This window comes from Pseudoalteromonas sp. Of11M-6, from assembly GCF_022347905.1.
Lineage (GTDB): Bacteria > Pseudomonadota > Gammaproteobacteria > Enterobacterales > Alteromonadaceae > Pseudoalteromonas.
In genome coordinates, this window is the sequence record NZ_JAKRFW010000020.1 from 1 (window position 1) to 57,671 (window position 57,671).

55 protein-coding genes (1 of these 55 running past the window's edge) are annotated in these 57,671 nt (G+C 42.5%); 15 read left to right on the forward strand and 40 right to left on the reverse strand.

Annotated features, from left to right (window positions below):
* Window positions 1-968: 968 nt before the first annotated feature.
* The 28 genes from MHN32_RS11700 to mnmE all read right to left on the reverse strand — a co-directional run bounded on the left by MHN32_RS11700 (window position 969) and on the right by mnmE (window position 26,511).
* A complete protein-coding gene (locus tag MHN32_RS11700) occupies window positions 969-1,304 on the reverse strand; it encodes a hypothetical protein (protein ID WP_239421778.1) in 336 nt (111 codons plus the stop codon).
* A gap of 56 nt (window positions 1,305-1,360) precedes the next feature.
* Window positions 1,361-1,519 (reverse strand): hypothetical protein, encoded by a 159-nt coding sequence (locus MHN32_RS11705; RefSeq protein WP_157782771.1) that lies wholly within the window; start codon window positions 1,517-1,519, stop codon window positions 1,361-1,363.
* A 43-nt stretch (window positions 1,520-1,562) separates the two neighbouring features.
* Window positions 1,563-1,706, reverse strand: coding sequence for a class IIb bacteriocin, lactobin A/cerein 7B family (locus MHN32_RS11710; RefSeq protein ID WP_235368514.1), 144 nt, complete (start codon window positions 1,704-1,706; stop codon window positions 1,563-1,565).
* A gap of 51 nt (window positions 1,707-1,757) precedes the next feature.
* Window positions 1,758-1,916, reverse strand: a complete 159-nt coding sequence (locus MHN32_RS11715; protein WP_081489934.1) for a Blp family class II bacteriocin — start codon at window positions 1,914-1,916, stop codon at window positions 1,758-1,760.
* 11 nt (window positions 1,917-1,927) lie between these two features.
* Window positions 1,928-2,083 carry a class IIb bacteriocin, lactobin A/cerein 7B family gene (locus MHN32_RS11720; RefSeq protein WP_081489935.1) on the reverse strand — a complete coding sequence of 52 codons (156 nt, stop codon included), beginning with the start codon at window positions 2,081-2,083 and terminating at the stop codon, window positions 1,928-1,930.
* 611 nt (window positions 2,084-2,694) lie between these two features.
* Window positions 2,695-2,832 (reverse strand): hypothetical protein, encoded by a 138-nt coding sequence (locus MHN32_RS11725; protein ID WP_157782772.1) that lies wholly within the window; start codon window positions 2,830-2,832, stop codon window positions 2,695-2,697.
* 87 nt (window positions 2,833-2,919) lie between these two features.
* Complete coding sequence (locus MHN32_RS11730) at window positions 2,920-5,148, reverse strand: peptidase domain-containing ABC transporter (protein ID WP_239421779.1); 2,229 nt, start codon at window positions 5,146-5,148, stop codon at window positions 2,920-2,922.
* Window positions 5,148-6,392, reverse strand: a complete 1,245-nt coding sequence (locus MHN32_RS11735) for an HlyD family efflux transporter periplasmic adaptor subunit (RefSeq protein WP_010604134.1) — start codon at window positions 6,390-6,392, stop codon at window positions 5,148-5,150. Before MHN32_RS11735 ends, MHN32_RS11730 begins: the two co-directional genes overlap by 1 nt.
* On the reverse strand, window positions 6,392-6,736 hold the full coding sequence (locus tag MHN32_RS11740) for a hypothetical protein (protein WP_010604135.1): 345 nt from the start codon (window positions 6,734-6,736) through the stop codon (window positions 6,392-6,394). The genes MHN32_RS11735 and MHN32_RS11740 overlap by 1 nt, the downstream gene beginning before the upstream one ends.
* A 166-nt stretch (window positions 6,737-6,902) precedes the next feature.
* Window positions 6,903-7,415 carry a hypothetical protein gene (locus tag MHN32_RS11745; RefSeq protein WP_157782773.1) on the reverse strand — a complete coding sequence of 171 codons (513 nt, stop codon included), beginning with the start codon at window positions 7,413-7,415 and terminating at the stop codon, window positions 6,903-6,905.
* Between the two features lie 18 nt (window positions 7,416-7,433).
* Window positions 7,434-7,610, reverse strand: coding sequence for a hypothetical protein (locus MHN32_RS11750; RefSeq protein ID WP_157782774.1), 177 nt, complete (start codon window positions 7,608-7,610; stop codon window positions 7,434-7,436).
* A gap of 217 nt (window positions 7,611-7,827) precedes the next feature.
* Window positions 7,828-9,915, reverse strand: coding sequence for a winged helix-turn-helix domain-containing protein (locus tag MHN32_RS11755; protein ID WP_235368512.1), 2,088 nt, complete (start codon window positions 9,913-9,915; stop codon window positions 7,828-7,830).
* Window positions 9,916-10,615: 700 nt separating this feature from the next.
* Window positions 10,616-11,032 carry a F0F1 ATP synthase subunit epsilon gene (locus MHN32_RS11760; RefSeq protein ID WP_010604138.1) on the reverse strand — a complete coding sequence of 139 codons (417 nt, stop codon included), beginning with the start codon at window positions 11,030-11,032 and terminating at the stop codon, window positions 10,616-10,618.
* Window positions 11,033-11,045: 13 nt separating this feature from the next.
* Window positions 11,046-12,431, reverse strand: coding sequence for a F0F1 ATP synthase subunit beta (gene atpD / locus MHN32_RS11765; protein WP_239421781.1), 1,386 nt, complete (start codon window positions 12,429-12,431; stop codon window positions 11,046-11,048).
* 32 nt (window positions 12,432-12,463) lie between these two features.
* Entirely contained in the window at window positions 12,464-13,324 is an 861-nt protein-coding gene (gene atpG / locus MHN32_RS11770) for a F0F1 ATP synthase subunit gamma (protein WP_017218545.1), read from the reverse strand.
* A gap of 52 nt (window positions 13,325-13,376) precedes the next feature.
* Window positions 13,377-14,918, reverse strand: coding sequence for a F0F1 ATP synthase subunit alpha (gene atpA / locus MHN32_RS11775; RefSeq protein WP_010376884.1), 1,542 nt, complete (start codon window positions 14,916-14,918; stop codon window positions 13,377-13,379).
* Between the two features lie 14 nt (window positions 14,919-14,932).
* A complete protein-coding gene (gene atpH / locus MHN32_RS11780) occupies window positions 14,933-15,466 on the reverse strand; it encodes a F0F1 ATP synthase subunit delta (protein WP_010604141.1) in 534 nt (177 codons plus the stop codon).
* Window positions 15,467-15,482: 16 nt separating this feature from the next.
* Entirely contained in the window at window positions 15,483-15,953 is a 471-nt protein-coding gene (gene atpF, locus MHN32_RS11785; RefSeq protein WP_010604142.1) for a F0F1 ATP synthase subunit B, read from the reverse strand.
* A gap of 42 nt (window positions 15,954-15,995) precedes the next feature.
* Window positions 15,996-16,229, reverse strand: a complete 234-nt coding sequence (gene atpE, locus MHN32_RS11790) for a F0F1 ATP synthase subunit C (protein ID WP_010604143.1) — start codon at window positions 16,227-16,229, stop codon at window positions 15,996-15,998.
* 59 nt (window positions 16,230-16,288) lie between these two features.
* Window positions 16,289-17,146: a F0F1 ATP synthase subunit A gene (gene atpB, locus MHN32_RS11795; RefSeq protein WP_010604144.1), complete on the reverse strand. Its 858-nt coding sequence runs from the start codon at window positions 17,144-17,146 to the stop codon at window positions 16,289-16,291.
* Between the two features lie 15 nt (window positions 17,147-17,161).
* Window positions 17,162-17,542, reverse strand: coding sequence for an ATP synthase subunit I (locus tag MHN32_RS11800; RefSeq protein ID WP_010604145.1), 381 nt, complete (start codon window positions 17,540-17,542; stop codon window positions 17,162-17,164).
* A gap of 289 nt (window positions 17,543-17,831) precedes the next feature.
* Window positions 17,832-18,782 carry a ParB/RepB/Spo0J family partition protein gene (locus MHN32_RS11805; RefSeq protein WP_239421783.1) on the reverse strand — a complete coding sequence of 317 codons (951 nt, stop codon included), beginning with the start codon at window positions 18,780-18,782 and terminating at the stop codon, window positions 17,832-17,834.
* Window positions 18,783-18,797: 15 nt separating this feature from the next.
* The gene (locus tag MHN32_RS11810; protein ID WP_010376876.1) at window positions 18,798-19,583 is read right to left on the reverse strand and encodes a ParA family protein; all 786 of its coding nucleotides are present in this window, start codon (window positions 19,581-19,583) and stop codon (window positions 18,798-18,800) included.
* A 14-nt stretch (window positions 19,584-19,597) separates the two neighbouring features.
* On the reverse strand, window positions 19,598-20,218 hold the full coding sequence (gene rsmG, locus MHN32_RS11815; RefSeq protein ID WP_010376874.1) for a 16S rRNA (guanine(527)-N(7))-methyltransferase RsmG: 621 nt from the start codon (window positions 20,216-20,218) through the stop codon (window positions 19,598-19,600).
* 15 nt (window positions 20,219-20,233) lie between these two features.
* Window positions 20,234-22,123 (reverse strand): tRNA uridine-5-carboxymethylaminomethyl(34) synthesis enzyme MnmG, encoded by a 1,890-nt coding sequence (gene mnmG / locus MHN32_RS11820; RefSeq protein WP_239421784.1) that lies wholly within the window; start codon window positions 22,121-22,123, stop codon window positions 20,234-20,236.
* A 422-nt stretch (window positions 22,124-22,545) separates the two neighbouring features.
* Window positions 22,546-22,983, reverse strand: coding sequence for an FMN-binding protein MioC (gene mioC / locus MHN32_RS11825; protein WP_010604148.1), 438 nt, complete (start codon window positions 22,981-22,983; stop codon window positions 22,546-22,548).
* Between the two features lie 408 nt (window positions 22,984-23,391).
* A complete protein-coding gene (locus MHN32_RS11830) occupies window positions 23,392-23,625 on the reverse strand; it encodes an isocitrate lyase/phosphoenolpyruvate mutase family protein (protein ID WP_239421785.1) in 234 nt (77 codons plus the stop codon).
* Between the two features lie 1,521 nt (window positions 23,626-25,146).
* Window positions 25,147-26,511: a tRNA uridine-5-carboxymethylaminomethyl(34) synthesis GTPase MnmE gene (gene mnmE / locus MHN32_RS11835; RefSeq protein WP_017218537.1), complete on the reverse strand. Its 1,365-nt coding sequence runs from the start codon at window positions 26,509-26,511 to the stop codon at window positions 25,147-25,149.
* 211 nt (window positions 26,512-26,722) lie between these two features.
* On the opposite strand from mnmE, the gene MHN32_RS11840 reads away from it, so the two are divergent.
* Entirely contained in the window at window positions 26,723-28,909 is a 2,187-nt protein-coding gene (locus MHN32_RS11840; RefSeq protein WP_239421786.1) for a winged helix-turn-helix domain-containing protein, read from the forward strand.
* A 3-nt stretch (window positions 28,910-28,912) separates the two neighbouring features.
* On the opposite strand, the gene MHN32_RS11845 is transcribed toward MHN32_RS11840, so the two are convergent.
* The 3 genes from MHN32_RS11845 to MHN32_RS11855 are packed head-to-tail and all read right to left on the reverse strand — an operon-like array spanning window position 28,913 to window position 30,797.
* Window positions 28,913-29,650 carry a hypothetical protein gene (locus MHN32_RS11845; RefSeq protein WP_239421788.1) on the reverse strand — a complete coding sequence of 246 codons (738 nt, stop codon included), beginning with the start codon at window positions 29,648-29,650 and terminating at the stop codon, window positions 28,913-28,915.
* A complete protein-coding gene (locus MHN32_RS11850) occupies window positions 29,650-30,108 on the reverse strand; it encodes a TlpA disulfide reductase family protein (RefSeq protein ID WP_239421790.1) in 459 nt (152 codons plus the stop codon). The genes MHN32_RS11845 and MHN32_RS11850 overlap by 1 nt, the downstream gene beginning before the upstream one ends.
* Before the next feature lie 17 nt (window positions 30,109-30,125).
* The gene (locus MHN32_RS11855; RefSeq protein WP_239421791.1) at window positions 30,126-30,797 is read right to left on the reverse strand and encodes a cytochrome c biogenesis protein CcdA; all 672 of its coding nucleotides are present in this window, start codon (window positions 30,795-30,797) and stop codon (window positions 30,126-30,128) included.
* Between the two features lie 228 nt (window positions 30,798-31,025).
* On the opposite strand from MHN32_RS11855, the gene MHN32_RS11860 reads away from it, so the two are divergent.
* Window positions 31,026-31,241, forward strand: a complete 216-nt coding sequence (locus tag MHN32_RS11860; protein WP_010604156.1) for a DUF1496 domain-containing protein — start codon at window positions 31,026-31,028, stop codon at window positions 31,239-31,241.
* A gap of 75 nt (window positions 31,242-31,316) precedes the next feature.
* On the opposite strand, the gene yidC is transcribed toward MHN32_RS11860, so the two are convergent.
* From yidC to rpmH, 4 genes are all read right to left on the reverse strand, one after another.
* Entirely contained in the window at window positions 31,317-32,951 is a 1,635-nt protein-coding gene (yidC, locus tag MHN32_RS11865) for a membrane protein insertase YidC (protein WP_010604157.1), read from the reverse strand.
* A gap of 8 nt (window positions 32,952-32,959) precedes the next feature.
* The gene (yidD, locus tag MHN32_RS11870) at window positions 32,960-33,262 is read right to left on the reverse strand and encodes a membrane protein insertion efficiency factor YidD (protein WP_010604158.1); all 303 of its coding nucleotides are present in this window, start codon (window positions 33,260-33,262) and stop codon (window positions 32,960-32,962) included.
* Window positions 33,263-33,435: 173 nt separating this feature from the next.
* A complete protein-coding gene (gene rnpA / locus MHN32_RS11875; protein ID WP_239421792.1) occupies window positions 33,436-33,870 on the reverse strand; it encodes a ribonuclease P protein component in 435 nt (144 codons plus the stop codon).
* A gap of 6 nt (window positions 33,871-33,876) precedes the next feature.
* Entirely contained in the window at window positions 33,877-34,011 is a 135-nt protein-coding gene (rpmH, locus tag MHN32_RS11880) for a 50S ribosomal protein L34 (RefSeq protein ID WP_010604159.1), read from the reverse strand.
* A gap of 607 nt (window positions 34,012-34,618) precedes the next feature.
* On the opposite strand from rpmH, the gene dnaA reads away from it, so the two are divergent.
* From dnaA to MHN32_RS11915, 7 genes are all read left to right on the forward strand, one after another.
* Window positions 34,619-36,019: a chromosomal replication initiator protein DnaA gene (gene dnaA / locus MHN32_RS11885; RefSeq protein ID WP_095730129.1), complete on the forward strand. Its 1,401-nt coding sequence runs from the start codon at window positions 34,619-34,621 to the stop codon at window positions 36,017-36,019.
* Between the two features lie 10 nt (window positions 36,020-36,029).
* Window positions 36,030-37,133 carry a DNA polymerase III subunit beta gene (dnaN, locus tag MHN32_RS11890; protein WP_239421805.1) on the forward strand — a complete coding sequence of 368 codons (1,104 nt, stop codon included), beginning with the start codon at window positions 36,030-36,032 and terminating at the stop codon, window positions 37,131-37,133.
* Window positions 37,134-37,137: 4 nt separating this feature from the next.
* Window positions 37,138-38,226 carry a DNA replication/repair protein RecF gene (gene recF, locus MHN32_RS11895; protein ID WP_010604162.1) on the forward strand — a complete coding sequence of 363 codons (1,089 nt, stop codon included), beginning with the start codon at window positions 37,138-37,140 and terminating at the stop codon, window positions 38,224-38,226.
* 12 nt (window positions 38,227-38,238) lie between these two features.
* Window positions 38,239-40,656, forward strand: a complete 2,418-nt coding sequence (gene gyrB / locus MHN32_RS11900) for a DNA topoisomerase (ATP-hydrolyzing) subunit B (protein ID WP_102055794.1) — start codon at window positions 38,239-38,241, stop codon at window positions 40,654-40,656.
* Between the two features lie 176 nt (window positions 40,657-40,832).
* The gene (glyQ, locus tag MHN32_RS11905) at window positions 40,833-41,735 is read left to right on the forward strand and encodes a glycine--tRNA ligase subunit alpha (protein WP_239421793.1); all 903 of its coding nucleotides are present in this window, start codon (window positions 40,833-40,835) and stop codon (window positions 41,733-41,735) included.
* Window positions 41,735-43,804 carry a glycine--tRNA ligase subunit beta gene (gene glyS / locus MHN32_RS11910; protein WP_010604164.1) on the forward strand — a complete coding sequence of 690 codons (2,070 nt, stop codon included), beginning with the start codon at window positions 41,735-41,737 and terminating at the stop codon, window positions 43,802-43,804. The genes glyQ and glyS overlap by 1 nt, the downstream gene beginning before the upstream one ends.
* 71 nt (window positions 43,805-43,875) lie before the next feature.
* Complete coding sequence (locus MHN32_RS11915) at window positions 43,876-44,322, forward strand: hypothetical protein (RefSeq protein ID WP_010604165.1); 447 nt, start codon at window positions 43,876-43,878, stop codon at window positions 44,320-44,322.
* Between the two features lie 68 nt (window positions 44,323-44,390).
* Here the strand turns inward: MHN32_RS11915 and tusA are convergent, their stop codons facing one another.
* The 3 genes from tusA to fadB all read right to left on the reverse strand — a co-directional run bounded on the left by tusA (window position 44,391) and on the right by fadB (window position 48,186).
* On the reverse strand, window positions 44,391-44,630 hold the full coding sequence (gene tusA / locus MHN32_RS11920) for a sulfurtransferase TusA (RefSeq protein WP_010376829.1): 240 nt from the start codon (window positions 44,628-44,630) through the stop codon (window positions 44,391-44,393).
* Window positions 44,631-44,852: 222 nt separating this feature from the next.
* Complete coding sequence (gene fadA, locus MHN32_RS11925) at window positions 44,853-46,022, reverse strand: acetyl-CoA C-acyltransferase FadA (protein WP_010604167.1); 1,170 nt, start codon at window positions 46,020-46,022, stop codon at window positions 44,853-44,855.
* Window position 46,023: 1 nt separating this feature from the next.
* The gene (gene fadB / locus MHN32_RS11930; protein ID WP_102055795.1) at window positions 46,024-48,186 is read right to left on the reverse strand and encodes a fatty acid oxidation complex subunit alpha FadB; all 2,163 of its coding nucleotides are present in this window, start codon (window positions 48,184-48,186) and stop codon (window positions 46,024-46,026) included.
* A 280-nt stretch (window positions 48,187-48,466) separates the two neighbouring features.
* On the opposite strand from fadB, the gene MHN32_RS11935 reads away from it, so the two are divergent.
* From MHN32_RS11935 to MHN32_RS11960, 6 genes are all read left to right on the forward strand, one after another.
* Window positions 48,467-50,356, forward strand: coding sequence for a transglycosylase SLT domain-containing protein (locus tag MHN32_RS11935; protein WP_239421794.1), 1,890 nt, complete (start codon window positions 48,467-48,469; stop codon window positions 50,354-50,356).
* A gap of 94 nt (window positions 50,357-50,450) precedes the next feature.
* Entirely contained in the window at window positions 50,451-51,773 is a 1,323-nt protein-coding gene (gene pepQ, locus MHN32_RS11940) for a Xaa-Pro dipeptidase (RefSeq protein ID WP_010604170.1), read from the forward strand.
* 67 nt (window positions 51,774-51,840) lie between these two features.
* Window positions 51,841-52,458 (forward strand): YigZ family protein, encoded by a 618-nt coding sequence (locus MHN32_RS11945; protein WP_095729699.1) that lies wholly within the window; start codon window positions 51,841-51,843, stop codon window positions 52,456-52,458.
* 63 nt (window positions 52,459-52,521) lie between these two features.
* The gene (locus MHN32_RS11950) at window positions 52,522-53,973 is read left to right on the forward strand and encodes a TrkH family potassium uptake protein (protein WP_010604172.1); all 1,452 of its coding nucleotides are present in this window, start codon (window positions 52,522-52,524) and stop codon (window positions 53,971-53,973) included.
* Between the two features lie 156 nt (window positions 53,974-54,129).
* Window positions 54,130-54,663 (forward strand): hypothetical protein, encoded by a 534-nt coding sequence (locus MHN32_RS11955; protein ID WP_233525194.1) that lies wholly within the window; start codon window positions 54,130-54,132, stop codon window positions 54,661-54,663.
* A gap of 128 nt (window positions 54,664-54,791) precedes the next feature.
* The gene (locus MHN32_RS11960; protein WP_010604174.1) at window positions 54,792-55,475 is read left to right on the forward strand and encodes a flagellar brake protein; all 684 of its coding nucleotides are present in this window, start codon (window positions 54,792-54,794) and stop codon (window positions 55,473-55,475) included.
* A gap of 75 nt (window positions 55,476-55,550) precedes the next feature.
* Here the strand turns inward: MHN32_RS11960 and trkA are convergent, their stop codons facing one another.
* Both trkA and rsmB read right to left on the reverse strand, forming a co-directional pair.
* Window positions 55,551-56,927 carry a Trk system potassium transporter TrkA gene (gene trkA / locus MHN32_RS11965; RefSeq protein WP_239421795.1) on the reverse strand — a complete coding sequence of 459 codons (1,377 nt, stop codon included), beginning with the start codon at window positions 56,925-56,927 and terminating at the stop codon, window positions 55,551-55,553.
* 22 nt (window positions 56,928-56,949) lie between these two features.
* Window positions 56,950-57,671: the 3' portion of a 16S rRNA (cytosine(967)-C(5))-methyltransferase RsmB gene (gene rsmB / locus MHN32_RS11970; protein WP_239421796.1), read on the reverse strand. The gene runs 562 nt beyond the window's last position; 722 of the gene's 1,284 nt are visible here — the last part of the coding sequence; the start codon falls outside the window, past its right edge — the gene reads right to left on this strand; its stop codon occupies window positions 56,950-56,952.

Consider the following 57,671-nt stretch of genomic DNA (forward strand, 5'->3'; position numbering starts at 1 on the left):
AGAACACATGAGAGCCTTGGTAACTTGCCTCCGGCGATTTACCGCACTAAGTTGGAAAACTCCAGTTTAGAGGTGTGCCATTAAAGGGGAAGTGGACATGTCCGCCTGCTCACGGGCCTCGAATACCTGAATAAAACAAATTCACATACTGTCTGACGAAAACACCGAATGACTCCGAGCATTAAGAAGAAGCTCAAGCGGCGCAATGCGATAGAGCCAATCATCGAACACGCAAAACACGGGTGGTAACCTGGCTCTTAACCGCTCAAAAGGAAAGCTCGGTGATAGGCTTAACACAGTGCTGCAGACGTAGGCCAAAACTGCCGTAAAATTTTAGCCCAATAGCGGCTTTTTTATGCCTTTTTTTATCAGTTATTAGCTGCGCGAAGCGCTAATTTTGGATAAAGATAATACTAATTCTGGATTTATTTGGTTCGGCAAACCTAAGCATTAAATCGTCAACATTCAGGAACGACCACTTAGGTTTTTTCATAATTTAAAATATGAAAACCGATATTGACATTTAACACAACCATTAAAATAAAAGATATGACTTGGGAAGTTACACTGTTTAATTCACAACAAACTTTAGCGTTAAATAACACCCGACAAAAACTAAATTACAAAACCACAATCAAAGTAAAAACTTATAAAAACAATCAACATTACTTACTAAAAAGCCAATTATTTATATAATAATTACATCCGAACTTACACAAAAAACACTACCATTTAACTCTTGAATTTTATTAGACATTTGACCCTTGCTCTAGCCAAACGAAATGATTTTTCGAAGGACCCCATCTCACCTCTTCAACAACCCCTCTACAACTAACATAAAAAACTTAACTAAGACTAGGCTAATTTATAACCTATCTTGGGGTAAGCTAACTGCATCAGTATCTACCGAGTACAACGATTAGTTTTAAACCATTTAAAACTGGATAGTATAAAACAATTCAACTCCCCTAATCCTTCAACCCTTTAAAAACAAAATAAAAAATAACTAAACCAGATAAGGCTATATAATAATCAACAGCTTGAAGGCTACCTACTTCATCAACCCTTTTACTCAAGAAAACAAAAACACTATATAAAACCAAGGAAAGAAATGAATAATCACCACTCTTTTTTCTATAAATTAAGCCATGAAAACAAACCAAACTTAATAATACACCAGGCAAAAAGAATACTAAATCACCAAATTTAGGTTGATGAACACCAACCATGACACTTTGTATCATTGCAACAAAGAAAACAAAAAAAATACTATTGATTACAAAAATTGATACTTTAATACTCATTTTTTCTCTCTCAAAAAGATAAAAATAAAGGGGAAGAAGTTCTCCCCCATTCTATTTTATGAATAAATAGCTAATAATCCACCAGTAATTGCACCACCTGCGGTACCAATTGCAGCTGCCGTCGCCACATTCCCCCAAGTTAATGCAACGGGGATAAATAGAAATGCAAATCCACCATTAACTTGCTGTACTTGACCCATTGATAATGTATTCATTCAATTACTCCTTTTTTAATTTTTAATTTTTAATTTTTAATTTTTAATTTTTAATTGCATTATAAGTTGCAATACCAGATATAATAGCAGAAAAAGCTGCAACTTCACCATAAACAGCAATGGCAAAGAATAAAGGTACAGCGCCACCATTTACTTCTTTAATTTGATATTTTTTTATTTCTTTCATTTTAACATCCATAAAAATTTAAATTTAGCTAAAAACCATATTCAACATATTTTAAGAATAAATAGCTAATAATCCACCAGTAATTGCACCACCGGCAGCACCAACAGCTGCAGCCGTTGCTACATTACCCCAAGTCAAAGCGACTGGAATAAATAAGAATGCAAATCCACCATTAACATGTTTAACTTGTTCCATTGACAATGTATTCATTTTATTATTCCTTATTTTTTGAATCCACTTCTAACAGCATTATAGGTAGCAATTCCTGAAACAATAGCAGAAAAAGCTGCAACCTCACCATAAACAGCAACGGCAAAAAACAGAGGTACAACCCCTCCATTAACTTCCTGAATTTCACATTTATTAATTTCTTTCATTTTTTTCTCGCATTTATTAAAAATTAAATTACCTCACCACCATAAATACTAGGTAGCATTTCTATATAAGGGAAAATTAAAAACTCACCCTGAAACAAAATTTAATTCAAAACAAAACAACAGTCAAATATATAGAAAAAAATAAAACCTTATAAAACAACAAGAAGTAGAAATATAATAAATACATAACCTTTAACACCTCTACTTAACAAATAAAACCATTAAAGAACACAAAAAAAGCATAAGAACCGTAATTTTACTATTGTAAATATTAAGAAAAAATCAAAAGACAACAAAGACATTGGAAATCTAATAGCAAAATAAAATCACAACCATTAAAAACTTAACAACTTATAAAACAGTCAACCCAAATGTTTTTCATTAAACAAAAACTTCAAAGCAAAAAAAGAAACAGCATAACAAAACGAATAAAGAGAAACATCTAAAAACAACAACCAGAAATTAAAATCATCACTAAAAAAAGAAAACTCCCAATTAAAATATGACACAACTAAAACATACATAATCGCTGATACCACTATCAACATTTCAAACTCCAAAAGTTCATCAATAGTAAATAAAACCCCATAAAAGGGGTTTTTAGTTTCATCTTAAAAATAAGTCGTGATATCGATAGGCCCTAAGCATGGGTCTGAAGGATAAAACGGCCCTTGATACCTTGGCGCTGTTGTAGGCAGGGAAGTACTGCCGCCATAAATTTTTTCTAATTGATATGTTAATTCAATCATTTCTCGTACCTTTTGATTAGTTTTGTTCATTTTATTTTCCTTATTACCTCAAGCTCCCGAGTGAGAGTGATTACTCGAAATCGTTTACTAGCTCAGAACAAATTCTCCACCAGCAGAAGTATCTGTATAAGGCTCATTTTCAATATTTAACTTACACACAGGTGCTTGTGTTGATTCACCCATAGGCATTTTCCTAGCCTCATAAATATCCTTATCCACCTCAACAGCTTCACCATATCGAAGCTCGATCACACGATCAGCACTGGCTATGGTTTCAGGGCGGTGAGCGATAATGATACGAGTTATATCTAAAGACTTAACTGCAGTATTAACTGCATATTCAAGCTTGGTATCAAGATTACTCGTAGCCTCATCCATAAATAAAATTTTAGGTTTGCGATATAACGCACGAGCTAATAGTAGGCGCTGAATTTGACCACCAGATAGTGCAGCTCCCATGTCACCAACCAGCGTGTTATAACCCATAGTCATATTAGCAATATCTTTATCTATAGCTGCAACCTGAGCAGCCCACTCTACTTGCTTCATATCTAACTGCGGATCAAAAAATGAGATGTTATCGGCTATTGATCCAGATAGTAGCTGATCATCTTGCATAACTCCGGCTATTTGAGAGCGATAGCTACCTAAACCTAATTGACGAATATCTTGATTATCAACCAACACCTTTCCATCATCAGGCTCAAAAAGTCCAAGCATAATTTTTGCGAGCGTTGTTTTACCACAACCAGAAGGGCCTATTATTGCAACAGATTCACCAGCTTCAATTTGCAAATTAAGTGATTTAAAAATAGGTGCGTCTTTTTGATTATATTTATAGGCAATATTTTGTAGCTCAATCTTTCCCGTTAATGGAGAGCCTGATATTTTTCGCTCAATATCTTGTTCTTTATCTGTGAGTGTAATATCACCTAAGCGATTGAAGTGCAGGTTCAGCATTTTAAATTCAATGGCTTTCTCAACAAGACCTGCCATTTTTTCTACGAACTGTCTTTTATATGCCATAAAGGCAAATAACATCCCTACCGTTAGGTCGCCATCCATCACTAATAAAGCAGCAAAATAGATAACCAGTACGTTTTCAACGCCAAAAATAACTTTATTTACTGCTTCATACCCGATATTTAAATGTCCAACGCGTATACCTGCGTTCAGACTATCCGCATATTTATTATGCCAAACACTTTGTCTTTGTACTTCACGACCAAATAGCTTTATCGTTTGTATTCCGCGAATGGTTTCCATGAAGTTAGATTGCTCTTTTGCAGAATTCACAATGACTTCTTCCGACATTTGCCTCAATGGTCGGTACATTGCAATTCTGAAAATGGCATATAACACAATGGCAACTAGCACTACTAAGCTCAATTTGGGGCTGTAAATAAAAATCATCACTAGTGTGGCAATTGCCATAATACCATCGATGATAACTTCAATTACTCCCTGAGTTAGTAGGTCTTTCACTTGTTGTAATGAGCCAAAACGCGAAACCACATCACCAATATGGCGCTTTTCAAAGTACTTTAAAGGTAAGCGTATTAAATGATAAAACAGGTTGGAGCCAAGCTGTATACTCATCAAGTTTCCAAAGTGTAATAGCAAAACACTCCGAACGGCACCAGTTATCATTTCAATTAGCATAAGAAGGCCAAAGCCTATCGCCAATATCGCGAGTAAGTTCTTGTCGTAGCTGAGCACAACTTCGTCGACAACTAACTGCATATAGTAAGGACTTGCAATCGCGAACGCCTGGAGTAATACCGATAAAATAAACACTTTACCAAGTGTTGATTTCATCCCAGTCACCTTGCTCCAAAAGTCAGATAACTTCAAGTTTACTCTCGTATCCTCAGAGCGAAACTCCTCTGTTGGATTTAGCTCTAAAGCAACACCAGTAAAATGCTTAGAAAACTCGCTTAATGTATATTTTCGTAAACCAACTCCAGGGTCATGTATTTCGACTCCGCGACTTGAAACTTTTTTTAATACCACAAAGTGGTTCATATCCCAATGTAAAATGCAGGGGGTCTTGAGCTTAGGTAGATGCTCTAAGTCTAGCCGCAGTGCTCTTGTGCTAAACTTTAACTTATCAGCAATCTGCATCAACTCTTCTAAATTTGCTCCTTTGAGCGATATTTCGTGTTCACGTCTAAGCGAAGTAAGATCGGTTTTATGACCATGGTATGCCGCTACCATAGCTAAGCTAGCTAAACCACATTCAGCGGCTTCAGTTTGCAAGATCACAGGTAGACGCTTATTGCCACTAAATCTCAATAAATGCATAGGATTTTCCATTACAACGCTCCTTTGATGCTGTAAATTGGTTCAAATAACCACTCAAATAATGAGCGACTATCAACCATAATGTCGGCTTCTAGTAACATTCCAGCTTGGAGCGGAACTGTCGCGCCATAGGCATTAGCAGACTGAGATTTAAGACTTACAACTACTTGATATACCGGTTCTCGCAAAGATACAGGGGCATTTGCTTCATTAGGTAATAAAATTGATTTAGAAACTGTATTAATATGCCCTTCATATATGCCAAAGCGCTGATATGGAAATGCTTGGTAACGGATCCGAGTAAGCTGCTCGGGTTTTACAAAGCCATAAGCTCTCGTTGGCACAAACAAAATAGCCTCCAACTCCGCATTATGCGGCAAGACAGTCATTATGGGAGTTTGTCCATTTGCAACCATCCCCGGTTTAACAAGTAGATTGCTAACTTTGCCATCCATTTGGCTCAGTATATTGTAGCTCTGCTGGCCTTGTGCTTGTCTGATTTGTTGGTTGATACTTGCGAGTTGTGACTGAAGGCTTACTTGTTTTTCTCGATGATCTATAGGTAACTGCGCTAGTTCATATTGAAGTTGACTCATCTGTTCTCTTTGACTGGATAGCCGCGACAACAGCTCTTCTTGCTGCTGAGTAATTGCTAATAAGTTGTCTTTTTGAGTCTTTAAGTCATTACCTGAGGCAAACCCCTTTGTGATAAGTGCTTCTGTATTTTTGACTCGCTCATCGCTAAGCGCTACTCGCTCGGATAGTAGTCGTAACTGGTTTTTAGCCTTTTCTAGCTGAATTGATAAACTTGCGATCTGAGACTCAAGTTTATCCTGATTCATATCTCTCAACTTTATTTGATTCGCAAGATTTTCTTGCAATAGCTGCTTTTGCTTTTCCAACTCAGTGACAATCGCGGCATTCATGTCTGCACCAGAAGTCAGTACCCGCTCCATACGAATCGTTGCGAGCACTTCACCTTTCTTAACAGACTGACCTTCTTCTACCAGGACTCTATCAACTACCCCTGTGCCGAGCGGATAAATTTTGCTAACCCCCTGAGTTGGTCTTAGGTAACCAGAAACCACTTCTTTTCTGTGGTACTCTCCTAGGAATAAATAAGCGCAACCTATAACTACGATAAGTACAATTACACCTAGTATCCAGTTGAATGACATATGAGTCGCGAGGGTAACTTCACCATCTAGTTTATGCCCTTGATGTAATAACGCTTCTTTTCTGAATAAGTCAGACATTATGCCACCTTATTGTCAGGCAACGCTGCAGAGTTAAAAATTCTCCATTCGTCGTTATCACGCGTCATCATGTGAACGTTGCTTGATACCTGAACAACTTCATTACCTTCAATTGTCGCTTCAAACCTTAAGCTATCTCGCACAATTAATAGGTCAGGTTGCTTTGAGATAAGCTCAACACCTTGTAATGAAAGTTTGAACTTAAATTGCTGTCTCATACCAGAAAACTGCTGATAATTTGCTTCAATAAGTGGAGAGTTACTACAATAAAATTGCGCTAAGTTATCTAACTCACCATTACATATTAGTTCGTAGTAATTATTAAAGTATTCTTCTAACGTCATTTTTAGTGCCTATTCAAACTAATAAAGTGGTTTGATAATGCCTATAGTTCACTTACATTTCAAACAAGCAAAAAAAACAAAAATAACCATAACTAACAACAAGTTGACTCAAAGCATTATGAAAGGATATGGATATTATTTGATAATATTAGGGTTGTTTTGAAGGCTAGTCGGCAGACGTATTACATGGTGCAAGCGCTAAATAAACTGGTTTTCCACTTAAGCTTGAGTGCATGTTTATTTCATCTTCACTTGATTTCCAAAAAAATATATTCGATCGAGTGTGATAAAACTGAACCGCAAAACCAGTACTTTCATCATCTGTACAAATAAAATAATCTACAGAGATGTCAGGGTACGTATTGGACTGTTCAAATATCATGTACCCGTAACTTGCATTGGGTGTGATCTTGAGTATTCTCTTGCCAGTAGTGAGTTGAGGCGTATCTTTAAGCGCGTACTGTATGATTCCGCTGGAGTGTGAAAAGAAAGGCTTAAAATGGCTATCAGTCGAGAGGTACTCAAATAGTACCTCTTCCTTATGAACGGGTCCTTGTTCAATTTGATTGCGTATTGACTTCACTCCCCCTCCGGCCAAAATGTATTCCACTGGCTGAGGGATAAAAGTTAACTCTTTAATAAGTATAACATTGGTTAAAAGCCAAACAGCACGCATCAATCGAGCGACCCTTTTAGCTTACATAAAATGCTTTGTGGTTTTATCGTCCATACCACAGGCCATGCTGTCCTGATTACACATCACGCTGTAGGTCAATAGCTCCTTTACTATTTCATTAGTACCAGCACCATTAACGCTAGATGCTTGTGATTTAGTTAGTTGCTTTAGTTGCTTTTTTTTAATTGAAAGTTTCATTTTTTTATTCCGTTTTATTGTAGAGCAAGGTCTAGCATAGCGATAAATCAAAAACTTGCTATTAGCAAAACCTTAGGAAAGCTAATTTGAATATTAGGATAAGTATCTCAATAAGTTTGACTGGATAAATTAGATCCCCTAGACTAAGTTTTCCTTATTACATCTGCATTTCTCGCATATGTACCAGCCCGAGGCACCGCCATGCTCTCGGGCTTTTTTATTTGTTCTCAAAGACCGTGATTGCATTTTGCTTACGTGTGATAGCAAAAGTTAGATAACTGCCATCATTATCGATTAGCCTCATATTTAACAGATTTCCTTGTTCACTAGGATCGTAGGACTTTAGTTCATTTTGCGATAAAGCTTCGGGGTCAAACTCCATTAGCTTTTTACCGTCAAAGTAAATTAACTCTGCTCCAAATAATGTAAAGTTGGGGAAAAATGGTTCAACGTAGGTGCTTTGCCCAGTAAATGCTCCCTCTTCGAGATCGTATAACCGTACCTCTCTGAAAAAATTCTGCGTAATACACTTTGACTCTGTAAAGCAGGTAAACCAAAGAACATCTCTTATCGGCAGTAGGCGTTGCTTTCCAGTCATACTGTCTATAAGAAGCGCTCTATTTATCTTGCCCTTTTGTACCACTACAGCTATCTGAGAATCATTAGACGCTTCAATCTCAACCACTTTCTCATCAAATGAGAATTCATTGACTAACTTACCAGTGAGGTCAAACACCTTGATATCTTTATCTAATCTTATATAAATTAATGAGTTACTTTTATTCACCTTAACCCGATAAGCAAACTCATCTAACTGTACTTGGCGAATAACACGGCCTTGCTTGTCTAAAAAACTAAGTAAATGCTCATTAATATGATCAACATTGGAAATAACAACAAATTGATCCATATTTTCCAATGCTGCGGCATCTCTGGCCCCTGCAATATCCAGCTGCTTGACAAGATCTTTTGAATACAGTGTAGTTACCACTTCAAAGTCTTTTTGTTGCGCCAAATATTTATCTTTTGCTACACGCCAAATATTCCTATACTCGACTGATGAGTTATTTTTGATGTTCTCAACTTCAACTCCCAGATCGATGTCAAATGCTTTGACACTTTGGGACAGTAAATCAAACCAATATAGCTGGTTATCAACAATCGTAAAGTTGTTTACGACTCCTGTAATGGTTGCTACCTGGACTAGGTTACTGCCTTCAACATCGGTATAAAAAACTTCTGTAAACTCACTTTGCATCCGTTTGAAATACACTCGTCCGTTACTGGAGTCATAATGCAGTAATTGATCGCCAAATGAACTTGCGTTTGGAGAAGATATTCTAAACTCAAGCTCTCTTTTTCTATCGAAAATATAAAGTGCAGCAGTATGGCTCTTTTCACGAAAGCCTAGCTTGTCATAGAGTAGATAACGATTATCAACTTCTAATAGGTTGCGAATTTGCTTATCACATCCCATTACTTTTTGCGCATCAGTTTCCTTCAAATAATCAATACGCCATATGGCACAAGCACCATCTGCAGTTTTCTCTCTGTAGAATAGGTGCGAAAGAGAAGTAGAAAAACCTAAAGGCTCTACACTGCTGTCAGGAAAAGTAAATTTCTTTGCATCATCGTGTTTCATCGAACGAACAACAATAGATTTACTCGTGTCAGATTCCGACAAATAAGCATAATAATTGCTGTCAGGGTGCAATATTAAATAACTGTAATATGCCTCTTGCCAAGTGATAGCTCGCTCCTCAAAACTATCAAATGAATGCTCTTTAAAAGCGCTGAGCGCTTGATTCTCATTTTTTTTAGCAGGGAGGAAATAAAGCATTGATAGCGTGATTGCTACAACAAGAAGCATTAAGCCAATAAGTATTGTGGAGTAATTTTTTTTAGATTTTTTAGTGGGTGGTGGGGTTACTTCTGGATTACTAGATTGGCCGCCATCTTCAAAAAGAACAATTTCTCTATCTACCGCTAAGCTATAACCTTTACGGTAGTGAGTCTTAATAATAACGCCTTTGAACTTTTCTGACTTTAGCAGTTTTCTGAGTTCAGAGATCGCTCTATTTATTGCGTTATCATCAACATAATGCTGACACCAAACGTCATCAATTAAGTCTTGTCTAGTTATAATCTGATCGATGTTAAGTAACAAATAGCAAAGAATCTTATAAAGCAGTGGCTCTAATTCTCTACTTTCGTCACCATCAGTGATTGTTTGCTTTTTGGGATCTAAAGTCCATTGAGCAAACTTAACAAATTGGACTGTTCTAGTGAAATTTACTTCTTTCATCACTTTTCCGTGCTTTACCTCATCCATGAAGCCTGCGAGTTTCCATTATCGAGAAGACAATACCTATTCTAAGATAACAAAGTTATTTTTCAATAAATACGAACAATTAAAGTAGCATAAAATATAACTTTACCAACCACATTTAACCTAAAACTTAACGTTAAAAACAATAAGTTCAAGGGAATACGCTCACTTATACCCATTACAAATACAAAAGACAATATCGAACCATTATTTCTTTTTTATCATGTAAAAAATGTTATTTTTCCTGGATATTTCAAAGTTCAGAGTACCAATAAAAAATAGAATATAAAAACAGAAAGTTACAGCCCATTCTATATAAAAAGAAGCAAGTGATGCTGTTCAATGCTTGAACAACTCTCGATACCTATTTGCATCGATGCATGCATAACAAATCTTCCTAGTATGGGAATGTCTATAAAGCTTTACACGTTGTCAGCTAGAAATAGTGTGAAGAAATAACTTAGCAGATCCGCTCTCACACCCGACTACTACCTCAGTATCTACGTACCGCAAGGCAAAATTAAGCCATTTAATTGATTTAAATGGCATGGTATATCCGCCCTAAAATTTAATGCAATGGCTCTAATAGCTAGATAGCAAGCCCTTAGCTCTTTACCTGTACGCATAAAAAAACCCACGCGATGCGTGGGTTTCCAATAACCAGATAGGTGGTTGCTTATTTGCGCAGCTGGCGAATAACGCGTAGTTGAGCAAGGGCTTCTTCTAGTTGTACTGCAGCTTGTTGGTAATCCAACTCACCGCTAGTACCAGAAGCCATTTGCGCTTGCGCTTCACGTTTAGCTTCTTCAGCAGCTTGCTCGTCAAGCTCTTCCGCACGAATAGCAACGTCCGCTAGAACAGTTACTGTTTGTGGTTGAACTTCAAGCGTACCGCCTGCAACGTAGATAACTTCTTCTGAGCTATCCGCTTTAACCAAACGTACCATACCAGGTTTTAGGCCAGTCAGTAGTGGCGCGTGGCCTGGATGAATACCAAGCTCGCCTTCACTACCTGTCACTTGGATAGTAGTCACAGCGCCAGAGAACAAGCTCTGCTCTGCACTTACTACATCAAGGTGTACTGTCATTGCCATAACAACCTCCTAATTACATGTTTTTAGCTTTATCGATCGCTTCGTCGATTGAGCCAACCATGTAGAATGCCTGCTCAGGCATATCATCGTAATCACCGTTTAGGATGCCCTTAAAGCCAGAGATTGTGTCTTTAAGAGATACGTATTTACCAGGAGCACCTGTAAATACCTCAGCAACGAAGAACGGCTGAGATAGGAAACGCTGGATCTTACGTGCACGAGATACAACTTGCTTATCTTCGTCAGATAGCTCGTCCATACCTAGAATTGCGATGATGTCTTTCAGCTCTTTATAACGCTGAAGAACTGTCTGAACGCCACGTGCTGTGTCGTAGTGCTCTTGACCGATAACTTGTGGGTCAAGCTGACGTGAAGTTGAATCTAGAGGGTCTACCGCAGGATAGATACCTAGAGACGCGATATCACGAGAAAGTACTACTGTCGCATCTAAGTGAGCAAACGTTGTTGCTGGAGATGGGTCAGTCAAGTCATCCGCAGGTACGTATACCGCTTGGATTGAAGTGATTGAACCTGTCTTAGTTGATGCGATACGCTCCTGTAGAACACCCATTTCTTCAGCTAGTGTAGGCTGGTAACCTACTGCTGAAGGCATACGACCTAGAAGTGCTGATACTTCAGTACCTGCTAGTGTATAACGGTAGATGTTATCTACGAAGAATAGTACGTCACGACCTTCGTCACGGAACTTCTCAGCCATTGTTAGACCAGTTAGTGCAACACGTAAACGGTTACCCGGTGGCTCGTTCATCTGACCATATACTAGAGATACTTTGTCTAGTACGTTTGAGTCATTCATCTCATGATAGAAGTCATTACCCTCACGAGTACGCTCACCAACACCTGCGAATACTGAGTAACCGCTGTGCTCGATTGCGATGTTACGGATAAGTTCCATCATGTTTACGGTTTTACCTACACCCGCACCACCGAATAGACCAACTTTACCACCTTTAGCGAATGGACATACAAGGTCGATAACCTTGATACCAGTCTCTAGAAGTTCAACTGAGCTGCTCTGCTCTTCGTATGATGGTGCTGCACGGTGAATAGACCAACGCTCTTCTTCACCGATAGGACCCGCTTCGTCAATCGCGTCACCAAGTACGTTCATGATACGACCTAGTGTTGCTGTACCAACTGGAACCTTAATTGGCTCAGCTGTACCTTGTACTGGAGTACCACGACGTAGACCGTCAGTACTACCTAGTGCGATACCACGTACCACACCGCCACCTAGCTGCTGTTGCACTTCTAGTGTCAAACCAGCTAAGTCGCCTTCTGTAACTTTTAGTGCGTCATATACGGCTGGCACGTTGTCTTGTGGAAACTCGATGTCCACAACGGCGCCGATAATTTGGACGACCTTACCTAAACTCATGTCTATTCCTCTTATTAAACTTTGCCGAAGCGTTACACGGCAGCCGAACCGCTCACAATCTCACTGATTTCTTGTGTGATTGCGGCTTGACGTGCCTTGTTGTATACCAGCTGTAGCTCATCAATCAGGCCACCTGCGTTATCAGTTGCGGCTTTCATCGCAACCATACGGGCAGCTTGCTCAGAGGCAGCATTCTCAACTACGCCTTGGTAAACCTGAGACTCAATAAAGCGCACAATAAGTGTCTCTAAAATCGCCTCTGGGCTTGGCTCATATAAGTAATCCCAAGCGTGAGCTGATACTTCTTCTTCAGCTTTTGGCAAAGGTAATAACTGATCGATAACAGGCTCTTGTTTCATTGTGTTGACAAACTTGTTGTACACAACGAATAAGCGGTCAATTTTGCCTTCTTCGTATGCATCTAGCATTACTTTTACAGGACCAATTACGTCCTGTATTGAAGGTGTATCTCCCAGCCCTGCCTTTTTGGCTTCAAGCGAACCACCAAAACGTTTAAAGAAACCAGCAGCTTTGCTACCTAGTGTTGCGAACGACGCCTCAACACCCTTTTCTTTCCACGCTTTCACGTCTTTCGCTACACGCTTAAACTCGTTTGAGTTTAAGCCACCACAAAGACCACGGTCTGTAGAGATAACGATATAACCAACTCGTTTCACATCACGTTCTTCTAGGAACGGGTGATGGAAATCAAGATTAGCCTGAGCAACACGACCGATCACTTTGCGTAAGTTTTCAGCGTATGGACGACTAGACGCTACGCGTTCTTGTGCCTTCTTCATTTTAGAAGCGGCAACCATCTCCATTGCGCTGGTGATCTTTTGAGTATTCTTGATACTCCCGATCTTGCTTTTTATCTCTTTTCCGCTGGCCATGACTCTCTCTCCGAATCTCGGTGAGTAGTTACCTACTCACCTTAATAACACATTACCAAGTTTGCGTAGACTTGAACTTCTCAAGAAGCTCTTTAAGCTGCGCTTCGATCTCGGCGTTGTAGTTACCAGTTTCATTGATTTGAGCCATTAGCTCTGCGTACTCGCTCTTAGCAAACGCGATTAGGCTTGCTTCGAAATCAAGGATCTTGTTGATTTCGATATCTTTTAGGAAGCCTTTCTCTACTGCAAATAGCGATAATGACATATCAGCAACAGACATCGGTGCGTACTGTTTCTGCTTCATTAGCTCTGTTACACGCTCACCGTGTTCAAGCTGTGCACGTGTTGCATCATCAAGGTCAGAAGCGAACTGAGAGAACGCCGCTAGTTCACGGTACTGAGCTAGCGCTAGACGGATACCACCACCTAGTTTCTTAACAATCTTAGTTTGAGCTGCACCACCTACACGAGATACCGAGATACCAGCGTTAACAGCTGGACGGATACCTGCGTTGAACAAGTCAGTTTCTAAGAAGATCTGACCGTCAGTGATTGAGATAACGTTGGTAGGTACGAATGCAGAAACGTCACCACCTTGAGTTTCAATGATTGGCAATGCCGTCAATGAACCTGTTTTACCTTTCACTTCACCATTAGTGAACTTCTCAACGTAGTCAGCGTTTACACGAGACGCACGCTCTAGAAGACGTGAGTGAAGATAGAAAACGTCACCTGGGTATGCTTCACGACCTGGTGGACGCTTAAGTAGTAGTGAGATTTGACGGTAAGCAACAGCTTGCTTAGACAAATCATCATATACGATTAGTGCATCTTCACCGCGGTCACGGAAGTATTCACCCATAGTACAACCAGAGAACGGCGCTAGGAATTGTAGCGCTGCAGATTCTGATGCAGAAGCAACTACTACGATAGTGTTTGCAAGTGCACCGTGCTCTTCTAGTTTACGTACTACGTTAGCAATTGTTGACGCTTTTTGACCAACCGCTACGTACACACACTTAACGCCTGTGTCTTTTTGGTTGATGATAGCATCGATTGCTAGTGCTGTTTTACCAGTCTGACGGTCACCGATCACAAGCTCACGCTGACCACGACCAACTGGGATCATCGCATCGATAGACTTATAACCAGTTTGTACTGGCTCATCTACTGATTGACGCTCGATTACGCCAGGTGCGATTTTTTCAACTGGTTCAAAACCATCGTTATCAACAGCGCCTTTACCGTCGATTGGCTCACCTAGCGTGTTAACAACACGACCTAGTAGGCCACGGCCTACTGGTACTTCAAGGATACGACCAGTTGATTTAACTTTTACGCCTTCTTTAAGGTCAGCGTATGGACCCATTACTACAGCACCTACTGAGTCACGCTCAAGGTTTAGTGCGATAGCATAACGGTTGCCAGGAAGCTCGATCATCTCACCCTGCATACAGTCAGCAAGACCGTGGATGCGGATGATACCGTCGGTAACAGATACGATAGTACCTTCGTTACGCGCTTCACTTACAACTTCAAACTGCTCAATGCGTTGCTTGATCAGTGCAGAAATTTCTGTGGAATTAAGTTGCATGCTCTTTTTCCCAATTACGATTGTAGCGACGTCGCAAGACGATCTAACTTGCCGCGAACAGAACCGTCAATTACGGTGTCACCGGCTTTAATCACTAGGCCACTTACAATGGCTTCGTCGATGCTACAATTCAGCTTAACTTTGCGTGCGAAACGTTTCTCAAGTGCCGCGACCAATTTTGCTTGCGTATCATCTGCAAGCACTGTTGCTGAAACCACATCTACTTCGATTTCTTTGTCATAGTCTGCTTTTAATTCTGCAAACAATTCTGCAACAGCTGGGATGGCGGCTAAACGCTCATTTTCGGCCATCAGCTTGATAAGATTTTGACCTTGTTCGTTGAGTTGCTCAGCACATAACTTGATAATGATTTCAGACTGCTGTGATTCAGTAGCAATGCTACCAAGTAGCGCCTGAACCTGCTCGTCGCTGGTAACTTGACCAGCGAAGAACAGCATTTCATTCCAAGCTTCAACTGTGCCTTTTTCAACGGCAAGTTCAAAAGCCGCTTTAGCGTATGGGCGAGCGATAGTAGTCAATTCAGACATGCTCATACCCTCCTACTTAAAGCTCAGCGACAAGTTTTTCAACGATGTCACTGTGTGTGGCTTGATTGATTTCACGCTCTAAAATCTTCTCAGCACCTGCGATAGAAAGTGCAGCGACTTGTGAACGCAGCTCTTCTTTCACACGGTTGCGCTCAGACTCAATTTCAGAGTGTCCCTGAGCAATGATTTTTTCACGCTCTTGCTGACCACGAGTAGTCTCTTCGTCAACAATTAGCGCAGCACGCTTCTTAGCTTGTTCGATGATTTCAGCCGCTTGTGCTTTCGCTTCTTTCAACTGTTCAGCACCTTGTGCACGTACGCGCCCAAGTTCTTTCTCAGCTTCATCAGATGCCGCTAAACCATCTTCAATTTTCTTCTGGCGAGCTTCAATTGCATCATTTAGCGGTGGCCATACATATTTCATACAGAAAAGTACGAATACCGTAAACGCAATTAATTCACCGATTAGAGTGAGGTTAATATCCACAACCACTCCTCCTTAAAATAGTAAACTGTTCAAAAATTAGAATTAAAGTACGAACAGGATTACCATTGCGATACCAACACCGATCATTGCTACAGCATCGATTAGACCAGCAAGGATGAACATTTTAACCTGTAGTGAAGGCGCAAGCTCAGGTTGACGAGCACAAGCTTCAAGGAATTTACCACCCATGTTACCGAAACCGATAGCTGTACCGATTGCACCAAAGCCGATTAGTAGAGCAACAGCGATAAACTTAAGGCCTAATACTAGTTCCATTTTTTTCTCCAAAGTTTCAATTGTAAATTAAAGTTAAAGTTAATTTTTTAAAAAATCTGTTAGTGGTTGTCTGAGCTTGCCATGCTTAGGTATACGATTGTCAGCATCATAAATACGAACGCTTGCAATACGATGACCAAAATATGGAATACCGCCCAAATAAAGTGCAGTGGTAACTGCATTAAACCAATCGTACCGATCAAGATGAAAATCAATTCACCCGCGTATAAGTTACCGAACAAACGCAGTGCCAATGAGAATGGCTTTGCAACAAGAGCAATGGTTTCAAGTAACAAGTTACACGGAATCAAGAACAACATACCAATCTTGTTCTTAGTACTAAACGGATGAAGTGTTAGCTCAGCAATAAAGCCACCGATACCTTTGATTTTGATTGAATAACCGATCATCAAAATAAACACACCGATAGCTAGTGCTGCGGTCATGTTCACGTCAGTGGTTGGTACAATTTTCATGTACACATCGTGTGAATCCATACCAAACGCTTGCTCACCAACAAAGCCGGCAAAAGCAGGTAAGAAATCAACAGGAATTAAGTCCATTAAGTTCATTAAGAACACCCAAACAAAGATAGTTAGGGCTAAAGGAGCGATCAGTGCGCTTTTGCCATGATACGTATCACGTACGTTGTTACCAACGAATTCAACGATCATCTCGATAAAGCACTGGAACTTACCAGGAACGCCTATAGTGGATTTTTTAGCGGCACTTCGGAAGATCCATAAGAAAATAAGACCTAAACCGATTGACCATGCGAGGGTATCTATATTCCATGCCCAGAAACCACTGTCCGCACATGCTTTATTGAAGGCAAGACCGGCATCGGTCGAGCACATCTTGGCATTGGTCAAGTGGTGCTGAATATGGCTCGATATAGTAACTTCTTCTGCAGCCATGTTTTATCCCAAAAGTTAATGATTAAAAAAAATCAGGACCAACCATTGTGTCAGCATCACGAGCATATACGCGCCAAAGAAAGGCAGCATCATTACTGAAAAATGCTTAAAAATCAGTGCAAAGAGCACAACAGTTAGCAAAAATTTTAATCCATTTCCTCGTTTTATCGAGGAATATACTTGATTTGCTTTGCTTGCACCCATAAATCGAAAGGCGTAAGCAGCAAATACAAAATTAGGGAGTACCAACACAGCGCCGCCAGCTAATGCTGAAACTCCGGCTTGTACTCCCCAACCTATAAAAACGATTACTGCAGCGACTAATGCTACGATACCCTGAATCAAAACACCTTGTAATGCGGCTCGCCTGTATGGACGGGCTAACGAATGAGTCACTTTATATTAACCTTAATGACGTTAAATTTTATCAGGGTATGAAAACTGGCGAAATTATACTTGTTTCTGCTTAATTTGCAACTTGACGAGGCGAAATGTGACGTTTTTTGGACGCCAAATAGGTCAAAATTTGTTAGGGAGGAAGGCTTAAATTAAAGCCTGTACAAGAGTGGCTATTTTTCCATCAAAGTTCTTAGTATTCTCGCTATTTCGCAGCATATCGGTGAGGAAATAGCGGCGCAAAATAAAGCACCGCATTCACGTATTAGTCAATTAGTTAAGTTTACCGTTATTCAGCTTCATTCATTTCAGAGTTAATACGCCCCAAAATACCATCAAGCTCATCCAAACTAGCATAGGAAATAACCAGCTTACCTTTGCCTTTTTGGTTATAGTTGATCTCAACTTTTGCGCCTAAGTTTTCCTGCAATTGCTGTTCAAGCAGCTTCACATCAGGATCTTTTTGCTTCGCTTCTTTTTTCTCAACAGGCTCTAAAATGGTGCGAACCAGTTTTTCGGTTTCTCTTACAGTTAATCCTTTGGCCACAGCAGTTCTTGCTGCTTCAGATTGCGCTTCACCAGTTAGGGCAAGTAAACAACGAGCATGACCCATTTCTATGTCGCCATGTTCCAACAAGATTTTTACATCATCGTTGAGATTGTTGAGACGAAGTAAATTGGTGACCGTTGTACGCGATTTACCCACCGCATCAGCAACCTGCTGATGCGTGAGTTCAAATTCATTAAGCAATCGATCTAGAGCAATTGCCTCTTCCATCGCATTGAGGTCTTCACGCTGAATGTTTTCAATAAGGGCAATAGCAACAGCCGCTTCATCCGGCACATCTTTGATTAAACAAGGAACGGTATCTTGCTTTGCCAGTTGTGCCGCACGCCAACGTCTCTCACCGGCAATAATTTCAAAGCTTTGCGTGGTAACTTTACGCACCACAATAGGCTGTAAAATCCCCTGTGAACGGATCGAACTCGCCAGTTCCTCAAGTGCCTGTTCAGACATATCTTTACGCGGCTGATATTTACCCGGCTTTAGCCACTCAATAGGTAATCGTTGTAACTCTTGTTCAACCGCCGATTCGGCAGGTGCTTCACTGACTGTTGCAACCGCTTCTTGTTGATTAGGCACAGGTGCCGCAGCACTTGGATTAGGATTAGGATTAGGTTTAGCTGAGCTGAGTAGGGCATCCAACCCTCGGCCTAAACCACGTTTTTTAACCGACATGTTCTTTTTATCCTCTTAGGCAACCGCAGCCGCTTGCTTTTCTTTGCGTCTTAGCATTTCACCCGCTAGCGCTAGATAAGCTTTCGCACCGCTTGATGCTCTATCATAATACATCGCAGGCGCTCCAAAACTTGGCGCCTCCGCTAATCGCACATTACGAGGGATCACAGTCCGGTACACTTTATCGCCAAAGTGTTGTTTTAACTGCTCAGATACGTCGTTAGCTAGACGATTACGCGGATCGTACATAGTGCGCAAAATGCCTTCAATTTGCAATCCTGGATTCACCAACTTACCGAGTTGGGTAATGGTGTCCATTAAAGCTGTTAATCCCTCCAGTGCATAATATTCACACTGCATCGGAACTAAAACCGCATCGGCGGCAGCCATGGCATTTACCGTTAGCATATTTAATGAAGGTGGACAGTCGATGAATATATACTCATATTTATCTTTTATCGTCTCAAGGGCGTTGCGTAGTCTCACTTCGCGCGCAAACAACTCCATCAGTTTGACTTCTGCCGCGGTTACATCCCCATTGGCTGCGATCAAATGATACTCACCACTGGTTTCTGTGGTGATCACTTGATCCATTGGCGCTTCTTCGATCAATAGATCATAAACCGTTGCGACATCGGCGTATTTATCAACACCACTGCCCATGGTTGCATTGCCTTGAGGATCGAGATCGATCAACAGAACTTTACGTTTAGTCGCCGCCATGGACGCGGCTAAATTCACCGCAGTGGTTGTTTTACCAACACCACCTTTTTGGTTTGCTATTGCAATGACTCTTGCCACATTGTCCTCGACAATTAATCTTTAGAAAGAATGATTAAATGGCGCTCACCTTCAAGCTTGGGCACCACTAAACTAATATCTTGCGATAAACTCACGCCGTTTGGTAGTTGTTCTAGCTCATCCGCAGGGTATTGACCCTTTAGTGCTAAGAATACACCTTGGTTATCGATTAAATGTGAACACCACTGGATCATATCTTGTAGTGATGCAAAAGCACGGCTGAGTACACCGTCTAATTTAACACTTGGCTGATATTCTTCAACTCGAGACTGCACTGGGGTAACATTCTCAATACCAAGCCCATGTTTTACCTGCATTAAAAATCGAACTCTTTTACCAAGGCTATCAAGAAGAACAAAATTGATGTCCGGTCTAGCTATCGCTAAAACCATACCCGGTAAACCCGGTCCGGTGCCAACATCAATATAGTTACTGCCCGTTAAGTGTGGCGCAACAACCAAAGAATCCATGATGTGTTTTACCATCATTTCTTTTGGGTCACGAACGGAAGTGAGGTTGTAGGCTTTGTTCCATTTATCCAGCAGCTGGACATATTCGACCAACTGCTGCTTTTGTTGTTCGCTGAGCTCGATAGAGGTATCAGCGAGTAATTCATTCAATTGTTCTAGTAACACAGTGTTCCACTGCTATTACGCCGACTTACGTAATAGCCCTTGCTTTTTCAGATACACTAATAATAGCGAAATAGCAGCAGGGGTGATACCAGAAATACGTGAAGCTTGGCCAATCGTTTGTGGACGAGCATCACTCAGCTTTGCCACAACCTCATTTGACAGGCCGCTTACCAGGCTATAATCAAACTCAGCAGGCAGTAATGCCTCTTCATGACGAAGCTGTTTATTAATCTCATCTTGTTGACGCGCAATGTAACCGGCGTACTTAGTTTGGATCTCAACCTGTTCAAGGGCTGGAATATTATCAAACTCAGATCCTAATCCTTCGATTGCCATCAGGTCGTGATAATTAACCTCTGGACGGCGGATCAGATCTTCAAGACTGGCTTCGCGTACCAGTGGTTTTTTCAATAATCCATTTACCGCTTCAAGTGCAGGGTGATCTTTATGGATCCAAGTATTGCGCAGACGCTGTGCTTCTTGTTCCATAACTTCAAGCTTGTCGTTGTATGCAGCCCAGCGTTCATCGTCAACTAAACCTAATTCGCGACCTTTTTCCGTTAGACGTAAATCCGCATTGTCTTCACGTAGTAACAAACGGTATTCAGCACGAGAGGTAAACATACGATAAGGTTCTTTTGTACCAAGCGTTGCTAAGTCGTCAATCAACACACCGGCATAAGCTTCATCACGGCGCGGTGTCCATGCTTCACGGCCTTGAACTTGAAGAGCTGCGTTCATACCCGCAATCAAACCTTGGGCACCAGCTTCTTCATAACCGGTTGTACCGTTTATTTGACCTGCAAAGAATAAGCCATTGATAAACTTAGTTTCTAATGATTGCTTAAGGTCACGGGGATCAAAGAAGTCGTACTCAATTGCATAACCAGGACGACAAATATGCGCATTCTCAAAGCCTTTAATAGAACGCACGATCTCCAGTTGGATATCAAATGGTAAGCTGGTGGAGATACCATTTGGATACAGCTCGTATGACGTTAAGCCTTCAGGTTCTACGAAGATCTGATGTTTTTCTTTATCAGCAAAACGCACAATTTTATCTTCGATGGAAGGACAGTAACGCGGACCAATCCCCTCAATCACGCCAGCATACATCGGCGAGCGATGTAAGTTATTACGGATCACATCATGGGTTTTTTCATTGGTATAGGTGATATAACAAGGGATCTGTTTTGGATGATCAGACACTTTGCCCATAAACGAGAAAACCGGAGTAGGGGTATCGCCTGGTTGCTCTTGCATCACTGAAAAATCAACCGTTCTTGCATCGATACGTGGTGGTGTACCCGTTTTTAGTCGATCAACTCTAAAAGGCATTTCACGTAAACGCTCAGCCAAAGCGATAGAAGGAGGATCGCCAGCACGGCCGCCTTTGAAGTTTTCTAAACCAATATGGATCTGGCCACCCAAGAAAGTACCAACCGTTAGCACCACTGAAGAAGCGCTAAAGCGTAAACCCATTTGAGTTACGACACCTTTGACCTGATCACCTTCAACAATCAGATCATCACAAGATTGTTGGAAGATCTTTAAGTTTTCTTGATGTTGCAAAATGTCTTGGATCGCCGCTTTATACAATGCGCGATCTGCCTGAGCACGAGTCGCTCGTACCGCAGGGCCTTTCGATGAATTAAGCGTTCGAAATTGGATCCCACCTTTGTCGATTGCTTTGGCCATTGCACCACCAAGCGCATCGATCTCTTTAACCAAATGACCTTTACCAATCCCACCAATAGCTGGGTTACACGACATTTGGCCTAAGGTATCCATATTGTGTGTTAACAATAAGGTATTCATACCCATACGTGCAGCTGCAAGTGCAGCTTCAGTGCCTGCGTGTCCACCACCAACAACGATGACATCAAAATGTTCATGATAAATCATTTACGGGATCCTACTTAAAACAACCGAGCAAATTTAGAAAGGATGCGTATTCTACCTAGAATTAACCAGAAGTGAAATGGTTAAACTTTGCACAACGCAAAAAAGAGATCACTTAAAATATATAAGGATCTTTTTAAAGATCTTTATTGATCTTACTACTACTGATCCTTTGATCTGTGAATAGTTTTGTATTCCTGTTTAGATCCAACTGCTTAACTAAGATCAATTGGTGTGAATTAGATCGGATCAATGGGCTTAAAACCTTTGATCAACTTGCCACTTTATTCACAGGGCTAGATCTGAATTATTTTATCCAATGGATAAGTAAGCGTAGATCAGCAGTTAGATCATAGGTTATCCACAATACGATCTAAAATAGACTGAATTTGTGAATAACTTCTGTGTATTTCAGTGTCGCGCCGTTAAGCGACACATTCAACAAACTTAGGTAACCAAGCAATAGCGGTATCTTCTGGTAGATCTGGGTGTAAAACATCGATCTTTTCTATGTCTAACAGCTGTGTTGCACCTTTTTCTTTAAGTAGATCAGCAAGATTAATAGCTGCATGATTAAAGGTGTCATAACTTGAATCACCAATTCCCACTACCGCAAAGCGTAACTGGCTTAGATCCGAGCTCGCTTTTAATGCTGATATAAAAGGTAATAAGTTTTCTGGATAGTCACCGGCCCCATAAGTTGATGTCACCACCAGCCAAAGTGCTTGCTGACAAGCTTCAAGCTCGGGTTTTTCATGCAAATTCACGGTATAACCTTGAGATTCAAGCGATTCCATTAGCTGTTCAGCAACGTATTCTGCTGATCCCATTTGGCTGCCTACAATAAGATCTAAAGTTTGCATTGTTACCCTTACCTAAGTCGTATTGCGCGCCATCTTAGCGTTTAACGTGAATATGTAAATAGGGCTTTGAGGTTATTGGATAAAAATATTTGCACAAATAGTGTGTAATTTTTAGTGTTTTTACTTATCTATATGAAATAAAAACAGAAAATAAAATATTCCCAAGCTTAACTCGGTGATTTATTTGTGGATAATCTATGGGATAGCTGAGCCTAAAAATACTTTTTAAGCCAAAGCGCATGCTTGAAACGGTAAGATCTCTGCTGTTTTTGAACAAATTTTGAGGTTGTGGATGAGGTGTTGTGGATAATGATCTAAAAGCTGGAAGTCGATCCAGTCTTTTAGATCTATATAGTTAGATCCATATAATAAAAGAATCTAAAAAAACGGTCAGATCTTGTGATTTATTTAGTTTGACAGCCAAGTTGTGCGGACTGATTGCTCAAATAAGAAGTCTACAGCATGTTCTTCGAGCAGCCTTCTGGTGGCTGATTCTTGTAGTGCTATCACATGATCGCTGAGAGCATTACCCGATGAAATACGTTTGACTCCTAACCCTACTAACGCCTGTTTATCACTAAACCCGGGCAACAGCATCACATTGACTGGAATTAAAAGCAGGGCTGTTAGGCGTTTTATCATCGTGGTGTTGGTTAAACCGGGAATAATTTACGAGAAGTAGTCATAGACAGATTGTCATGGAGAAAAATATTGCCCATCCAACGGACAGTAAACTACTAGAAAAATGCCGTGGCAAACTGGTTGGTTTCGCTAAGCAAGCCAGTATTCGGCTTAGGCAAAGTTATGAACGAATTGGCCTAAGATCGCGCAAAAAGTAGCGCTGTGCCAATGCTAAACAATTTAAACGCATGATGAAAACACTGGGAAACTATCTCAGACGGGTGATGAAAGGTATCTTGAGGAAAAGCACCGAGCAGCCAAGTCGGGAGTTTATCCATGCCCTACAACAACACAAGCGGCTGTTAAAGCAAGAAAAACGAGTAAAAATAAACTCTATAACCTGCATGAGCCGGGTGTTCAATGTATCGCCAAGGGAAAAAGCGCAAAGCCATATGAGTTGAGTATCGCGACAATATTGAAAGAGCAGTTTGTAGTTTGCTTGCATGCAATGCATGGCAGCCCCTATGACGGCGACACGTTATGAGAAACGTTGAGAATAGTAGAAAACGTCACAGATAAAAGGCGATACAGCTGTTTTGTAGATAGGGGTTATCGAGGAATGCGTTATGATGTGTATATTGCAGGGCAAAAGCGCAGGTAGGCCAAAGCTGCCGTAAAATTCTAGCCCAACTGCGGCTTTTTTATGCCTAGATTTAATATTAGTTATTAGCAGCGAAAGCGCTACGTAATAACGGAATTGTCGATAAAATTAATGCCCAGTCTGGATTGATTGAATTCGGCTAGTCTAAGCATTAAAACGTCAATATTCAGGAGCGACGAAGTAACTCATGCTAATAGCTTGATTTCACAGTCACTCTAGCTGAAGTTATAACAGTTGATAAGGGGTATGACAGTAATGATTTTAGAAACCAACTTGAAAAGTTAAGCTGCCAAGAAAAGGAAGCTGCAAGGTGGGCAATGAGGGTATAGATTGATGTATATCCAAATATCACCATTTTCTTGGGTGATTTATGGTCAAAGGTTAATAGGCTCTAGGATTAAAGAAATGAAAATCATAGAAGTTCGTTTTTATCTATGGCCTTTAAATCAGAAAAAGGTTCGAGTAATCGATTAAAAATATATACTAACATAAGGATAATTAAGATTGCGGCTGTTGAACCAAATTTGTCAGCGATAACAGAGTGAAATGTGGTTTTAAACAAGAAAGAAAGCAAAAAACAGATGACTACAGTCCATAATATACTTGGTTGAAGTGTAAAACCGCAGCAGGGACAATAAATGAACTTCTCAGAAATTAACTTCATCCTTATTACCATTGAAATTTCAGTTTTGCAGTTTGAACAACTTCGGACAAATATTTTCATGATATTCACATTTTATATAATTTAAATTATATGATTGAAGCGAAATGCTTCAATCATATAGTACGAAATGGCCCTGAATTCAGATAATAAGTGCACCAATCAAGGTTTAATAGTGGTAAGAGATCAACTACTTGTTGGTTATAGCTTGTTTGACTTATTACTTCCCAATACAAAATGAGCTAAAGATCTTGCCCAGCAAGTCGTCGGAGGTGAATTCACCAGTGATCTCATTGAGGTATTGCTGGGTAAGGCGCAGCTCTTCTGCCAAAATTTCACCGGCAATATGCATTTCTAGCTGAGTTTGACCTATTTCTAGGTGCTCAGCAGCGCGCTCTAGGGCGTCTAAGTGACGACGGCGAGCCATAAAGCCACCTTCAGTTGCACCAGTAAATCCAATACAGGCTTTTAGGTGTTCCCTCAATAAATCAATGCCTTGAATATCTTTAGCACTTAGACGGATAAGGGTATGGCCATCACTCGTTGTTGCGCCAACCGCTTCACCGCTTAAATCGACTTTATTGCGGATCACGGTAATTTCCATGCCTTGTGGTAATTGCTCGATAAAATCAGGCCAGATCTTCGCAGGATCGGTTTCGTGGGTTTCGGTGCCATCCACCATAAATAGTACGTGATCAGCGCCGCGGATCTCTTCCCAAGCACGCTCAATACCTATTTGTTCTACTTTGTCTGGACTATCACGAAGTCCTGCGGTGTCGATAATATGAAGCGGCATGCCATCAATATGAATATGTTCACGTAGTACGTCTCGTGTGGTACCTGCGATGTCTGTAACAATCGCGGCTTCACGGCCTGCTAAGGCATTAAGTAGTGAAGATTTTCCGGCATTAGGGCGGCCAGCAATCACCACGCGCATGCCTTCACGCATAATGCTGCCTTGCTTGGCTTGTTTACGCACTTCTGCGAGTTGCTGAATAATGGCTTCTAGGTCACCCGAGACTTTACCATCGGAAAGAAAGTCGATTTCTTCGTCGGGGAAGTCAATTGCGGCTTCTACGTACATGCGCAGATGAATTACTTTCTCAACCAAAGTATTGATATGTTTAGAAAAGTCACCTTGTAGTGAATGTAGTGCACTTTTTGCAGCTTGCTCGCTGGTGGCGTTGATCAAGTCTGCGATAGCTTCTGCTTGCGTTAAGTCTAGCTTGTCGTTCATAAAAGCACGTTCTGAGAACTCACCAGGCTTTGCCAAGCGCACTTGCTCAATTTTGCTGATTTCCTTTAACAGCATATCAAGTACCACTGGGCCACCGTGGCCTTGTAACTCAAGGACATCTTCACCGGTGAATGAGTTCGGCCCTTGGAAGAACAATGCAATACCTTGGTCTAGTTGTTCACCTGCTAGGGTATTGAATGGCAGGTATTCGGCATAGCGAGTTTTTGGGCATTTACCTAAGATTTGCTCGGCAACTGCTCGGGCTTTACACCCTGAAACTCGAATAATACCAACGCCACCGCGACCCGGTGCGGTAGCCTGTGCTGCTATGGTGTCTTGTGCGATCATGATGACTCTTTAGACTGTCTGGTTAATAGCCATAATTGTACAGCAATTGATATATCTCAGGTATAGCTGGTGGGTAATATCTGAGTATGCTCATTGTGTTTTGGGTGGTTGATGACCTTAATGATACGGTTATGCGCTTTTGTCAGGTATAATTATGGTCACAGTTTTTACTGTTCTTACTAGCAAAGGTTGTATAAGGGAAACTAACGCTGTGCTGCACTTTCTTCAATTCCGCTTCGATCCAAATGTCTCGTGTTTATATCGTGATGCTGAGCAAGTGCCACTGAGGCCGAGAGTCGCGCAGCTGTTGGCTTATTTTTTAGCCCATCCAAATCAGATTGTTACACGTGAAACATTGCTCAGCACGTTGTGGCAACACGGTGAGTTTAGAGAAGCTGCACTAACACAAAGTATCACTGAGCTAAGACAAGCCCTCAAAGATAACGCCCAGCAACCCACCTTTATTAAAACCATACCACAGCAAGGTTATCAGTGGATTTGTCCTGTTGAGAGCCGCACATTTAGCACATTCAAACTCACTACAACAATAAAAGCGATGCTTGTCGTTGGCGCTGGCGCTGTTGCGTTAAGTGGAGTCGCAGCGAGTGTTTACCTCGTTTCTAGTTCAGCACCCGTTGTCACTCGTATACAAGCTGAGCAAGACTCGTTAATCATTGTGCCAATGGTGAATGAGACAGGTGTACAAGCCAATGCGTGGTGGGGTTATGCGCTTGAAGCAGCATTGAGACAACATTTACAGTCTCATTATCAATTAGTACCGCGAAGTCAATATCCTGAGCTTGCAGAGAATAGTGCGATTAATCAGCTCACGCTTTCACTAAAGCCGATACAACAGCGTTTTTTACTCAGTGTTACTTATGGAGATAAGCAAAGCGAGATAATTGTTGAACAGTTAGATGAGAGCTTTGAAGCGATTGCAACAGAGGTTATTGCGCAGTTAGCGCTAGGTGTTGACACTAAAACCGCCAAAAAATCATCCCTAAATCTAGCAATGAATGACTATTACCGCGGTGTACAAGCATTAAATGAACAGGGACCTCAACTAGCAAAGGCATATTTTGAGGCGGCTGTGGCACAAATGCCAGAACATCTAGAAAGTCAGTTGGAGCTTGCGCAAATTTGTTGGCAGCTCGGTGATATTGATTCTGCCACCCGTCGATTCGAACAGATTTCACTAAGTTCAGCTTCAATCGCGACTCGTGCTCGCTACCACCTCTATTACGGAGAGTTTTTCAAGGCACAAGGCTTACATCAGCAAGCGTTGCAGCAAGCTCAGCTTGCACTCGATGCTGCTGAGCAAAGCCAGCAAGTTGAATTGATTGCGATGGCATATCAACTCAAAGCAGATGCTTTTTGGGTGTTACAACGTTGGGATGAATACCAGCAAGCGATGAGTTCAGCGCATGTTTTGATAGGTAGTCGATCGTTTGCCTATAGCGAAGCACAGCGGAGTTTCTATCTTGCCAATCCACCAGCGGCTGGTCCCGCTGAAAAAACGTTACTGAACTTAGAGAAGAGTAAACCTGTGCTCGCGCAAGCCATTGCCTATTATGAGCAAACAGAGCAGACCATGAATCTAATAAAAGCTTTGTTTGCTTATGGTCAAAATTACTTAGTGCCAGTGGTTGAAAGTGAGCCTAGTTTATTAAAAGCCCTCGCTTTAGCTCAGAAAAATGGATATCGATATTTAGAAAAGCAAATACTCACTTACCTAGGATTCTACTATATTCAGCTACATCAGGGAGAAAAGGCGCTACGGTATTTAAAAGACATTAACGGCGAGCCGCGTTTTATTCCAAGCTATGAGCAACAGCAATTACTGATTGGCATGGCGCATATGGATATCGCATTGCAAACGGGTGATACGGATGCAATGCAAAGTGCAATTACGCAATATCAAATGCTGTTAGAAAGCGATTATATTTCTTCGGTGACGCGTGCCAACGTTAAATTGTTACTGGGTTGGACTTGGATCAAAGCGGGCAAGCTCGAATTAGCAGAGCCTTTGACGATTGAAGCAATGCAAGACTATCAAACGTTACAGCTACAAGAAGTTGAGACCTATGCGCTCTATACGCAAATGTATATCCACCTTTTGAGAAACGAGCCTCAACAAGCGCTTGAAATCATTACTGCACATCAACATACCAATTCACATCTTTTGTTGCTTTACGGTGTTGTTGCGGCTGATATGTTAAAAGAAGAAGCGCTGCAAAAACGCTTTTCAGATAAATTGGCCGGACTCGAAAACAGCCAATTATTACAGCAACAGTTGCTGCAAATACGCCAGCAAAGCAGCATCGATAAGCATTTTATAGCTGAACTTATCGATGCCCCTTACAGCGTCTATTGTCAGAGTAAATGGACGATAAATTAGGCTCTAGTCTATGTTGGGTGGCTGATTACCGCGATAAACGACTTCACCGTGTTTGTCTTGTACCACCCAGTAAGGTAGCTCTCTAATCTCAAACTGGCTAAATACTTCGTTGTGGTGATCGAACACAATATCGTGTTTGACCTCAAAGCGTTGTTGGTAGTCTCGAGCACTTTGTTCTTCCACATAAAAGGGCTTAATCACAGTAACGACTGGATACGCACTCGAGTCAGCGAGTTGATTGTTTTGCTTTATTCTCATTTCACAGGCAGGAATATGTTGAAACGGACACAAGCTATCGCTGAAAAATAACACTCTATATTGACTGTTTATCGTCGCTATCGAAAATGGCGCACCGGTGAGTGTTTGCAATGGGATCTGTGTTTCTTTCTCTGTGCTTGGTGCACTGTTAGTCATCAACAACTCTCGTTTGATAACTTTGTCGTCTTTAACGACAACACGAGCAGGTGTTTGCCTTACTGCAAACCGTTGCATCAACTGGTTTTGCTTATCAATAGCTAACTCAGCATAGCTTGGATAGGCCGTTTTAAATTGCGCTAAGCTTGCCTCATCAATATTGATATCGGGCTGTAGCAATCTCCTTGGTGCTAGTGGCGTTGGTAGAGTCGTGGGTTGTACATACTCATCCCAAATATTAATAAACACATACTCTTGCGTGTTGGCGTGCGCAAACACGCTGAAACACACAGCGGCGAACATAAGTAAGGCTTTAATTGATGACATTAGTTTGCTCCTTGGAGTGTGCTCAGATGTTGTTGCAGCTCATCTGTAAACAATGCGCTGCGATAGATTTCTTTGCCGTTTTCATCAATGAGGATGTGTTGTGGCGTGCCTAACACTTGAAACTGCTGAGTTATCTTGCCACTACCATCAAATACCGTTGGAAACTGGTAATCATGTTTATCAAGGTAAGTTTGCACGCCTTTTTTCGACTGATTGAAGCCAATATTGACGGCGATAACCTGATAGTGGTTATTGGCTTGCTGAAAGCTTTGCTCAAGCAGTGGCATTTCTTCCACACAGTAGGAGCACCACGTTGCCCAAAACTTCAAGTAAGTGACTTTGCCTTGACTGGTTACGGCATTGTTTGCAAGCGTATTGGCGGTCAGTACGGGATAGTCCTTTGCTGCAGACATTGTGCTGAGTAACATAAAGAGTGAATAAAAAATGATTTTTTTCATGGTGGTTCCTTTGCGTTTTATAGCCAACTTTTGCCAGCTTGAATAAGAAAATATTGCGCCATCGCGACTAAGATAAGTGCGGTTGCTGTAGTGATGTGATTTAGCCAAGCTCCAGATTTTGGTAATGTATGCAAAAAGCGCGTGCTTAGCCCTGCTAGCAGTAATAGGGTGCTCATACCGAGCGCAAAACTAAACAGCAGCGCGCCTCCTAATAGAGGTTGCTGGGCATTAGCAACGAAGAGCAATAAGCCGCCTAGAATTGGAGACGTACAAGGAGCCGCAACAAGAGCGCTGGCCATGCCCATTAGAAGAGGTGCTGGTGAGCCTGTTGCAATCGTATTTGGCAAGCGTGGCAGCGAGATTAAGCCTTTTGATACCGCAGCAAAGTAGAGTAATAGATTAGCAAAAATAAGCAGCACCCAAGGGTTTGTTGCTACTTGGCCAAAGAAGCTACCGGTTAATGCTGCAATAAATCCAAGCGCGGCGTATACAGCTGCAAAGCCTAGCGCATACAAAATAGGAGCAAGGCGAATATGGCGTTGTTGGCTAAGAGTCGCAACAGTTATGGGAAGTATGGGATATACGCAGGGCGTAAAGCTGGTGAGTACACCTACTAAGAGTGCAATAGGCACTAACCACCAATCAGTTTCGGCACTGGAGAGTGCCTGTAGTAACGTAGATTCAAGCATCGTCTTCTCTTTGCATTTTTTAACTGCAAAAGAGCATGACGGATAGCCCAGATTTGACCTATCAAATCGTCATAAAATCGCTATCAAATTTTATCAAGCGTTTGCTTTTATTTGATATTTTAATTGTTATGAGTTTAAAAGAAAAAGTGCTTGTTGCTCGTTGTGTTTATAAGATAAGGTAAGTTACCTAGTTTAGGTAACTTAAAATTATGCGTAAAGGGAGATATTATGAATAGACTAACACTAGCGGTTGTATCTGCAGCATTTGCGGTATCTGGTTCTGCACTAAGTGGTGAGAATGTAAAACCAGACTATGACCCTACAAAATATTGTTATTTTGCCGATCAGGCATATTCTAAGGGATCGGTAGAAAAGCAAAATAACAAATGGAAAGTCTGTGTTGACGGCGGTCCAAATGGTGAGCTCCAGTGGATTGATCAATAACGACAACTTCATATGATACGCAAATAAAAAACGCCAGCTGTGAAGCTGGCGTTTTTTATTCAAGGTGTACGAGCGTTAACCGCGTACTTTCATGCCTTTTTTCTCCATGCCACGGTAGATGATAAGCATCTGAGCGATAGAGATAAGGTTTGAAACCAACCAGTAAAGTACCAGACCTGATGGGAACCAAATAAAGAAGATTGAGAACACGACTGGCATGTAAGTCATCATCTTTTGTTGCATTGGGTCTGTAACTGTCATTGGCTGTAGTTTTTGGGTTAGGAACATACTTGCGCCAAATAGCACTGGTAGTACGTAGTACGGGTCCATTGATGATAGATCCGTTAGCCACAACATAAACTCAGCATGACGTAGTTCCGTTGATTCAAGGAATACGTAGAACAAGGCTAGGAAGATTGGCATTTGTAGTAGTAGTGGGAAACAGCCACCCATTGGGTTCACTTTTTCCTTACGGTACATTTCCATCATCGCTTGGCCGAACTTTTGGCGGTCATCGCCATAACGCTCTTTTAGTGCCTGCATTTTAGGCTGTAGCATGCGCATCTTAGCCATTGAGGTATATTGCGCTTTAGTTAGTGGGTATAACGCCGTTTTCACAATCAAAGTAATAGCAATAATCGCCAGACCCCAGTTACCTAAAATACCGTAAAGGAACTTAAGCAGAGTCAGTAAAGGTTGTGAAATAAACCATAACCAGCCGTAGTCTACAGTGAGATCTAGGTCTTCTTGAATTGCTTCAAGCGCTTCTGTGTCTTTAGGACCCATGTAGTACACCGCATGGATAGTTGCCGTGCTATTTGCTTGAACATTGGTTGGCTCGCTCTTCATACCAACAATACCATTACCATTTCTAAGCGCGGTATAAATCGTATTATTGGTTTGCTGATCTGGCACCCATGCACTGACGAAGTAGTGCTGTAGGAAAGCAACGTAGCCGCCTTGGGTATTTTTATTCAGGTTCGCATCCGCCATATCAGAGAAGCTGTATTTCTCATAAGGTTCTTCAGCGGTACCATAGGCTGCGCCTAAGTAGGTCTGATCAACCATGCTGCCTTTATCTTGGCGTGTACGTTTGATTTGTGTGTATAGTTGTACTTGAACAGGTGATGAGGTGGTGTTGTTAACTTGGTATTCTAAGTCAACGTCATACTTACCTGCTTTAAATACATAAGTTTTTGTGTACTGTACACCTTTCTCATCAGTAAAAGTCAGTGGTACACGTAATGTATCGCCATTGAGCTCATATTGCTGTTGTGCCGACTCATAGACTGGGCGACCAGCTTTGTTCGCGTCAGGGCCGTTTAAACCAATTAAACCACTCTGTGAAACATACTGTTTGCCTTCAAATTCACCAAGTAACATGAAAGGCGTGTCGCTGCCATGGGTTTCTGCGTGTTGTAGTAAGCTGGCTTCAACGATGTCACCGCCTTTAGTATCAATTTTTACCGAAAGTACATCGGTAGTGATACTAATGACAGAACGTGTTGCCTGAGTTGCTACAACTGGGACATCGGATTGGCTTGATGCTGGTACATCAGCTTGCTCTTCTGTTGGGGTTGAGTTCGCCACTTGTTGTGTGACGGCACTGGTATCAGCTTGTGGCGGGTTTTGTTCTTGTGTCCACTCTTGGAACAGTAGGAACGAAACCAGCAACAAACCGATAAATAAAAACGTGCGTTGCGATTCCATAACAGCTCTTATTTCTCGTGTTGTTTAACTTTAGTCGACTTCACAGGTACAGGATCATCTCCACCTGCGCTCAAAGGGTGACATTTTAATATGCGTTTAACCGCTAACCAACTCCCTTTTGCAATTCCATGTAAATTAATTGCTTGAATTGCATAACTAGAACAGGTCGGGTTAAAACGACAATGAGGCCCGAGTAGGGGGCTAATCCATTGTTGATAACCGCGGATCAGCAATATAAGCAGGTGCTTGGGAAGCGAACAAACTGCTTTGAACTGATTTCTGATCTTGCTACGCCCTGAAGTTGAATTCATGGCTTTGTAGATATCAATTTCCTCAATTTACTGCTTCAACCTAAGTAGGCAAAAACAGACTATTTTTCCATTGATATAGCTGATTAAAAGGTGAGCTAACCTTACCTTAATTGGCGTAAAATTACTATGCTAGCAAGGGTAAATGCGCCGTAAAAAGGAAAGGCTAAAGCAGATTATTGCTTTTTCGCGTTAGCTTGAGGATTTTTTGAACGCTTGTGTTGAGGTTTTGGCTTAAAAGGTGGTTTAGGTGTACCTGGCTTACAACGTTCATTTATTTTGCGCCACATCTTAGTGAGCTGTTTAGTTAGCTCTTCATTAGATTGCTCGTCAACACCGGTTTTGACCATCAACACAATATCGATGTTATCAAGTTTATGACGATTTAATCGAAAGCTTTCTCTGGCAAGTCGTTTGATACGGTTTCGTTGACATGCTTTTTTGCAGCGTTTTTTAGCTACAGTTAAACCGAGTCTTGGATGACCAACATCATTTGGTTTTGCAAGTAGAGTAAAATAAGGCGTAGCAGCGCGAGCTGGCTCTTGAAATATGCGGGAGTAATGCGAGGGAGTTAACAGACGTAACTCCCTGCTAAAGCTAAAGTCTTCCACTAAATATTAAGCAGAAAGTACTTTACGGCCTTTAGCACGACGACGTGCTAATACTTTACGACCGTTCTTAGTCGCCATGCGAGCACGGAAACCGTGAGAGCGCTTGCGCTTAAGTACGCTAGGTTGAAAAGTTCTTTTCATAACAATTCCATCCGATCGGTTAAAAGTTAAAACATCCTATGCAGGTCGCGATCCTGGCACAGGTGCCATTGCGAGCGCGAGATATTAAAGCTGGGCGCGTCTAAAGTCAATCAAAATCTGTTCTCTGTGGCTAAATAATCCACAGTAGAATTTCTTTATCCTTATATATAGACAAAACTTGGCAAAGCTATCGAGCAAACATAGACGATCTACATAAAGTAGGATCAATACGAAATCGATCTGCATAGATCTGATCCGATGGGCGGCATTATAGCATTTAGTAAGAATAGGAAAAGCTCTGGAAAACTAAATTTGATCTTAATTTTGGGGTGAGATCGGGTGAGTTTTTTGCTATGATCTTACTTGTGGGTAAAAAATAAAAACCTTTAAATTTCATGTGTTTATTTTTTTGCTAGGGTGAGATCTTGCTTTTTCTAAATGTCAATATTGAACTTGTGGATAAGATCACTTCATAATACCCCGCTTCCACCAGTGATTTTGTAATAAAAACTAAGTATTTCCGGCGATCCTTTCATTTAGATCTGATTTTTTAGATCTGAATGCTCTATTTCTTATTCCCGGGAATCAAAACCTATTGGAGTTCAGAGTGTATCTGTCGGTTTGGCAAAGTTGTTTATATGTTTTGCAAGATGAATTGCCATCTCAGCAATTTAGCATGTGGGTAAGACCACTACAGGCAGAAAGTACTGATGATACGCTAACTATCTATGCGCCAAATCGTTTTGTATTGGATTGGGTACGAGAAAAGTATCTCCACCGCATCAATGAACTGCTGATTGAGATCTGTGGTGATGAAGCACCAGAGTTGCACTTTGATGTAGGCAGCAAACCTGTGTTAGCTGCACAACCAAGTGTGTCTAACGAAAAAGCCACAAGTGTAGGTCATGCAACCGATAATACGTCGATGCTGCAAGGCACTCAGCCAAAGATGGCAGAAAAAGTTGAGCCTGCACCTAAATCTTCGCACAAGGCTAATATTAAAGAGAATTACACTTTTGATAACTTTGTAGAAGGTAAATCTAACCAGCTGGCAAAAGCCGCTGCAACACAAGTTGCTGATAATCCAGGTTCTGCATTCAATCCCGTATTTATCTATGGTGGAACTGGTTTAGGTAAGACACACTTATTACATGCCGTGGGCAATGGTATTCTTGAACAAAAACCGGATGCAAAAATTGTTTATATGCATTCAGAGCGGTTTGTTCAGGACATGGTTAAAGCACTACAAAATAATGCCATTGAAGAATTCAAGCGTTACTACCGTAGCGTTGATGCATTGATGATTGATGATATCCAATTCTTTGCAAACAAAGAGCGTTCGCAAGAAGAATTCTTCCATACTTTTAATGCGCTGCTTGAAGGCAACCAACAAATTATTCTAACTTCTGACCGTTACCCTAAAGAAATAGAAGGGGTTGAGGACCGACTGAAGTCGCGTTTTGGTTGGGGGTTAACTATTGCTATTGAGCCACCAGAATTAGAGACTCGCGTTGCTATCCTAATGAAGAAAGCGCAGCAAAGTAATATTAACTTGCCACACGAAGTTGCCTTTTTTATTGCTAAGAAATTACGCTCTAATGTGCGAGAGTTAGAAGGTGCGTTAAACCGCGTGATAGCTAATGCCAACTTCACTGGTCGCCCAATTTCTATCGATTTTGTTAAAGAAGCGCTACGCGACTTATTAGCGCTACAAGACAAACTCGTTACCATCGATAATATCCAGCGCACCGTGGCGGAATATTATCGAATACGTGTTTCTGACTTATTGTCAAAACGTCGTAGTCGTTCAGTTGCAAGACCAAGACAAGTTGCCATGGCATTGTCTAAAGAACTGACAAACCACAGCTTACCAGAAATAGGTGATGCATTTGGTGGCCGCGACCATACCACCGTGTTACACGCGTGTAGAAAAGTAAAAGCACTTCGTGATGAAAGTCATGAGGTAAAAGAAGATTATCAAAACTTAATTAGAACGCTGTCTTCTTAAGGGTTAAATGATGCAAATAACGATTCCAAGAGAACTATTTTTAAAGCCACTGGTACAGGTGTCGGGTGCCATTGAGCGCAAACATACACTGCCTATTTTGTCTAATGTATTGCTAGAAGTGAAAAATGGCGCGTTACATATGACAGGTACAGATTTAGAGATAGAGCTTGTTGCATCTGTTGCCCTTGAAACCAATGTGCCAGACGCCAAGATCACTTTGCCTGCAAAAAAACTCCTAGATATTTGTAAGAGCTTGCCTGATAACTCTGATTTAGTGCTAAGTAGCCAAGAGCATCAACTGCTACTGACTAGCGGTCAAAGTCGCTTTTCTTTGACAACCTTAGCTGCTGAAGATTTCCCTAATCTTGAAGAGTGGGATGGTGAGGTTGAGTTTGCCATAACGCGTTTAGAGCTTAGAAAATTGCTAGAAGCAACGCATTTCTCAATGGCTAACCAGGACGTACGTTACTATTTAAATGGTATGTCGTTTGAAGTAGATAATAATGGAATTAAAACGGTAGCCACTGATGGTCACCGTTTGGCAATTGCGCAGCAAAAATTACCAGAGTCATTGCAAACGCAACGTCAATTGATCATTCCTCGTAAGGGCGTGCAAGAGATCATGCGCTTACTGCCTGCGGATGATGAAACTATCACCATTCAATTTGGCGCTAATCATGTGCGTATCATCGACAGCGAATTTACTTTTACGAGTAAGCTGGTGGATGGGCGATTCCCTGATTATCGTCGCGTATTACCTCGTGGCGGGGACAAGTTGGTCACCGCAAATCGCGATTGGCTACGTAGTGCATTTCAGCGCGTATCTATTCTTTCTAACGAGAAGTTTCGTGGCGTGCGATTGAATCTGAGTAATGGGCAATTAAAAATTAGTGCCAATAACCCAGAGCAGGAGCAAGCTGAAGAAATTGTTGAGGTAGGTTACCAAGGCGATGATCTTGAAGTTGGTTTTAACGTTTCTTACTTATTAGACGTGTTAAATACAATAAAGTCTGAAGATGTACAATTTACGCTTTCTGATGCGAACAGCAGTGCGCTTATTGAAGCCGCTGGTGACGAACATGCAATGTATGTAGTTATGCCGATGCGTTTATAGAGTTATGAGTTTAACTCACCTTAGCCTCAATGCGTTTCGAAACATTGAGGCGATGGCGCTTTCACCTAGCAATGCCGTTAATGTCATTCTGGGTGAAAATGGTAGCGGTAAAACCAGTCTGCTCGAAGCCATTTACTTTCTCTCCAGTGGTAAATCTTTCCGTACCAATCTGCAAAAATTAATGATCAAGCATGAGGCTTCTCATTGCGTTGTTCATGCTAAAAAACAACTACATAACTTGTCTATACCGCTTGGTATTAGTAAATATACCAGTGGTGAAACTAAGCTTCGAATTCAGGGGCAGGCAAGCCGGAAAGTGGCAGAATTAGCACAGGTTTTACCTGTTCAAGTTATTACACCAGAAAGCTATGAGCTGTTTTTTGGTGGTCCAAAAGAGCGTCGTAAGTTTCTTGATTTAGGTGTGTTCCACGTGGAACATCAGTTCTATTCCACATGGAAAATGTTTAATCAGGTGCTCAAGCAACGTAACGCTTTATTGAAATCTAAACCGAGAGATCTCCAATCCCAGCTAAGTTATTGGGATAAGGAGTTTGTACGCCTTGCTGAGCAAATAAATATGTTTAGAGAGGCTTATATAGGTAGGTTTCAGACGCATTTTTTTGATAAGATAGGGGATATAAGCCCTATATTTAAAGGCCTTGAAATTCGCTTTCAAGCGGGCTGGAAGGGGGAACTAGCTGAGGTATTAACAAATCAGTTAGAGCGAGATGTAAAACTTGGCTATACAAGTAAGGGGCCGCATAAGGCTGACTTTAACTTTTATACTCAAGGAAACAGCGTAGAACATATTTTTTCTCGTGGCCAACTCAAGCTATTACTGTATGCACTTAAAGTAATGCAAAACAGTTTGATTGACCAAGAGAGTAATAAGCAGTCAATTTTGCTTATTGATGATTTACCTTCGGAGCTTAGTGAAGATACTAAGGTGGCGGTATCGCGTCTGTTGGCGCAATGTCAGTCACAGCTGTTTATCACTGCTATTACTCCAGAAAGTATTGCCGCCGTTATTGAACCAATGGAACGTGAAATTAAAATGTTCCACGTGGAACATGGCAGCTTAATAACAAAATAATTGGAAGAAACCATGTCGGAAAATTACGATTCGTCGAGTATTAAAGTACTTAAAGGATTGGATGCTGTTAGAAAGCGTCCGGGAATGTATATCGGTGACACAGACGATGGTACTGGTTTACATCACATGGTGTTTGAGGTCGTTGATAACTCAATCGACGAAGCACTAGCAGGATATTGTGACGATATTTTCGTAACAATTCATACCGATGGCTCTGTATCTGTTCGAGATAATGGTCGTGGTATCCCAACTTCAATTCACGAAGAAGAAGGGGTTTCTGCGGCAGAAGTTATCATGACTGTACTACATGCCGGTGGTAAATTTGATGATAACTCATATAAAGTATCTGGCGGTTTGCACGGTGTAGGTGTTTCTGTTGTAAATGCACTTTCTGAAAAACTACAATTAACAATCCGCCGTGATGGCAAAGTGCATCAGCAAAAATACACAATGGGTGTTCCAGATGCGCCGCTAGGTATTATCGGTGAAGCGGAATCTACTGGTACAGAATTGAGATTCTGGCCAAGTGCTGAAACTTTCTCAGATACAAATTTCCACTACGATATTCTAGCCAAGCGCCTACGTGAACTATCTTTCCTTAACTCTGGTGTAAGCATCATTTTGAGTGATGAGCGCGAAGAGAATAAACAAGATCACTTCAAATACGAAGGCGGTATTCAAGCATTCGTTGCATATCTAAATCGTAAGAAGACGCCAGTTCATCAAAGCGTTTTCCACTTTTCGACTGAGCGTGATGATGGCATTAGCGTAGAAGTCTCTATGCAATGGAATGATGGTTTCCAAGAAAACATCTACTGTTTTACCAATAACATTCCTCAACGCGATGGTGGTACTCATTTAGCGGGTTTCCGTGCAGCACTTACGCGTACGCTTAACACCTACATGGAAAAAGAAGGCTTTAATAAAAAGTATAAAACCAGTGCTACGGGTGACGATGCCCGTGAAGGTTTGACCGCTGTTGTTAGTGTTAAAGTTCCTGATCCTAAATTCTCTTCACAGACAAAAGATAAGCTCGTTTCTAGTGAAGTGAAAGGGGCTGTTGAGCAAATGATGGCTGAAAAGCTAACGGAATTCTTGCTAGAAAACCCAGGCGATGCAAAAACCGTTGTAAACAAAATCGTTGATGCTGCGCGCGCACGTGAAGCTGCACGTAAGGCCCGTGAAATGACTCGTCGTAAGGGCGTTATGGATTTAGCTGGTTTACCGGGTAAACTCGCTGACTGCCAAGAACGAGATCCTGCACTTTCTGAACTATATATAGTGGAGGGTGACTCGGCGGGTGGTTCTGCTAAGCAAGGTCGTAACCGTAAGAACCAAGCAATTCTGCCGCTCAAAGGTAAAATCTTGAACGTAGAAAAAGCACGCTTTGATAAGATGCTTTCTTCTCAGGAAGTGGCAACACTAATTACTGCATTAGGCTGTGGTATTGGCCGTGATGAATATAACCCTGAAAAGCTAAGATATCACCGCATCATCATCATGACCGATGCGGACGTGGATGGTTCACACATCCGTACGCTGCTACTGACTTTCTTCTATCGTCAAATGCCAGAGATCATCGAGCGCGGTTATGTCTATATTGCTCAGCCACCACTATATAAAGTGAAGAAAGGTAAGCAAGAGCGCTATATTAAAGATGATAATGCACTAACTTCATACCTAACGACATTAGCACTTAACGATGCTGCGTTATACCCAGCAGAAGGTGCTGAGCCAATTTCTGGTAACAAGTTAGAAAACTTAGTGCATGATTATCAAAATACGATAGATATTATTGAACGTTTAAAGCGTAAGTACCCGTCTTCAATCATGAACCGCTTGCTTTATCATCCAGAGCTCACCGAGTCAGACTTATCTGATGAAGCAAAGGTAACGGCGTGGACTGAAAACTTGGTTGCTGACCTTGTGAAGAAAGACGAAGACGCCACTATCTTCAACGCAGAAGTTGCATTTGATGAAGAGCGCCATATGTATTATCCGGTGATCAATATTCGTCAGCACGGTGTTGATAAAGCGCATACTTTGAGCTTCGATTTTATTACATCTAAAGATTATGTTCGCATTGCGAACACGGGTCGTCAGATTGGTAGTTTGATCAGCGAAGGCGGTTATGTACAGCGTGGTGAGAAGACACAAGCAATCGAATATTTTGAGGCTGGTCTTGAATGGCTTATCTCAGAGTCTAAGCGTGGCTTGTATACACAACGCTATAAAGGATTGGGTGAGATGAACCCTGACCAACTTTGGGAAACAACGATGGATCCAGATGCTCGCCGTATGCTACGTGTGACTATTGAAGATGCCATTGCTGCAGACCAATTGTTTGCAACCTTGATGGGTGACCAAGTTGAACCTCGTCGAGAGTTTATCGAAACAAATGCACTGAGAGTTGTTAACTTAGACGTGTAAACTCAAACATCTAGTAAAAAGGAGGGATTTTCCCTCCTTTTTTTATGCTTTAAAGCTTAAAACCCTCCTGCGCTCGCGGTATACTGAGCATAATTTTCAATCATTGAATCGAGCGTAAGCGCCAAATTACTGCAGGCGTTTACATACGATAAGTACCAGATAAAAATAAGCCAACTATGCAAAAATACGATATCAAAACCTTCCAAGGTTTGATCCTGGCTTTACAGGATTACTGGGCGCAGCAAGGCTGTGTTGTAGCTCAACCTTTAGATATGGAAGTTGGTGCGGGTACATTCCACCCGATGACCTTCCTTAAGTCCATTGGTCCTGAGCCAATGTCGAGCGCATACGTACAACCTTGTCGCCGCCCGACGGATGGTCGCTATGGTGAAAACCCTAACCGTCTTCAGCATTACTACCAATTCCAAGTTGTTTTGAAGCCATCGCCTGAGACTATTCAGGAGCTCTACCTAGGCTCTCTAGAAGCGTTGGGCATTGATACATTGACGCACGAAGTACGTTTTGTTGAAGACAACTGGGAGTCACCAACGCTAGGTGCTTGGGGATTAGGTTGGGAAGTATGGTTGAATGGCATGGAAGTGACTCAGTTTACTTACTTCCAGCAAGTTGGCGGTATTGAATGCTCACCGGTAACGGGTGAAATTACTTATGGTTTAGAGCGCCTTGCGATGTATATACAAGGTGTAGACAGCATTTATGATCTCGTTTGGACAGATGGTCCAATGGGGCGCGTAACTTATGGTGACGTGTTCATGCAAAACGAGATCGAACAGTCGACATATAACTTTGAATATGCGGATGTAGAGGCATTATTCAAGCAGTTTGACCAGTGTGAAAAAGAAAGTGAAAAGCTAATCGAAGCGGGGCTTCCATTGCCAGCTTATGAGCAGGTAATGAAGGCATCTCATGCATTTAACCTGTTAGACGCACGTCATGCTATCTCAGTAACTGAGCGTCAGCGCTATATATTAAGAGTTCGTGCTTTATCAAAAGCTTGTGCACAGGCTTACTATGACGCACGTGAAGCACTTGGCTTCCCGCTTTGTAAGGATAAATAATGTCGATTGAAAACTTACTCGTAGAAATTGGTACCGAAGAGCTACCACCAAAGGCGTTACGCAACCTTGCTGAGTCATTCGCAGAAAATACTAGGCAAGAACTTGAAGCATTAGAGCTTAGCCATGAAGGCGTGAGCTGGTATGCATCACCTCGTCGCTTAGGCATTCAAGTTAAAGCATTGCAAACGCAACAGGCCGATAAAGTGGTTGAAAAGCGTGGTCCAGCTATTCAGGCGGCATTTGACGCGGATGGTAACGCGACTAAAGCGGCGCTAGGTTGGGCTCGTGGTTGTGGTATTGATATTAATGATGCTGAGCGTTTAGAAACTGACAAGGGTACTTGGCTGCTACACAAAGCGAAAGTAGAGGGGCAACAGACCTTAGCGTTACTAAGCGATGTGATCAACAAAGCACTGGCTAAGTTACCTATTCCAAAGCCGATGCGCTGGGGTGCGAACAAGACGCAATTTATCCGTCCTGTGCATACTGTGGCTGCACTACTTGGTAGTCAACAAGTTGAAGGTGAAGTGCTAGGTAAAGCTATCAGTAATGAGCTGCAAGGACATCGCTTCCATCACCCTGAACGTGTTCGTGTTGAACATGCTGATGATAGCCATGCAGTGCTAAAAGGCGCATACGTTATTGCGGATTATGAAGCACGTAAAGCGTTAATTCGAGGCCAAATTGAAGCTGAAGCTGAAAAGCTCGGCGCGCAAGTAGCGATGGATGAAGATCTTCTTGAAGAAGTTACATCACTAGTCGAGTGGCCAGTAACTTTAGTTGCATCTTTTGAAGAAGCCTTCTTGCAAGTGCCTGATGAAGCACTTATCTACACCATGAAAGACGACCAAAAATACTTTCCACTGTTAGATAAGCAAGGCAACTTGATCAACAAGTTCTTGTTTGTTTCTAACATTGAAAGTAAAGATCCGAGCGTAGTGATCTCGGGTAACGAGAAAGTGGTTCGTCCACGTCTGGCAGATGCTCAGTTCTTCTTTGAAACGGATAAGAAGAAAACGCTGGAAAGTCGTCTTGAGTCACTTGATTCAGTGTTATTTCAGAAGCAGCTTGGCACACTAAAAGACAAGTCAGAGCGTATCTCGGCACTCGCTGGTTTTATTGCGGAGCAGCTTGGTGCTGATAAGGCATTAGCAGAGCGTGCCGGTTTACTAAGTAAAACGGATTTAATGACTGAAATGGTCATGGAATTTACTGACGTTCAGGGCGTGATGGGTATGCATTACGCGCGCATTGATGGCGAAGCGGAAGAAGTCGCACTAGCACAAAATGAGCAATATATGCCGCGTTTTGCTGGTGATAATCTACCGTCTAACCCAATCAGTTTTGCTGTGGCGCTTGCGGATAAGTTTGATACTCTGGTTGGCATTTTTGGTATCGGCCAGACACCAAAAGGCGATAAAGACCCGTTTGCACTTCGTCGTGCTGCCATCGGCGCATTGCGTATCATGGTAGAAAAAGAACTACCATTAGACATTCAGGATATCGTTGCCAAAGCAATGACGTTATTCGGTGATAAGCTAAGCAATGCAAATGTTGCCGATGAAGTGGTTGAGTTTATGTTAGGTCGTTTCCGTGCCTGGTACCAAGATGAAGGTATCAGCGTGGATGTGATCCAAGCAGTACTTGCAAGACGTCCAACGAGCCCAGTTGATTTTGATCGCCGAGTAAAAGCGGTTAGTCACTTTAGAACGTTGGCGGAAGCTGAAGCGTTAGCTGCTGCCAATAAGCGTGTAAACAACATTTTAGCGAAGAATAACGTCGCGTCAGAAGCTGCGGTGGAGAGTTCACTCCTGCAAGAAGAAGCTGAGCAAACATTGGCTGCACAAGTTGCTGCGTTAACTGCTGAGCTTGCACCTGTTTACGCTGAAGGTGATTATCAAACTGCACTGACGCGTTTAGCAAGTTTACGTGAAGCAGTAGATAACTTCTTTGATAATGTTATGGTAATGGCGGACGATGAAGCGGTTAAAGCCAATCGTTTAGCGCTACTTGGTCAGTTAAGTAAGTTATTCCTTAATACTGCAGATATTTCAGTGTTACAAAACTAATTGCTGATACAAAAGCCAGCAGTTGCTGGCTTTTTGCTGATTGGTAAAAGCAAGTAAAAGGCAGTCTAGCTATGATTAAAAAACAAGGGGCAATGGCGATTGCGCTATTAGCACTTACCGCTTGTAGTAGTAACTTTCAATTGCCAACAACGTCAACTTCACCGGTAGTTGCTGGAGAGTTGGATAAGACAATGTATTTACGCGGTGACTTCACTCTGTGGGATGCCGAACCTCAGTATCGCTTTGAAGAAACACAACCGGGGATCTACGCAACAAAAGCAAGATTCATGAGCCCAGGTAAAGTGTATGAATTTAAAATTGCTGATGAGCAGTGGAGTGAAGGCTACAACTGTGGCTATAAGAGTGAAGGGCAGTTAACGCTAGGACAACCGCTGGTCGCGGATTGTAACACTGTGTATAACTACTTTAGCTTTAAGCCAAGTAAAAAAGGTTGGTACGAAATCCGCTTAGATTATCGTAATCCTCGCTCACCAAAGGTGGTGATTGTAAAATCTTAAAAAAGCGGCATCAGCCGCTTTTTTATTGTCTATGACTCATGAGTTCAAACAGTGTGTTAAAGAGGAGATCACTGACCTTTCTTAATCACATATTTGTAAGGAGATTCGGCCACTGCTTTGGCAACCAAAGTGTGATCCATAAATTCACAGAAGCTCGGAATGTCCCTTGTCGTTGATGGATCATCTGCGATAACTAACAACGTCTCACCTAAGTTCATCCGTCTCACCATGCCTCTAATCATCATTACCGGCTCCGGACAACGTAAGCCTACTGCATCTAAGGTGTGGTCGGTATTATCAAAACTCATTGTGGGTGGCCTTGTTAGTTACGTTGTTAGTGACGAAAACTGCTATTTTAACCGCATGTTGTAAGTAAGCTCAAGTTTGGATAACTCAAGTCTTAGCCAGCCGAGGTGAGGTAAATGCGGGTAATAAAAAAGGCAAAACAGCTGTGCCGTTTTGCCTTGGTCACCAAGTTGAAGTTGTGTGCTGGTATTGTCTTATAAAAGCCCAGTACCAGCTGGTTGGAATTAGTTATCTACGCGCTCGAATACGGTAGCGATACCTTGGCCTAAACCAATACACATAGTTGCAAGACCATACTTCGCGTCTTTCTCTTCCATTAGATTGATAAGCGTTGTGCTAATACGTGAGCCTGAGCAACCAAGTGGGTGACCGAGTGCAATTGCACCACCGTTGAGGTTCACTTTCTCATCTACTTTGTCTAGTAGACCTAGATCTTTTAGCACTGGTAGTGATTGTGCTGCAAAGGCTTCGTTTAGTTCAGCAACATCAATATCATCGATAGTAATGCCCGCCTGCTTCAAGGCTTTTTGTGATGCTGGAACTGGACCATAACCCATGATGGAAGGATCGCAACCTGCGACTGCCATTGACTTAACACGAGCACGAATTGGAAGACCGAGTTCTCTTGCTTTAGACTCGCTCATGACCAACATAGCTGAAGCACCGTCAGAAAGCGCTGAAGAGGTACCTGCAGTTACCGTACCCGATGCTGGGTTAAATACAGGACGTAGCTGTCCTAGACCTTCTAGGCTTGTCTCAGGGCGGATAACTTCGTCATGCTCGACAAGTACAGGTGTACCATCGGCATCATGACCTTCCATTGGCAGGATTTCTTTTGCAAAACGCCCTTCAAGGGTTGCGGCATGTGCGCGCTGGTGTGAACGTACGGCAAATTCATCTTGCTGCTCACGACTGATACCATGCATTAGCGCTAAGTACTCAGCTGTTAACCCCATCACGCCAGCAGCTTGCGCAACTGATGTCGCAAGGCCTGGGTGAAAGTCATTACCATGTGTCATTGGTACGTGACCCATGTGCTCAACACCACCGATAAGGTAAGTGTCACCAGCACCTGTCATGATAGCGCGAGCTGCGTCATGCAAAGCCTGCATTGACGAACCGCATAGGCGGTTTACGGTTACCGCCGGTACGGTATGAGGAATGCCAGCTAAGAGTGCAGCGTTACGACCAACGTTAAAGCCTTGCTCTAAAGTTTGCTGTACACAGCCCCAGTAAATGTCATCAATTGAGTCTGGTGCTACTTGAGGGTTACGCTCAAGTAGGCCTTTCATCAAGTGTGCGCTGAGGTCTTCGGCACGTTTATGCTTAAATACACCGCCTTTTGAACGGCCCATTGGGGTACGAATACAATCTACGATTACCGCGTTTTCCATGTTACTGGCCCTCCACTTGATAGAACACTTTACCTTCATCTGCCCACTGTCTAGTTTGCTCAGAAACTCGATAAATTTCACCAAGATGAGCGTACTTATCAGCCATAGCTACAAAGTTTGCGAGGCCGATTTGGTCTAGATAGCGGAATGCACCACCTCTGAATGGAGGGAAGCCGATACCGTAGATCAGTGCCATGTCTGCTTCTTGCGGTGAAGCAACAATGTTTTCTTGCAGACACAGTAACACTTCATTGATCATTGGCACCATACAACGCTCAATAATCGTTTGTTTATCAAATTCAGTTGGTGCGTCACAAATACCGCTCAGCAGCTCAAGCGCGCTGTCGTCTTTACTCTTCTTCAAACGACCTTTGCGATCTGGTGCGTATTGGTAGAAGCCTTTTTGGTTCTTCTGACCAAAGCGCTCAGCCCCCGCAAGTACTGCGACAGGGTCTTTGTCTTTACGTGCCATGCGAGTAGGGAAGCCATCAGCCATTACACCAGTACAATGGTTTGCCGTATCGATACCCACTACGTCTAGTAGGTACGCTGGACCCATTGGCCAGCCGAAGACATTTTCCATAACCTTATCTACTTTTGCGAAGTCAGCACCTTCTACAACAAGTTGGCTGAAGCCTGCAAAGTAAGGGAATAGAACACGGTTCACGAAGAAACCTGGGCAATCGTTAACAACGATAGGAGACTTGCCAAGCTTTAAGGCATAATCTACCACTGCAGCAACGGTTTCATCCGATGTTTGCTCGCCACGAATGATTTCTACCAATGGCATTTTTGGCACTGGGTTAAAGAAGTGCATACCACAGAAGTTTTCTGGCTTCTCAAGTGCCGTGGCTAACTCATCAATACGAATAGTTGATGTGTTTGAAGTCAGGATCGTACCTTCTGGTAATTGCGACTCTAAACTCGCCAATACCGTTTTCTTGACTTTAGGGTTTTCAACAACGGCTTCTACGATGATGTCTGAGCCTTGTAGATCGTGATCGTTGAGCGTTGCTTTGATTTTACCTAAAGTGGCAACCATCTTGTCCATTGACATGTGGCCGCGCTGTACTTTTTTACCAAGTAGTTTTGCAGCCTCACCCATACCAAGGTCTAGGGCACCTTGCTGGATGTCTTTCATGACAATTGGCGTACCTTTGTAGGCCGATTGGTAAGCGATACCGCCACCCATAATACCAGCACCAAGTACCGCTGCTTGTTTGATCTCTGTTTTACTTTGTTTTGCTTGTTTCTTGGCAACCGTTTTGATGTATTGATCCGCTAAGAAAATACCGGTTTGCGCTGCGGCTTCTGCCGTTTTGGCAAGCTTAGCAAAGTTTTGGTTTTCGAGTGCCATCGCTTCTCTGCGACTAAGGTTTGCTGCCGCTTTAAGCGTTTGTACCGCCATCATTGGTGCTGGGTAATGACCTTTGGTTTTTGCCATGACTAAGCCTTCGGCCATACCAAAGCTCATACCTTGCTCAACACGATTCATCTTCAATGGGTCAAGCTTGATTTGGCGTTTCGCGCGCCAATCTAATTTACCTGCAATGGCTTGCTCCAAGGTACGAATAGCGGCAGCCATGAGTTTGTCAGTAGGTACTACACCGTCAACCGCACCCACTTTTAGTGCGTCATTCGCTCGGTTTTCTTGACCTGTGGTTATCCACGTCATTGCGTTGTCAGCGCCGATTAAGCGAGGAAGTCTTACGGTACCACCAAAGCCCGGCATAATGCCAAGCTTAACTTCTGGTAGGCCAATTTTTGCGTTGTCAGTTGCAATACGGTAATCCGTGGCGAGCAACCACTCGCAACCACCGCCAAGCGCAAGGCCATTTACTGCCGATAGTGTAGGGAAAGGTAAATCTTCTATTGCGTCGAAGACATCGGTTGCGGTTTTAATCCAACCAACAAGTTCTTCTTCTGGGCGTTGGAAAGTCGGAAGGAATTCAAAAATATCAGCGCCAACAATAAAGTGGTCTTTATCGCTGGTAAAAATTAAGCCGTCGATGTCGTCGCGCTGGCTCAATTCGATAAGTGCTTCGTGGCTTTCCTTTAGTACTTGCTGAGATAGTTTGTTTACTGAGCCTGGTAGGCAAAACTTAAACTCAGCGATATTGCCTTTGCAAAAATCAACTACAAAGGACTCGCGTTTGATTAACATACATGTTCTCCCGTGCTTTACACTGGTACGATGAGTTGTAATTTCAATCAGTGTGGATCCTTTGGCGGCAAATTGCAATGAAAAATTTACCGCACATTTACTGAAATACCTGAGTCGGTTTGCTATGGTGGCTTAACGCACCTCGCATTTAGTGTCATTTATGAGCATGCTCGCAAGTGACAAGCCGAGTTTTGGTCTTCAGCGCCATCTTTAGATAAGCATAATTTGGCTGTATTTCAATTTAGGTGTGTATTCTTTTGGCAGATAAAAAAGGGTTTGCATGACATATTGGTTACCCCGCTTAGCTGCAGGCAGCTTATGTATGGTGAGCTGGCTCTGTGCAGCCGATAGCACTCACGACGAATTTAAAGAGGCTGAGCGTGTCGCTTGGTCTGGTAATTATAATAATTTTAAAGCTGCAACAGCGCAGCTCGATCATCCACTTAAGCCATACGTTGAAATGGCATTTTACAAGCGTCACCCTAAACTCAAGTACCAGCAGGAAATTCAGCACTTTTTAACGGTATACGAACACACCCCATTAGAATGGCCTGTACGTTCAGCTTGGCTCGATTATTTAAAGCGGTATAAAAAGAAAGCACGATTCATCGAGTTCTATCGTGAAACCAGTGATGTTGAGCTCAAGTGTACGTATTTGGTGTATCAGTTGGACTTGGGTGCACCGAAAAAAGCCATTCTTGATCAGGTAGCCGGTATTTGGACGGTGGGAAAGTCTCAGCCCAGAGCTTGTGATGGTCTTTTTAACCAATGGCAAAAAGCGGGGTATAGAACGCCTGAGCTAGTCTGGCAGCGAATTTCTAATGCTGCGCAATCTGGTCAAACGTCACTGCTAGACTATCTTGAGAAGCTGTTACCAAAAAATGAGGCATACCTTGCCGAGCTATATAAAAAGGTTCGCCAAGATCCGAGTGCCGCTGCTGGGCTTTATCGGTTTAGTAAACGCACCGAAAAAGAAGCCGAAATTGCGGTATATGGTATAAGACGCCTCGTTTGGCGCGATCCTGATTTAGCGCTGCGTGCCTGGCAGAAGATGCAGGATATGTTTACCTTTACTCAGCGGCAAAAGGATAGTGTTGCTTATCGTTTCGCTCTAGCGCTTGCGTCTAAAGGGCATGAAGACGCACGGTTTTGGCTTAATAAAGTGCCCAAATCGTTGCAGGACAGAAAGCTACTACAGTGGCTGATGAGTAACATGCTGAAAGAGCAAGATTGGGAAGGGATTTCGGCCTTATTCGTGGGTCACGAGCAACTAAGCAATGGTCAACAATACTGGCTTGCATATAGCCTCGCGAAGCGTGACGAGTTAGCTAAGGCTAACGAGATTTGGCAGCAATTAGCGCAAGAGCGTGATTACTACGGTTTTTTGGCTGCTGCGCGTTTAGGATTACCAGTCTCACTGAATGAAGAGCCGTTAAATGTTGACCCCAGCATTGTCGAACGAGTATCTCATGCGCCTGGTTTTAAGCGAGCAAAGGCTTTATACGAACTGGAAAGGTATACTCAAGCACGTCGAGAGTGGAACTACCTTACTAACACCTCAAGCAAAGAGGAAAAGCTTGCAGCATCCATATTGGCTGCTGACTTTGATTGGTACGACAGCACTATTTTTACTCTTGCACAGATCAAAGCTTGGAATTACGTTGATTTGCGTTTCCCGATAGCGTTTAAAGAGCTGTTCACTAAATATAGTGAGCGTAATCGAGTCGATGTTGCATGGAGCATTGCGATTGCTCGCCGGGAAAGCTCTTTCGCACCGGATGCACGCTCGAGTGCGGATGCTCACGGTTTAATGCAGCTGCTGCCAAGCACTGCCAAATACGTCAACAACCGCAAACGCGTGGCAAAAAATCGCCTATATCATCCGGCCACAAACATTCGCTTGGGGACCAGTTATTTAGAGTATTTGAAGCGTAAAAATGCTGGAAATGAGGTTTTGGCGACAGCATCGTACAACGCGGGTTATCATAGAATTAAGCGTTGGCTGCCGTCAGAGGCTATGCCTGCTGAGCTTTGGATTGAGCTGATCCCGTACCGAGAAACACGTGACTACGTAAAAAATGTGATGGCATATCGACAGGTTTACCATACCCGCCTTGGTCGTGATGGCAACATATTGGCAAGTATCTTGGATATGAAAATTGTGAAATAACCGCACATGGCTGGTGCTTAGACTCAGTTCGTCGTTTTTAGGTAGCAGCTATGATAGACTCGATAGTATGTGAATTTTTGAAAATGGGTACACCATGGATAAGTTAGCAAATTTATACGCAGAGCACATTGCCACGTTGCAACAGCGTACAAGAACGATAGTAGAACGAGAAGGACTGGATGGACTTGTGATCCATTCGGGGCAAGCAAAGCGTCAATTCCTTGATGATATGTACTATCCGTTTAAAGTTAACCCGCAATTTAAAGCTTGGTTGCCTGTTATCGATAATCCGCATTGCTGGATTGTGGTTAATGGCAGTGACAAGCCGAAACTCATTTTTTATCGTCCGGTTGATTTTTGGCATAAAGTGCCTGACGAGCCGAGAGATTTTTGGGCAGAGTATTTTGATATTCAACTGCTGGTTAAGCCAGATCAGGTTGAACAGTTACTGCCATACGACAAAGCAAACTATGCCTATATCGGTGAATATTTAGAGGTTGCACAAGCGCTTGGCTTTACTCAAGTGAATCCAGAGCCGGTGATGAACTTCTTGCATTATCATCGTGCATATAAAACTCAGTATGAAATGGCATGTTTACGTGAAGCAAGCCGTCTTGGCGTGCTTGGCCACATGGCGGCGCGCGATGCCTTCTTTGCTGGTGGTTCCGAGTTTGAAATTCAACAAGCTTATCTTAATGCAACTCAGCATATGGAAAACGATACGCCATATGGCAATATTGTCGCCTTGAATGAAAATTGTGCGATTTTGCACTATACCCATTTTGAGCGTAAAGCACCGAGTAAGCACTTATCATTTTTGATTGATGCCGGTGCAAACTTTAACGGTTATGCGTCAGATATTACCCGTACTTATGATTTTGCTAAACAAGGTGAGTTTGCCGAGTTGGTGAAAGTCATGAACGATCACCAAATTGAATTGGGCAAAGCATTACAACCGGGCAAACTATACGGTGAGCTGCATATCGATTGTCATAATCGTGTGGCGCAAGTGTTGAGTGACTTTGGTATTGTTAAGCTTGGTGCTCAGGCCATCGTCGAGAAGGGGATTTCTTCCACTTTCTTCCCTCATGGTCTCGGTCACCATATTGGTCTACAGGTACATGATATGGGCGGATTCATGGCTGATGAAGCCGGCACGCACCAAGCACCGCCTGAAGGTCACCCGTTCTTGCGTTGTACTCGTAAGATAGAGGCTAATCAGGTGTTCACTATTGAGCCTGGGTTGTACTTCATCGATTCATTGTTGGAAGACTTGGCGCAAACAGAAAACAAACAGTATATCAATTGGGATAAGGTTGATGCACTGAAGCCTTACGGTGGTATCCGTATTGAAGATAACATCATTGTGCATGAAGATAGACTAGAAAATATGACGCGAGATTTCGGTCTCGAGTAAGCTGACTTCTAGCGCTAAAAGTAAGTATATTTGGGGGCCGATTGGCTCCCTTTTAGTTTGGAACATTATGTCTGAATATTTCATTCCGAGTGAATCAATTAGTCATCATGAGGAAATTAAGAAAAGCACGTTTATCGTACATTTGGCCCACACGCCAACCATCGAAGATGCTAAAGCGTTTATTAAGCAGATTAATGACGCGTATCCTGATGCACGGCACAATTGTTGGGCACACATCGCAGGGGCACCAGGTGGCAGCCATGTGTTAGGGTTTTCTGATGATGGTGAGCCTAACGGGACCGCTGGTAAGCCAATGCTCAATGTGCTAATGGGATCAGGGATTGGTGAAATAACCGCGGTGACGACGCGTTATTTTGGCGGTATAAAACTTGGCACCGGGGGGTTGGTTAGAGCTTATGGTGGCACGCTTAATAACGCACTAGCACAGCTAAGCACGACTAAAAAAGTACCGGCTTCTATTATTGTTGGCCACAGTGATTACCATCTTCAAGGTGTGATAGAGCAGCTATTACAAAGCCAGTTTACAGTGCTAAATTTAGATAAAGAATACACGGCTAATATTACCTGGCAAATAGCAGTAGATAGTCGTGAAACACAACAAATCATTGATGCTATTTATGAATTAACCAATGGTGTTGTATTATTTAAGCAACTCAAGGAGTAGGTTCTACTTCTTTACATTCACTAATTAACCTCTGGTTAAATAACAAAAAGCGCAGCGTACAAAATGCAATTTCGTACCATAATAAAAATACTCGGGCAGTTAGTCGCTCTATTTAGTATCACTATGGTGCCACCAGCCATTGTATCTTTGATATACAAAGATGGTGGTGGTGTACCTTTTGTTTTAGCTTTCATTTTTAGTGTGCTAATGGGTTTGTTTGCGTACTACCCAAACCGCAAGGAAAACGGCGATCTTAAAGCCAGAGAGGGCTTCTTAATCGTTGTCTTATTCTGGCTGGTACTGGGGTCGTTTGCATCATTGCCGCTCATTTTCTTAGATAAACCGAATCTATCTCTAGCAGATGCCGTGTTTGAAGCTTTTTCTGGGCTGACAACTACAGGGGCTACGGTATTGACGGGTATAGAACATTTACCTAAAGCGGTATTATTCTATCGCCAGCAGTTGCAGTGGCTTGGTGGTATGGGGATCATCGTATTGGCCGTAGCCGTTCTTCCTATGCTTGGGGTTGGTGGCATGCAGTTATATCGTGCCGAAACACCAGGTCCAGTTAAAGACTCAAAGATGACACCGCGCATTGCCGATACCGCCAAGCACCTTTGGTATATCTATGTGTCTCTAACGGCAGCTTGTACGCTGGCTTACTGGATAGCAGGAATGAATTGGTTTGATGCTATCTGTCATGCGTTTGCTACGATAGCTATCGGTGGCTTCTCGACTTATGACGCTTCTATGGGCTACTTCGATAACCCGCTCATTAACGTTATTTGCGTCATCTTCTTGCTGATTGCTGCCATTAACTTCTCGCTACATTATGCTGCTGTGTCGAGCCGCAATATTAAAGCCTATTTGCGAGATCCTGAGTTTAAAGTCTTTCTATTTATCCAGTTAGCGTTGGTAGTGATTTGTTTTGCGGTATTATCGTCAAGCAATGTCTATGAAACGGGTGATGAAACCTTAGATCAAGCGATGTTTCAGGCTGTGTCAATTAGTACGACTGCAGGGTTTGCGACCGATAGCTTCTCAACGTGGCCGCTGTTTCTACCTATTCTCTTGATTTTCTCTAGCTTCATTGGTGGCTGTGCTGGTTCTACGGGTGGTGGGATGAAGGTTGTGCGTGTCTTCTTACTCTATTTACAGGGGATCCGCGAGCTTAATCGTTTAGTGCATCCACGCGCTATTTACTCGATAAAATTAGGCCGCAAGGCATTGCCTGATAAAGTGGTGGAAGCGGTGTGGGGGTTCTTCTCGGCTTATGCGCTGGTGTTTGTGATTATTATGATTGCATTACTGGGGACGGGACTCGATAATATTACTGCATTTTCAGCAACTGCGGCCTGTCTAAATAACTTGGGCCCAGGATTGGGAAGTGTTGCAGCGCACTACGGCGACATTAGCGATGCAGCAAAGTGGATCCTTACTCTTGCTATGGTCTTTGGCCGCTTAGAGATCTTCACGTTGTTAGTCTTATTTACTCCTACCTTCTGGCGTGGGTAACTGTGCTTAAGTTGTGGGCTCTTTTGCTAGGAGCCTACAGCTGACAGTACCACTACCTTGTTTCTGCCCTTTGTGACAAGTTGTCATCTTCCTTTTGAACTTCGCAAAGAAAAAGTTAATAAAAATTTCAAAAACTCGGATTTTCGGGGTTTTCAAGTGTCAGTATTTTTACAACGATTTAACTTGGAGGCGACGATATTGCTTGCCACACGCTTTTCAGATAAAGGGTTTAAAGTGATTGAGGGATTTGCTGCTAGCCATGAGCAGGACTTGGGTATGCAGCTTATAGAACGAAGCGTAATACAGTTAAATAGCTTAATCGATGAGGTCGGTTACTTGCAACATAACCAGCCCACATTAGGTAGTGCTCAATCATATGACTTGTTTCATCAAATTGGCTGTGAGAGTGGTATACGGTTTGTTGTTCAAGTGATTTCAGAAAATGAGCTCTGGCAAAAGCGCCAAATACCAGCGATTGTCGATGACTTCGAGACGGAGGGAGCAGGCTGCTTATTCAAACATGATGTCTCGGGTATATTATTTGTTGCTAAGCGTAACAGCGAACCTATGATGTTGTTTATTGAGGATAACGAGCTTGGTATGCCACAAAGTTCGCTTGAGGTACAAAGTAAAATGATGACGTTAAGAGATGGTGCGATAATATTAAAAAGCCATTTTTTAGTCAAATAGACGGATCTTTGCTAGATATTGCTGATGGTCGGGGAGTTGTAATTAATCTGAATTCAGTTTTAAATGGCCTTCCGCTAAAACTGCTACAATAAAAAAGTAGTAGAGTGAACTCAGGAAGGGTTGGATCCATGTTAAAAACTCAAGAGGTTGGGCAAGAAACTTTGCTCACCGCAATCAGCGCTGGAAGTATTGTTGATTTAGAAATTTGTTTACCGGCAAATAGTAAAAGAATAAAAACAGAATATGTCGGTATGCTACAAGGGGCGTTTTTAATTCTTAACCATCCCAACCCTAAGCGATTAGGCGCGGCGCTGGACTTTGTTATGGAAGGGACTTCGGTTATCGTTCGGGCTTTGCTCGAAAATGGTGATGGCCAAGTCATTGCATTCAAATCGCAAATCAAAGCGGTTTCAGTCCATCCCGCGCGGCTTATTTTTCTCTATTTACCCGAAAAGGTACAAACATACAAACTCCGCTCGCAAAACCGGGTGCCAACCTTAATCCCCGCTAAGTTTCACTGTCATGGCAGCAAAGATGTTGGGGTAATAAAGGACATCTCACTTGCTGGTTTACAGCTCGACTTAACGTCAATTGATGCTGAACATATGGAAGAAGGTTTAAAGTGCGAAGTGTTTATCGAAGGTAAAGAAGGGAATCAGATCTCGCTAGAAGGGGATATTCGGCGTATAAAAAGTCATGAGCAAATCGTCTCTCTAGGCATTCACTTAACCTCAGAACCAGAAATAATCCGCAGCGTATTAAAAGACTATTTAATCGATTTATCTATTTTTCAAGACCAACAAGATACCTAGTGAGTACGGCGCTTTACACCATTTAAATGAGATAATTCACCCTTAAAATTGATTGGAGAATTAACTCAATTGGCATTAAACGAATAAAGCGCTTACCTGGAAGAGTTTTTCCACAACACCGATTTGCTTTTTATCGATTAGGAACATGATCACATGGTCGCCAGAGAGAATTATAGTATCGTCATGTGCGATCAGTACATCTTCATCACGGACAATGGCACCGATAGTCGCACCCGGCGGTAATTTGATATCGCGAATAGCACGACCGACAACCTTAGAGGTGTTTTCATCGCCATGTGCTACAGCTTCAATGGCCTCTGCAGCACCTTTACGCAATGAATAAACGTTAACGATATCTCCACGACGAACATGGGTGAGTAGCGCTGATATAGTCGCTTGCTGTGGTGAGATGGCAATATCAATGTCGCCACCTTGCACGAGGTCGACATAGGCACCACGTTGAATAAGCGCCATGGTCTTTTGTACGCCCATACGTTTTGCAAGCATCGCAGCCATAATATTGGCTTCGTCGTCGTTCGTCACCGCGATGAACACGTCTACTTGCTCTATATGTTCTTCTGATAGCAGTTCTTGGTCTGAGGCATCGCCACAAAAAACTACTGTATTATCAAGCATTTCAGATAGTTGTGTGGCACGAGCTTGATTGCGTTCAATAAGCTTGACGCTATGGTTCTTGTCTAATGAACTTGCCAATCCCGCACCTATGTTACCGCCACCGGCAATCATAATTTTCTTGTAAGAGCGTTCGAGCTTTTGTAGCTCGTTCATGACCGCACGAATATGCTTGGTTGCGGCGATAAAGAAGACTTCATCATCGGCTTCAATTACGGTGGTGCCGAGTGGCTTGATGGCTTTGCCTTGGCGATAAATAGCGGCAACGCGGGTGTCGACGTTTGGAATATGCTCTTTTAATGCAGAAAGTGCATAGCCAACGAGTAAACCGCCGTAATAAGCTTTAACCGCCACGAGTGACAGCATGCCCTCTGCAAATTGCAACACCTGCAAAGCGCCTGGGTAATCTATTAGCCTGCGGATATATTGCGTTACTAGCTGCTCCGGTGCGATGTAATGGTCGACCGGTAGGTCGTCATTGTGAAACAGCTTTTCTTTGTACTTTAAGTATTGCTCAGAGCGGATCCGCGCAATTTTGGTTGGCGTATTGAAAATACTATAGGCAACCTGGCACGCAACCATATTAACCTCATCCGAGCTGGTTACGGCGATTATCATGTCGGCGTCCTCAGCACCTGCTTGACGTAAGATCTCAGGGTGAGCACTGTGGCCAGTGACTCCCTGTAGATCGTATTTGTCTTGCAGCTCTCTTAAGCGCTCGCCATCGATGTCGACAACGGTAATTTCATTTTCTTCACCGACGAGGTTTTCTGCCAGTGTCCCGCCGACTTGGCCGGCGCCTAAGATGATGATTTTCATATTGGTTATGGTCGATTTTCTATTATTGTTTTGTCAACTTTGCGTAGTAAAACCCATCACTCAATCCGGGTAATAGCTGCAAGCCTGGTTGTGTTTGTGTGTCTGCATCGTGCAAAGGTACAAGCGTTGCATCAGGGGTCGCAGAAAGAAAGCGTGCGATCTGTTGCTGGTTCTCTTGTGGCAGTACCGAGCAGGTAGCATAAACTAGTGTGCCACCGGGCTTAAGCAATGGCCAGATTTTATCAATAATTTGTGCCTGTAACGTCACCAAGTTATCAATATCAGAAGCACGTCTTAGCCATTTGATGTCCGGGTGTCTTCTAATAACGCCAGTTGCAGAGCAAGGTACATCCAATAAGATGCGATCATATTGCTCGCCACCCCACCATGCTTCGGGGTCACTTGCATCGCCCTCAAGGCATTTGGCCGACAATCCGATCCGCTCAAGGTTTTGCTCTACACGTAGCAAGCGGTCACCATCAGCATCAATTGCAGTCACTTTGGCATCTGCCAACTCCAAAATATGGCAAGTCTTACCGCCTGGGGCGGCACAAGCATCAAGGATATTTTCACCTGCTTGTGGTGCTAATAATCTCGCGGCTTTTTGGGCAGCGGCGTCTTGCACTGAGCAAGCGCCAGCAGCAAATTGTGGTAGTGCGTAAACGTCGATTGGGCTATCAAGTAAGATCCCGTCAGGGTATTCGCTATGAAGCTGATAGGCTACCCCTTCTTGGTCTAGCAGAG

Coding starts and splice junctions, on each gene's coding strand:
- glyS (WP_010604164.1), top strand. CDS start 41,735: ATGTCGATTGAAAACTTACTCGTAGAAATTGGTACCGAAGAGCTACCA.
- MHN32_RS11805 (WP_239421783.1), bottom strand. CDS start 18,782: ATGTCGGTTAAAAAACGTGGTTTAGGCCGAGGGTTGGATGCCCTACTC.
- MHN32_RS11715 (WP_081489934.1), bottom strand. CDS start 1,916: ATGAATACATTGTCAATGGAACAAGTTAAACATGTTAATGGTGGATTT.
- MHN32_RS11960 (WP_010604174.1), top strand. CDS start 54,792: ATGTTAAAAACTCAAGAGGTTGGGCAAGAAACTTTGCTCACCGCAATC.
- MHN32_RS11730 (WP_239421779.1), bottom strand. CDS start 5,148: ATGGAAAATCCTATGCATTTATTGAGATTTAGTGGCAATAAGCGTCTA.
- MHN32_RS11760 (WP_010604138.1), bottom strand. CDS start 11,032: ATGGCAATGACAGTACACCTTGATGTAGTAAGTGCAGAGCAGAGCTTG.
- MHN32_RS11750 (WP_157782774.1), bottom strand. CDS start 7,610: ATGAAACTTTCAATTAAAAAAAAGCAACTAAAGCAACTAACTAAATCA.
- MHN32_RS11850 (WP_239421790.1), bottom strand. CDS start 30,108: ATGAAAAAAATCATTTTTTATTCACTCTTTATGTTACTCAGCACAATG.
- MHN32_RS11855 (WP_239421791.1), bottom strand. CDS start 30,797: ATGCTTGAATCTACGTTACTACAGGCACTCTCCAGTGCCGAAACTGAT.
- atpH (WP_010604141.1), bottom strand. CDS start 15,466: ATGTCTGAATTGACTACTATCGCTCGCCCATACGCTAAAGCGGCTTTT.
- dnaN (WP_239421805.1), top strand. CDS start 36,030: ATGCAAATAACGATTCCAAGAGAACTATTTTTAAAGCCACTGGTACAG.
- pepQ (WP_010604170.1), top strand. CDS start 50,451: ATGGATAAGTTAGCAAATTTATACGCAGAGCACATTGCCACGTTGCAA.
- atpG (WP_017218545.1), bottom strand. CDS start 13,324: ATGGCCAGCGGAAAAGAGATAAAAAGCAAGATCGGGAGTATCAAGAAT.
- recF (WP_010604162.1), top strand. CDS start 37,138: ATGAGTTTAACTCACCTTAGCCTCAATGCGTTTCGAAACATTGAGGCG.
- mnmG (WP_239421784.1), bottom strand. CDS start 22,123: ATGATTTATCATGAACATTTTGATGTCATCGTTGTTGGTGGTGGACAC.
- MHN32_RS11950 (WP_010604172.1), top strand. CDS start 52,522: ATGCAATTTCGTACCATAATAAAAATACTCGGGCAGTTAGTCGCTCTA.
- gyrB (WP_102055794.1), top strand. CDS start 38,239: ATGTCGGAAAATTACGATTCGTCGAGTATTAAAGTACTTAAAGGATTG.
- MHN32_RS11945 (WP_095729699.1), top strand. CDS start 51,841: ATGTCTGAATATTTCATTCCGAGTGAATCAATTAGTCATCATGAGGAA.
- MHN32_RS11720 (WP_081489935.1), bottom strand. CDS start 2,083: ATGAAAGAAATTAATAAATGTGAAATTCAGGAAGTTAATGGAGGGGTT.
- atpE (WP_010604143.1), bottom strand. CDS start 16,229: ATGGAACTAGTATTAGGCCTTAAGTTTATCGCTGTTGCTCTACTAATC.
- rpmH (WP_010604159.1), bottom strand. CDS start 34,011: ATGAAAAGAACTTTTCAACCTAGCGTACTTAAGCGCAAGCGCTCTCAC.
- MHN32_RS11845 (WP_239421788.1), bottom strand. CDS start 29,650: ATGTCATCAATTAAAGCCTTACTTATGTTCGCCGCTGTGTGTTTCAGC.
- fadB (WP_102055795.1), bottom strand. CDS start 48,186: ATGTTAATCAAACGCGAGTCCTTTGTAGTTGATTTTTGCAAAGGCAAT.
- fadA (WP_010604167.1), bottom strand. CDS start 46,022: ATGGAAAACGCGGTAATCGTAGATTGTATTCGTACCCCAATGGGCCGT.
- MHN32_RS11710 (WP_235368514.1), bottom strand. CDS start 1,706: ATGAAAGAAATAAAAAAATATCAAATTAAAGAAGTAAATGGTGGCGCT.
- yidC (WP_010604157.1), bottom strand. CDS start 32,951: ATGGAATCGCAACGCACGTTTTTATTTATCGGTTTGTTGCTGGTTTCG.
- MHN32_RS11740 (WP_010604135.1), bottom strand. CDS start 6,736: ATGACGTTAGAAGAATACTTTAATAATTACTACGAACTAATATGTAAT.
- mioC (WP_010604148.1), bottom strand. CDS start 22,983: ATGCAAACTTTAGATCTTATTGTAGGCAGCCAAATGGGATCAGCAGAA.
- MHN32_RS11830 (WP_239421785.1), bottom strand. CDS start 23,625: ATGATAAAACGCCTAACAGCCCTGCTTTTAATTCCAGTCAATGTGATG.
- mnmE (WP_017218537.1), bottom strand. CDS start 26,511: ATGATCGCACAAGACACCATAGCAGCACAGGCTACCGCACCGGGTCGC.
- atpD (WP_239421781.1), bottom strand. CDS start 12,431: ATGAGTTTAGGTAAGGTCGTCCAAATTATCGGCGCCGTTGTGGACATC.
- MHN32_RS11725 (WP_157782772.1), bottom strand. CDS start 2,832: ATGATTGAATTAACATATCAATTAGAAAAAATTTATGGCGGCAGTACT.
- yidD (WP_010604158.1), bottom strand. CDS start 33,262: ATGAATTCAACTTCAGGGCGTAGCAAGATCAGAAATCAGTTCAAAGCA.
- atpB (WP_010604144.1), bottom strand. CDS start 17,146: ATGGCTGCAGAAGAAGTTACTATATCGAGCCATATTCAGCACCACTTG.
- MHN32_RS11935 (WP_239421794.1), top strand. CDS start 48,467: ATGACATATTGGTTACCCCGCTTAGCTGCAGGCAGCTTATGTATGGTG.
- atpA (WP_010376884.1), bottom strand. CDS start 14,918: ATGCAACTTAATTCCACAGAAATTTCTGCACTGATCAAGCAACGCATT.
- MHN32_RS11915 (WP_010604165.1), top strand. CDS start 43,876: ATGATTAAAAAACAAGGGGCAATGGCGATTGCGCTATTAGCACTTACC.
- MHN32_RS11700 (WP_239421778.1), bottom strand. CDS start 1,304: ATGAGTATTAAAGTATCAATTTTTGTAATCAATAGTATTTTTTTTGTT.
- MHN32_RS11705 (WP_157782771.1), bottom strand. CDS start 1,519: ATGAATACATTATCAATGGGTCAAGTACAGCAAGTTAATGGTGGATTT.
- MHN32_RS11735 (WP_010604134.1), bottom strand. CDS start 6,392: ATGTCTGACTTATTCAGAAAAGAAGCGTTATTACATCAAGGGCATAAA.
- trkA (WP_239421795.1), bottom strand. CDS start 56,927: ATGAAAATCATCATCTTAGGCGCCGGCCAAGTCGGCGGGACACTGGCA.
- glyQ (WP_239421793.1), top strand. CDS start 40,833: ATGCAAAAATACGATATCAAAACCTTCCAAGGTTTGATCCTGGCTTTA.
- tusA (WP_010376829.1), bottom strand. CDS start 44,630: ATGAGTTTTGATAATACCGACCACACCTTAGATGCAGTAGGCTTACGT.
- MHN32_RS11860 (WP_010604156.1), top strand. CDS start 31,026: ATGAATAGACTAACACTAGCGGTTGTATCTGCAGCATTTGCGGTATCT.
- MHN32_RS11755 (WP_235368512.1), bottom strand. CDS start 9,915: ATGAAAGAAGTAAATTTCACTAGAACAGTCCAATTTGTTAAGTTTGCT.